The sequence below is a fragment of the Roseicyclus mahoneyensis genome, assembly GCF_003148775.1.
In the GTDB taxonomy this organism is placed as follows: domain Bacteria; phylum Pseudomonadota; class Alphaproteobacteria; order Rhodobacterales; family Rhodobacteraceae; genus Roseicyclus; species Roseicyclus mahoneyensis.
This window is the reverse complement of sequence record NZ_QGGW01000013.1, coordinates 1-55222: the sequence shown is the minus strand read 5'-3', so window position 1 is coordinate 55222 and position 55222 is coordinate 1. Positions and strand designations below refer to the sequence as shown.

Genomic DNA, 55222 nt, shown 5'->3' with positions numbered 1-55222 from the left:
GGTGGACGTGTCGTCTATGCCATCGTCCCGCGCGAGGGACCGGTCGAGGAAATCGTCCTTGCCCAAGCGCGCGCGAAAGCCCGCCGCATCATCCAGCGCACGCGCGCGCACATGGCGCTGGAAGAGCAAAGCGAGGGGCTACGAAGCGAGGCCGAGATGGTCGAGGAACTTGCAGCTGACATCATGCGCGAAGGCCGCCGGGACTTCTGGCAATGACGCTGGAGCTTCATGAACCCGCAGGGGCGACACCCCTGACACCGGACGAATTGCTTGGCCTCAAGGCCAAGCACATCGCGACCCGCGGCGAGTTGAACGAACTCGAAGGCGAAAACATCATCGCCGGTCTGACCTGGCTCGACCGACGACCCAAGTCCTTCGATCTGCTGACCGATGCTGCCGTCCGCGAGATCCACAAGCGCCTCTTCGGCGAGGTCTGGGATTGGGCAGGGGTCTACCGTCTGACAGACAAGAACATTGGCGTGCCGGTTTGGCACATTTCGACCGAACTGCGCACCTGCCTCGATGACGCCCGGCACTGGCGCGACCACAAGAGCTTTGACCCGCTGGAAGCCACGGCGCGCCTGCATCATCGCCTGGTCTGGATCCATCCCTTCGCCAACGGCAACGGTCGTTGGGCGCGGATCATGGCAGACGCCTACCTGGCGAAGATCGAACCAGACATCTTCCTCGACTGGTCCGGCGACGGCACACTGAATGCCGACAGTGACCACCGCACGGGCTATATCGCGGCCCTGCGGGCAGCTGATCAGCACGACTTTGACCCCTTGGTGGCGCTCGTCAGATCGATGGCCCGATAGTCCTCACCCGAACCGCCGCCCGGCTTCTGTAAACGTGTACTCGTTGACGATGATCCCCTCCTCGATGGCCTCGTCCGAGGTCAGGTGGTCGTATTCGGCCTCAAGCTGGCGGTAGAGCCAGCGGGCCAGATCGCGCAGCGCCTCGGTCACGATCTCCTCGGCGTCCTCGGTCGGCGGTTGCCACCTCGGGCTATCCCTCCCAACGTCGATCGACATGGTGTGTTCGTGGTAGTAGCGACCACGGTGGCTGACCTCGGCGGCGAGTTGGTAGAAGTTCCGCCGCTGGATGGCCTGCAGCCGGTCCGCGATGCCATGCAGCGTCGCGTCCGTGGGCGCGTAATCCCGGATGCGCGCGGTCGCACCCTTGGCATGGGACCAGTAGGCTTCGAAGCACGCCCCGTCCCCCTGGCTCCAGAACCCGGAGAACCAGATGCAGGGCTTGGCCCGTGTCCCGCCGCCCATCAGGCGGACGGGCGTGGTCTTCAGGCGGATGCCGAGGATTTCGCAGATGCGCTCGAAATCCTCATAGACCGCGTCCCACCAGTCGTCGTGGGGGCCGAGCTCGCGATACCAGCTGCGCGCCTTTTCCTTGGCGGCCTCCGAGAGTTCGGGGAATTGGTAGACGGTGGTGCAGATGACCTCAGGCATCGGCGTCCTTCCCGTTGAGCGCGGCGACCAGCCACTCTTGTGTGCTGATCCAGCCGATGGATTTGCGCGCGCCGAGGTCGATGACATGCGCGCCGCCGCCGAAGGCGTCGAGGCGGGGTCGGGAGCAGGTCAGGGCGTACTCGAACCCCCAGAGACCAGTGAGGTCGAGCTCTGCTGCAAGGCGCAGCACGAAGCGGATAACCGCCTCGACATCGCCGTGCTCGTCGTCATGGATCCAGAGGGTGCTGCCCTCGGGTGCATCCTGGCGCGTGAGACTGAAGCCCGCGACCTCCGGGTCGTCGGCATTCTGATCAGCTTCGCGCAGTTCCTGAAACAGCGCGAGCGCGCGGGCGGCCTTGTCGGGGCTGCCGACGTCGATCAGGCATGAGAAATGGGTGAAGTAATCCGCCATGGGGACCTCCTGAATGGGGAAGACCCGGCCGAGCGGCCGGGCGCTGGATTGGGAGAAAGTGTGGTTGGAAGCGATCAGCCGGTGGGACTGTCGCCCACCGCCTGTCGCGCGGCATGCGCGCAGAGCATCTGCCCGTAGAAGCGCTTGCGCGCAGCCCGGAAACCGCGAACGGCGCGCGTGTCTGGGTGCAGCGCCCGGACCGCCGCGCGCAAAACAGCGTAGGTCGACGCTGTAGCGGGCAGGCCGAGGCGCTGATAAGCCGGATCGGTCATCTCAGGTGACCTCGACCACAGGCGAGGCGAGATACGGATCGACCAGCGCCTCGATCCGCGCCGACCGGCCCATCCAAGGCTCGGGCCGGATGGCCTTCACCCAGTCGGCGAAGCTCGGGATGAAGCCGAGGTCTTCCTTCACATGTTGCTCGCCAACCCAGCGGGGCGGGATGACACGTCCAGTCGAGAGTGTGAGGGTACGGCCGAAGATCGTCTCGGCCATGAAGATGCCCTCGGCATGGTGGCGGAGCGCCCGGTGCCGGAAGTCGGCCGTGATCTCCTTGCTCTGGTCGAACCAAGCATGCACGGCCATGAAATCCTCGACCGTGCCACCCCATTTCTTCACCGAGGACAGAGCGTGGTGGTAGGGATGTGCCATCGCCGCCCCCTCAGAAATCATGGGTGAAAAGTTCGGACGAGGTGAAGCGCTCGTTGAACTCGAGGTGGATGCAGCGGGCCGCAGCGTCGAAGCAGAACTCGCCCCAGGCGCCGTCGTTGTTCTCCCAGCCGCCATGCGTGTCGGAGAGGAAGTCGTAGGCGAGCTGCTCGACGACATCCTCCAGCGACAGCTGCCGCATCTCCACCTCGGGGTTGTCCCAGGTCAGCGCCGCGTATTCGATCTCGGTGGCGGGGAACTCGACGGCGGTCTCGCCGGACCATGCGCCGATGCTTTCGATCTGACCGCTATCACCGGCACCGTCGAAGGTAACGGTGACATGGGTGATGCCGGCGGCCGTGAGGCCATCGAAGAGGCGATCCTTGTTGCCGGGACGCAGCGCGTCGATCCGGGCCGCGCGCTCGGCATGCGCGGCGAAGATCTGGCCCATATCGACGGTCGATGGTGCCAACGGCGGCGTGAGGGTGGGTTCAGTCAGGGTCATCGGGTGTCTCCGGTAATGGGAAGGGATCGAAGCCGGGCCGGGCGATCTCTCTCCCCCGGACAAGCTCCAAATCCCCCCTGCCCCTCTCTGCCTCTCGGGCCTCACGCAGCGACCTGCAGCGCCCGGGCAGCGAAGGCGCGCCAGAGCGGGTCGACGAGCCGCGCATCGAGAAGATCGGCGCGGTGGCGCAGCCGTCTCGCCTTATCGGGCTCGCCCCAGCCAGCAGCGCGGTCCGCCTGCGCGCGTAGCTGGCTTGCCTCGGTCACGACGCCGCGCGCCTCGGCCGCGCTCGACACCAGGTGGCACCAGGCGACGGCGTAGTCACTGGCGGCCCCAGCCAGCACGAGGCGCGCGTCGCGGTCGAGGATGGCCAAAAGCTGGGGCGGAGCGTCCGGGACGATCCCCTCGGCATGATCGATCGCGCCCTGCATGGCCTCGGCCAGCGTCGCGAAACGGGTGATAACGAGCGGAGCGGCCCGGCCCGACAGCAGGTCGGCCGGTGCGCGACGCGTCAGCGTCAGTGCGAAGGGATGGTTGGGATCGTTGTCACCCGAGAGAACATGCGGCGGGACGCCCCGCGCGTGGGCGGTCGGGTGGATGGGAAAGGGCAGATCGAACATGGGAAGATCTCCGACGGCGCGGAAAGCCTCTCTTCCCGCTTCACTGTCAAAGACCAAACCGCCGCCCTCTTCCTCGAAGGGGCGGCGGTGGCAGGTCCGCAGGGAACGTCAGAGCTTGCCGAGGGCCCGCAGGCTCAGCTCGGTCCCGGCCCCGACGATGATGTGGTCGTGCAGCGTCAGACCGAGGTACTTGCACCCCTTCTGGATCTCCTTGGTCATGCTGAGATCGGCCTCCGACGGCGTCGGATCGCCCGATGGATGGTTGTGGATCAGGATCAGGGCGCTGGCGTTCAGCATCAAAGCCCGCTTGATCACCTCGCGCGGATAGACCGGGACATGGTCAACCGTGCCGGTCGAGAGAAGCTCATCGGAGATGATGCGGTTCTTGCGGTCGAGGTATAGGACGTGGAAGCGCTCGATCGGACCGCGGACGGTCAGCGCGCAATAGTCCATCAGCGCCTGCCAACTGCCGATGACGGGGTTTTGGCTGAGGTAGCGGCCGAGGATGTCGCGGGCCTCAAGGACGATGGTTTCTTCCTGGGGGGTCATGGGAGTCTCGCTGAAATGCGCAGTCCCAAGCCCCCTGCCCTCTCGGGGCGGAGCCAGTGGCATGCATGTGGAAGAGGAAAGCGCGACCGCCGCGCGCGAGGGCGGTCGCGTTGTCGGGCCCGGCGTCAGCCGACCCGGTCGAGGAGCTTCTTGGCTCGCCCTTCCATGTCGAGGCGCGCATCCTGCTGGGTCTTGTCGCGCGCAAGCCGCGTGATGCCCTGCACGAAGTCGAAGATGCTCTCCGGCGGGTGGCCTTCTTCCATCAACACCTTCTCGATGATCTTGCCGGACTCGGCTTTCGAGAAGCCCCGCTTGCGCAGGAAGTCGTCCCGGTCCTCATCCGTCCGCGCCACGATCTGCTGCCGCGCCGCCTTGATGCCATTCACGAAGCCCTGCGGTGAGGAATTGGCGAACCGCGTCAGCGCCGGGGCCGCCTCATGGGCAAAGCGCGAGGCGGCATATTTCGAATGCCGGATCCGGATCTCCTGAAAATCCTCGACGCCCCACAGATTCCTGTTTTGACACACCGCCCGCAGGTAGAAGCTCGCCATGCCGAGGGTCTTGGCACCAACTTCGGAATTCCAGCAGTAAAAGCCCCGGAAGTAGAGATCGGGCGAGCCATCGGGCAGCTTGCCCGCCTCGATCGGGTTGCGATCATCGACCAGGAACAGGAAGACATCGCGGTCCGAGGCATAGAGCGTGGTCGTGTCGCGGCTGATCTCGACATCGGGGTTGTAGACCCCGGTCGACCAGTCGAGCACCCCCGGCACCTTCCAGCGCGTGTCGCCGGTGCCATTGCCCGCGATGCGCTGCACCGCCTCGACCAGTTCGAAATCGTGGATGCGGCCATAGTCGGGGCCGGTCACTGCGCGCAGTTCCGTGCGACCGTCCTCGGTCTCGAAGGTCTTCACCTGCTCAGCGCGATGATTGGTCAGGCCATACTGCAGATTGATCCCTGCCAGCGGCGCGGGCAACTGCCGCAGATAGGACGCCGGCGCGCCAACGATGCTGGCAAGCTGGCCGAAGGCCCAATGCGTGGGCGCAACCGGTTCATGTGCTTTCGGCAGCATCAGGTGCAACCGTTCGGGGTTGTCGCGCGCCGCCTCGACGCGGATGTCCGCCGTCTGCACCACGCGGCTGCGGCTGCGCTCGGAGCGGCCCTTCACATTGGCCCAGAGATCGTCGAGCGAAAGATACCGCTCGTCATCGGGCCGGTTGAACCATTCGGACGACACCCGCCCGTTCCGCTCACCCCGGCTCGCGTCCACTTTCCAGCCACCCGCCCGCGCCGGTGCGACCGGATCCAGAACTTCTACAACGCCCATCGGCTATCTCCCGCGACGGGCGCCGGGAGCCACTCTCCCAACCCTCAACCCGTCACCGGAAAAACGGCACTCCTCTCGCTCTCTGAGATAAAGCGGGCAGAGAGCTGACTTACCAGCGCACAGCGAAACCAACACAGCGATAAAATGCATGTGTCTCACACGATCGACCTAGTCCCGAACGGACTGTGGGCTCCCGACCCAATCCGCCCACCTCATGACACTTGCGTAAAGTCAGCGGCTTTTTGTTCAAAACCGCTTGAACAGGTCGTATCACAAGCTAAACTCCACGTGGAAGACCATGGCAACACTGGTCATAGAGCCACAAGGAAAGATTTCATAACAATGCTAATTAAAGGAATGGCTGCACTTTCAGTAACATTTAGTCTCTTCGCAATAGCAAACTGTGCCTATGCGCAAGAGCAAACTGTAGCGGAATTTGAAGGTGCTTGGGCTGCGGTTCATTCTCGCAGAGGAGAGCAGTTAGAAGTGAGTCTCGAAGTTGTGCGTGATGTTGGACGTATTTCGTTTAGAGCAAATAATTGGAATCCCGTTGGCAGTGGATTTTGTGAATACGTTTTCTCTGCGGAAGGCTTGAACGACATTGATATTTTTCTTCATAGAAACGCAATGACACCAGACTGGTGCCCCGAAAATCTCACAATGAACTTTGATCGCACTGGCCCTAATCAAGCTAACCTACTTATGAATGAAGACACTTTTTTAGAAAATTTTGACGTGTTTGCGCAGCTCCGGCCATTTCGGCCTCAAGATGCTATGCCCGAGATCGAAGGGTTAGATATTTTGGGATTAACATTAGGCGCTTCACAAACCGAAATCGAAGTGGCGTTAACCGATATGGGATTTGACGCCTTAATTGAAGCGACTAGAACGGTGGGCGCTCAAGACGGAAGTTGGACTCGCGAAAGTCGTTCGTACAATCGTGAGGGTGATACAATCATTGTGAGCTTTTCGTCAGTTTTTGCAGAGAATCCAGTAATACCAACCGCAGTAGCAATCAGTCGGGATGTTATCATTTCAGCGGGAGAAGCCATTACGGCTCAAACGATCATGCAATCGTTAGCGTCTAAGTACGGAGAGACGTCAGTATACGGAGACGTCCGGCAGTATGATCGTACAGGGCGGTTAGTTACCAGTCGCGCCCAACTGAACGATTTGTGCCCTGTTGGACCTCTCCAAGAAATTGAATTTCAATCAAATGTAGCGGTTAGCGCTGTCCGACTTACTTGCGGACCAGTAGTTTCATTTGGAGTTGCGACAGATTTCTCAACGGGACTTGCAACACGATTCAGTGTTTCGATGATACATCCTGACGAAGTCTGGGATGATTTTTGGCAGGTCTGGTCCGCATCGCAGTATACCCGCATCAGAGCGATATATGATGGCATTACAAGTGCGACTAGTGAAGCGCCTGAACTCTGACCATTGCCTTGGTTTTAGAATAGGCACAGCAAAGGGTTGCAAAGCACTCAGACCGTCGCGTGGCTGACAGGCGGCGTTAATTCGCTGAGTAACCCGACCGTTTGCTAAGGGCTGATAGCGACTGAGCCCGGCGAGATAACCCGCCGGGCCGGAGGACGAGCCCGTTCCTCAGAACGGGATCTCGTCGTCGCGGTCGACCAGCTCGGGGTTTTCGGTCTCGGCCGACTTCGGGCGGCTCAGGAATTCGACCTTCTCGGCGATGATCTCGCAACCGTAGCGGTCGTTCCCCATGCTGTCGATCCACTTGGTGTAGTGGATGCGGCCGTGGACGAGGACCTTCATGCCCTTTTCGCAATGCTCCGCGACCGTCTTGCCGAGACCATTGAAGCAGGTGATGCGGTGCCATTCCGTGTCCATGATCCGGTAGCCGTTCTCGTCGCGCAGGACGCGACCTTCCGAGAGGCGGGGGCGGGAGGTGGCGAGGCTGAAGTTGGTGATCTTGGTGCCCGCGCCTTTCGTGGTGCGGACTTCGGGGGTCTGACCGATGTTGCCGGCGAGGATGACGATGTTCTGCATGGTAAGCTCCTGTGTGTCCTGTCTTCGGGACCGTCCCTTCGACAAGACCCGGAAGAAGCCCGTCGGGTGACGCGTGCACGGTGGACGGAACGGACGCCGGAAACCCCCAGAAGACCGGGGTGGAGCGGGCAGCCTCGAAGGGGCAACACGGCCCGGACTGACGCGGGGTTGCGCGCAGGCAAGCGAACGGGATTAGGGGATTGTCAGTCGAAGGGATGGCCCAGACGACAGAGATGCGAAGGGAGCCCATGCCAGACCTTGTCACCCTGCTCATCGGGACAGCCTGACCCCCAGTTCAGGACCTCCCTGGAGACGAAACGGCGATCACCAGCATGTGCCATCCCTGCCCTTGCCTTCCGGGAGTTGCGGCACCCTGCCGCGACGGGCTATCGATACCGGGACATTCAGGACACGGACCGCATCAATGGCTGATTACGATCTCGAGGCACTGTCGCTCGGCGCGCTGAAGAAAATGCAGAAGGACGTCGCCAAGGCGATTTCCACATTTGAGGATCGGCAGAAGGCGGAAGCGCGCGCCAAGGTGGAAGCCCTCGCCCGGGACCTGGGCTACTCCCTGGCCGAACTTGTCGGCACCGAGAGGAAATCCTCCCGCGCGCCTGCAGCGGCGAAATACCGGCACCCTGAGAACCCAGCGCTCACCTGGTCCGGCCGGGGACGCAAACCGCAGTGGTTCGTGGACGCGCTGTCAGGGGGCAAGACCGCAGAGGACATGGCCATCGGTTGATGCCCGCGACTGCCATCCCTATTGTCATGTTTCAGCAAAGCGGCCGCTCAGGCGTGGCGCCGCGGCCGAGTGCCGTCGGTCTAAATGGGATGCAGATTTCGCGCTGAGATCCGGCACAAGACCGACGTGGAGGGCGGGGAGCCGACCTTCGCCGCAGGAGTGAGCCGTCCAAGCTGTCAGGTAGAGAAGCAGACATTCAGACCACGCCGAACTCGCGCTTGGCGCCGCAGCGCCGCAAGGCGGCTTCGAGCTGTATGCGGACCCTGAGACGCGTTCGGCGGAAGTGAATCGCTGCACGATCTGCATGTTCGCGGACGACCAGTAAGAGACGATCTCGTGCTGCCGGTTGACGCTGGATTGGTTCGTCGCGGCACTGGGATCGTCAAACAGCGGTGCGCCAAAAAAACCAAAAGCGCCCGTTGTGAAAGCTCCAAGCCCCCGATAGCATCGCCGGAGAATAGTAAATCGCAGAGCACTATGACCTTCAATCTTTCTATACCCACCCCGTGTGAAGCTCTCGCAGTAGAGTTCGACCCAGGCGAGACTGTCATATTCGTCGGCGCGAACGGTGGCGGAAAAACGCGTCTCACAGTTCATATCGAAAATAGCTTGGGCGAATCGGCGCACCGTGTATCTGCCCATCGTGCGCTTAGCATGAATCCCGAGGTTCAAAAAATTAGCGAGAGGCAAGCGCTCTCAGGGTTACGATACGGATACCCTGGGAACGCGTCTAAAAATGCTGCCCTGAACCACAGAAGTGGCAATAGATGGGGCAATAAACATGCGACCCATCTCCTGAATGATTTCGATTATCTCATTCAAGCGCTTTTTGCCGATCAATCCAACACCTCGTTGAAAGCCTATCATCGGCATAAGCCGGGCGCACCTCACAGCGAAGACAGCTTTGAGATCACCAAGTTCGACAAGCTTCTTGAAATCTGGAACCGGCTTCTTCCTCATCGTCAACTTCACATCTCGGGGGATAACATTACAGTTTCAGCCGGTGGCGTTGGCGAAACCTACCCTGCCTCAGAGATGAGTGATGGGGAGAGAGCGATCTTCTACATGATAGGGCAAGCACTGGTTGCAGCGGAAGGAACGGTCTTGATCGTCGATGAACCAGAGCTTCATGTTCATCGCTCGATCATGGCGAAGCTGTGGGACGAAATAGAAGCTACTCGAAGGGATTGCGGATTCATATATATTACTCACGACCTTGATTTTGCAGCAGCGCGATCCGCAAAAAAATACGTCATTCGAGATTTTTCACCTCGGCCCCACTGGGCGATTGAAGAGATTCCGGAGAACACCGGATTCCCAGAAGATCTGGTCACACTCATTCTGGGCAGCAGGCGCCCTATCCTTTTTGTCGAGGGCACGCATGATAGCCTTGACTACGCGATATACCGCGCATGCTATCCAGAATGGACAGTTGTTCCAAAGTCTTCTTGCTCCGAAGTCATCCATTCAGTGGTTTCAATGCGGGCGAATGCAAGTCTGACCCGGGTAACATGTTCTGGTATCGTGGACGGCGATGACTACAGCGATGAGGATGTAGCTTATTTCGAAGATTTGGGAATCAAGGTCATTCCGGTATCGGAGATCGAAAACCTTATAGCCCTTCCAGTCGTTTGCTCCGCGATTTCCGAATCTGATGGCTTCACTGGGACTGACTTACAAAAAAAGCTCGATGATGTCTCCAACGCGATATTCGGCCTACTCGACAGCGATGAAAAGATTGACAAGGTGGTCGCCCGTCATTGTCAAAGGCGTATTGATCGTATGCTGAAGCAGCTCGATTTCTCAGGCTCTACATCAAGTGAAGAGCTAATTCAGGATTACAATACCCGCACCGCAAATTTGGATGTTCCTGGGATCGTAGAAGCTCGGACACGAGAAATTAAGGCCGCTATAGAGCAGAAAGACTTGGCGACACTTCTGCGCTATTACGACAATAAAAAAGGAATCACCGCAACCTTGGCGTCAGTTTTGAAAGGGACCAGAAGGGAAAACTTTGAATCGTGGGTTATCAGAGTTCTTGCGGCAAATAGCTCAAGCGGCATAGCAAACGCGGTGAAGGGCGTTCTTCCAGTTATCGAGGCTCGGTAGCTCGAGTCCGTTCTCGTCCGCAGACCTGACCTTCGACGGCACCAGCAGGACGCATGCGCCGCGAAAGTCCGGTTCGACGGGCCGCGCCGCCGCATACCCCGTATCGCTTCAACGGCGGCTCAGGGCCGAACACGCCTATCATCTTGACCTTGTGGTGGTCGCATTGCGACTGGCGCATCCGCGGCCTCGGGCCGTCTGCCGATGCACCATCGACGGTCCGCTGTGCGGAGGCCTCGCGAGTGGCGCGCGCGAGGCAGCACTGCGGTAGGAGGCGCGTCTGCGCCTCCGCGTGAGCCTTTTGTGAAACCGTGGCGGGTTATCCCCACGGGTCGATCTCGGCTACGAGAGCGACCTCGTCTCCGTCGATTTCATCGGAGGGGACGGCGCCGAAGGATCCATCCCCTGCCTGGAAGACGACGATCGAGACCATGAGCGTGGCGGCGAGGGAGGCGGCGAAGGCGTGTGCATCTTTGCGGGACATCTGTTTGGCTCCTGTCTTGGAGGCGGGGGACCATCCCCCGCGCGACAGGACCCCGCAGGCCCGAGGACTGGCTGACATCACCGGGTGCGTTCGGCTCGTCCGAATCCACCCGGCGGCACGGGCTCGCCCGTAGTCCGACCCCTTGCGGGTTGATCTCGAAGACGGGATTCTGGGCAAGGAAGGGAATGGCGAGCGGGGGATGGTCCCCCAAGGTCAGGAGCCGGTTGTCCCGCTGATGCTTGGAACGCCGCCAGCCTCCCGGGCAGGCTCTTGGTTGATGACCTCCGTCTTGGGGGATGGATCCTTTGGCGCCCCGCGTCATTGCGGAACAAGGTTGTGATGGATGAGAGGCCCGCGCTTGGGCGGGCCCCTCGGTTTCAGTTGGGCTCAGGCTGCCAGGTCCGCGCCCCCTGCCCTCTCGCCGTCCTCAGTGCCGACGATCTCGAGCCGCGCGTTGCGATAGCCTTCCCGCGCGATCCACAGCTCGGCTGCTGTGATGGATTCCGCCAGATGCAGCAGCTCGGTGTTGCCACCGAAGTCCAGAAGCACGCGCACCTGCCCGGGCTTTGGTTCCTCCGCCACCTCGAAGACAAGGCGGCTGTCGGCCGAATGGCTGCGCATGATGGTGACGAGGATGACCCCGTCCGAGGAGAAGTTCCCTTCATGCAGCGTGAAGGAGGCCGGTGCTGTCCAGGTCGGATAGACTCGGGGCGGTTCCTTTTTAACGAGACGACCGAGACCGTTTGACCTTTCCCAGGCCGCCAGCTTTTTGGTGAAGCGCGCAGGCGGTTTTGGGCTGCCGTCGGTGTAACGAATGAGCGCGCCCAAGGGCGCTTGGTCGATTATCGTAATTGCAGACATGATTCCTCATCCCGAATGCGAGCATCCGCACTCATCATATTGATATTGCTGTATTTTGTTAGAGTGGAGGCGGGTTTCCCCGCCCCCGGACGGCTCAGATCACTCGGCGGCCATCATCGACGCGACATTGTCGGGCAGATCGGCCGTCAGGAAGGCCGGCAGATCGACGTCCTCGGGCTGAACCGCGTCCTCCCCCTGCCCTTCTCCGATCGCCTCGCCGTCGAACGTCACCAGATCGACCCGGCGCAGGACCTCGGGCAACCAGCCGCTGCCCTTGAGCAGCCGCTCGGCCTCGGTGGCCATTTCGCCCTTCTTCAGGTGGTCCAGAAGCTGAGCGGTCCCCTCCCCCTTCGCTTCGCGCACGGCATCGAGGATACGCGCCTTGGGCACGCGGTTGAGATAGCCGTCGACCGTCGGTTCCCAGCCTGCCTCGACCATGTCGAGATCGACCGTCCGGGCGACGAGATCGGCCTGCGCCATGCGCCGGGTCAACCCGCTGGCGGAGATGCCCGCACCATAGGGGTTCACCTTTTCATGGATCGCGTTGATCCCGAAGCTGAGGCAATGCGCCAGGAGTGCCAGTCGGCTGCCCTGGTCGAGCACTGTCAGATAGTCCCAGAGTGCGGCATCATCGCCGAGGGGCAGATCGGCCTCCCATGCCGCATGACGCTCATCGACCAGCTTGGCCACGACGCTGTCTTTCAGATCGGGTGCCTGCGCCGACATGTAGACATGACGCACCGAAGCCTCGAGACAGCTGCCCGTCGCAGAGGAGGTGCGGAAGGTATCCGTCACCAGCTTCAGGAGCAACAGCGTCAGCGCCACGTCGGGGGAGCGCCCGATGGCCTCGCGCAGCGCCAGCGTCCGGTGGGCGGTCAGTTCCATGACCAGCCGCTCGGGCAGCGGTTTCAGCGCGCCATCATCTTCTTCCTCGGACAGGTCAGCGCCGATCGGCTGACCACCTGAGGTGATGACCGCGCCGCCCACGGAGGTCGCCGACGGTTTCCAGCTGGAAAGACCGACATCACCCCCCTGCCCCATGGCATCCGCACCATCACCATCCTGGACCGCGGTCTCCTCGCGCCGCTCATCCTCGGTCCGGACATAGCCGCGATAGACAGCCAAGCTGCCATCCCGATCCAGCGTGACGAAGACGCCCGCGCGCGCGATCTCGGCCGGATCGTAGATCAGCGGCCGCTGTTCGAGCGCTTCCATCGCCATCTCGAGCTGCCCGAGCCGGGCATCGATCTCCTCGGGGTATTCGTCCTGACCAGAGTATTCCTCTTCCAGCGCCCGATACTCCGTGAGGAGCGTCGCGTGGGCCGCGCTTTCCTCGACGGTCATCGGCGCAGGATCACCGGCCAGACGCCGCAGGCCATGGCTGTAGCCATAGGGCAGGTCGGTCGCCACCTCGATCCACTTCCAACCCTCAGAAGCCAGTGCCTCGGCTTCGGCCTGAAGTTTCTCTGAGACCAACCGGTCGAGCAGGGCAGGGTCCTCGAGCCAGCCACCTTCATCGCCCTGGAAAAGATCGCGCAGGACGATACCGCCCGCGGCCTCATAGACATCGACACCGACGAAGACCGCACGACGATCCGAGGCCCGGACGGAGCTCTCGGTGAGCATCCGGCGAATGGCATAGGGCTCCTTGTTCCAGGAGTTCTTCACAGCATCCCAGACTTGCACCTGACGTGCGTGATCCGAGTTCACCGTGAAGGCCATCAGCTGTTCGAGCGTCATGCCATCCTCGGCATAGACCTCGAGCAGGGCAGGGGCCACGGAGGCGAGCTTCAGGCGCTGCTTCACGATCTGTGGGGTGACGAAGAACGCCGCCGCGATGGCTTCTTCGCCCTGACCCTTGTCGCGCAAGGCCACGAAGGCGCGGAACTGATCCAGTGGGTGCAGGGCAACGCGCTGCATGTTCTCTGCCAGCGAGTCATCCTCGGCGAGGATATCGGACGCGGCATCCCGCACGATGCAAGGGATAGGAGCGGTCTTGGCCAGCCGCTTCTGCTTCACCAGAAGTGACAGCGCCTGGAAGCGGCGACCACCGGCCGGGATCTCGAACGTGTCGGTCTCGACCCCATCCTCATCGAGCACAGGCCGGACGTTCAGGCTCTGCAGCAAGCCCCGCCGGGCGATGTCTTCGGCCAGTTCTTCGACCGAAACGCCGGCCTTGACGCGCCGGACGTTGGACTGGCTCAGCACGAGCTTGTTGAAAGGGATGTCCCGCGACGTGGACAGGACGACGTTCTGGGCAACTTTCGCCATCAGATCTTCTCCACGACGGGCGTCGGAAGCCACTCTCCCGATCTCACTTCCCGTCACCCCTCAAACCCCCAACCTTTCCCTCTCTCCGGCTGCTGACCCAGCGACGCGCGACTTTACAGCTGTTAAGTCGCGTCGACCTTGGTGATCGCTCCAAAAGACTTAACAGCTGTTATGCAGCAGTTCGCCGGGACATCAGAGCCATGACCATCGGACCGCAAGAGAACTCGCCCGCCGCCGCCTTCGATGTCAGCGCACGGAGGTAGCCACCGGGCGATCGGATGTCGGCAAAGCGTTCCAGCATGGCGACAACTACGATCGATGCCTGCTCGGGCCCCATGAACCGTTGCGCTTCTTCCCAAGCGGAAGCACTGATCCCCATGGCAGGCCGCACATGGCAGGCCGCATCGAAAAGCTGATGCCAGTGGCGGATATCGCCCTGGTAGAAGGTTTTGAGCGACGGGCAGCCGGCGATTACCAGATGGAGCGGGATCTTTGGCACGCGTCTTGTGTCCGCTTCTTCCACCTCAGCAACAGGCGCGTCAGCTTCAACGTCTGGCGCGCCGGTCGCCGCCCCGCCTTTTTCGAAGGCAGGTTCAAGATCTATAGATTCTTCATTTGAATTATGATGGTGACGCTCAAACTTGGCATCATTGGTGTTCATTTCTTCTGTTTCAGGACCATCAATAACGTTCCGTGCATGATCAAGAAGGGCTTCGAGGTCAGTTCGGTATGCCGAGAGCTCCTCGAGCGTGAGCTTGCGGCGCAGGGCGCGCGCTGTAAGGACAGCCTTGTCGCGTAGTTGGTCCCAGAGGCCAAAGCCTGGCTGGATCTCCTCTCCAAACTCCGCAAGGGCAGCGAGATCGCGCCGCATGAGGCTCACGACCTCCCGCAGTCGCCGCACACGGTCTTCGGCCTCACGCACGGCCTCTGCGGCCCGTGCCACCTCTTCGGACCGGCAGTAGAGTGGCGAGAGATCGAAGCCGAAGGCCACGCGTTCTTCGCCATGCTTGCGGACATACCTCTTCCCGTTGGGACTATCGCGGCGCATGAGCAAGCCAGCGTCCACCAGACGGGCAATGTGCCTACGCATCGTGGAGCAGGCCATGCCGTTCAGCCGCTCGCAGATCGCCTTGTTGGACGGGAAGACGACCATTTCTGCGTTCCCGCCGAGCGCATCATCAGGAAAGAAGCTGAGAAGCCCCTGCAGAACGGTCAGATCGCGCTCGGAAATCCCAAAGTCGGCCTGCGCCTTGGACAGCTCGCGAAGGAGCTCCCACTTGTTGACGGGCTTGCCCGGAACGGAAGCCTCCGGTCGCTCGACCACGCGCAGATGGGCGTGCGAAATCGGCCGCATAAACGGCGAAATCGGTGTGTACTCCATGATGTCATTCACGAAGGCAAAATTTCCCTGGCCCGCGAATCGCTTTGCGCTTGCGGGAAAGGGGCCAGATCGCTACATTCAGAAGTGCGAAAACTGAGTTTTGTAGCGGGCTGGTCCCGTACGAAACCTAAGAAAGGTCTCGTGAAGCTTGCTTCTCGGGGCCTTTTTCTTTTCTGCCTGTCTCGTGCCTCCTTTTTAGTTGTTGCTCTTCCTCAGTCTTCCTTGCGCTTCCAGCGCTCGTGAAGCTCAGCAATCAGCTGCGGGGCCTTGCCCTCAAGCCAGCTGACAAAATCTCTGTCCTCGGCCTTCAGCTCGAGCTTGAACTGTCGGCCGCGGCGCCCTGTCGCGATGGTTGCAGCCCCGACACCCGGAATGGCCACACTGGGCGCCCCTCGGGGACCTGATGGACGGGTCGGCCGCTCTGCCTGCACCACTGCGGCGAGGACGGCAAGGAACGCGGCGTCTGACTTTTCGTCAGGTCCACCGGAGTGAGAGGACCTCGTCTCTGCCGCTACTGCAGCGAGGTTCTCGCGGTCCACAGATGCATCGCTCAGTGACTTCTTGAGCTCCTCCCAACGAGGCCGGCCGATACCTGGCGCAGCACCGATCGCAAGTACGAGGCTCTCACCAACTGCGCGAACGACACTTAACAGCTGCGACACACCGGCTTCTGTGAGCCCCAGAACCTCTGCCACACCCTTGTTGGTACGTTCCGCCTCTCCAAGATGATCACCATTGAGCAAGGCCGCCGCGACCAAGGCACGTTCTATGAAGCTCAGGTCACGTCGTTCTTGGTTCTCGAGCAGCTGATCCCGAAGCGCCTGATCCCCGTCCATGTCAGTTACGATCGCACGGACCTTGATCCCGAGATCCCGGCAAGCTTCAAGCCGACGCCGCCCGTAGATCAGGCTGTAGCGATCGCCTTCGAGAGGTCGCACGAGGATCGGCACCCGTTGGCCGCTTCTGGAGATCGATGCCTTCAGCCCAGCAATCTCGATTTGCAGACGGTCATCCAGCCTGCCCACGGTCTCGACATGGTCAGGCTCGATCTCGAACACGCCACCCCGCAGCCTGCGCCCCTCAAGAGCGTCGGGGGCATTGCGCAATGTCTGCAAGGGCAGTCCCAGTTTAGGCTTTCTTGCCATCGCGTCCCCACGTGCTCTGGATGATCGCGGCGATTTCGTCGTTGACGGCATTCATGGACTCGATGGCGCGGTCGAAGGTCTGGCGCGTAAAGTCCTTCTTGTCTGCCTCATACAAGGTCTGCTTGGTCAGCCCGGCATCCGATATCGCCGTCGACTCGACCATGTGATTGGTCAGCACCGAACGCCCGAAGAGCCCGCGGATGAAGGCGATCACCTCGGTCTGTGGAGCGTCGCCCACTTTGTAGCGGGTCGGCAGGAAACGCAGCCAGTCGAACCGAAGGTTAGCGCCTGCGTCACGGATCACACCTAGCAGGTCTGCCGTCATCCGCAGGAACTGCGACATCGACATGAGGTCGAGCATCTGTGGGTGGACAGTAACCAGGACACCCGAGGACGCGGAGAGGGCAGACATGGTGAGGAAGCCCAGTTGCGGAGGGCAGTCTATCACGACGACATCATAGTCGCTTTCGACGCTGTCGAGGGCATCACGGACCCTCGCGAAGAAAGCGCGTGCGCCGCCGCGCTGAATCGCGGCCGGGGTCTCATGCTCGAACTCCATAAGCTCGAGATTTCCCGGAATAAGGTCCAGGCCGCGGATGTAGGTCTTTCTGATGACCTCGGAAACCGGGACAGGGTCGTCATAACGGACCGCGTCGTACAGCGTCCCGCCTTCCATGAGGTCCAGTTCAGGCTGGATCCCATGCAAGGCGGACAACGACGCCTGCGGATCCAGATCAATGGCCAGCACCCGATAACCCTTGAACGCGAGTCTCTGAGCAAGGTGCGCTGATGTGGTGGTCTTGCCGGAGCCACCCTTGAAATTCACAACGGAAATGACCTGCAGCTCGTCCCCTTTGCGCCGACCCGGCACGTAGGTTCCCGGCTTTTTGGCATTGGCCTCAAGGCTTTGCCTGATCTCCCAGACATCGTCGAGGGTGTAGCGGCGATGGCTACCGGCCGTCGTCTCGACGTCCGTGATCTTGCCTTCCCGATGAAGTTTGCGAAGGTAGGTGTGATCGACACCAATCAGCTCGGCCGCTTCACCACTCGTCAGGCTGCGCATCACCTTCTTCGCGTCGGGAGGGAAGTGGGCTGCGCGTTGTGCATGCAGGTTCGAAGCCAGGAGTTCGGCGTAGTGGCCAATGGCGACGTCTAGGTCTTTGTCTATCTCGGTCATGCCCTGCTCGATCCGTGGGCGCGGTTTTTATGTGACCGCGCGTTATTTTTCGAGACTATTGCCCGACCGACCAGATTCGCGCAAGCCTTTTCCACATCTAGTGTCCGAGCGTACAGTAAGCACAAGCACAGTGGGCCTCGCTGGCCAAGCTTTCTCTGGCGATCATGGGTATGTAGCTTTCTCGGCGTTAGTGGTCGCAGGAGGTCAGGATGAAAGTCGTGAGATGGGGCAACTCCCTGGCGGTGCGCCTGCCTGTAAAGCTGGTCAGAGAGCTCGGGCTGGTGGAAGGTGACCGGATCGACTTGATCCGTGAGCATGATGTTCTGCGGGTTCATCGCTTTCCGCGCACCCACGAGGTGCTGGACAGTTTGCGAAAGTTCCGCGGCCGACTTCCCGCCAGCCAGCGCCTTGGCCGCGATGATGCTCAACGCCGGTAAGGGCCACTGTCTGAAAGGGGAGGGTGGGTTTGTCCTTGGCTAAGTGAGACGCGGCGCAGCGTCGTGACGGGTCTTCGACGCACGTTGAGAACCCTACAGATTGCGCAACTGTTCCACGGCGGTGGCCAAAGGCATTGCTCTCAGCCCGTCACCTGCCGGCACCTCCCGTTCACTGGCATAAACCAAGATCTTCCGGTCGGCCTTGATGTCATCGACCGACAGATGGAAACCACGCGACACCTTGGGTGTTGTCGTGCGCTTGATCTCAATCGCCCAGATCGCATTCCCGGGAAGCCGCAGAACAAGGTCAAGCTCGGCCCCCGCTGCAGTCCGGTAGAAGAAGTGTTCGGTCCCTACTGGCGCGGCGGCGATCAGGGTTTCGATGGAGAACCCTTCCCAGCTTCCACCGACCACCGGGTGCCCCAGCACGCTTTCCAGCGAACCGAGGCCAAGCAAGGCATGGACGAGGCCGCTATCCCTGACAAAGACCTTTGGCGACTTGACGACGCGCTTGCCCGCATTCTCATGCCAAGGCTGCAGGCGCCGGACCAACATAAGATCGACGAGCAGATCAAGGTATCGCCCCACCGTCTGGCCTGAGACGCCCAGACCCTCTGCAAGCGAGCTCGCATTCAGCAGTCCACCCTGCGCATGCGCCAGCATCGTCCAGAAGCGGCGCAGCGTCGCAGCCGGGATGCGCGGCCCAAGGGCAGGGATATCGCGTTCGAGGTAGGTGCGCAGGAAATCCTCGCGCCAGGCCAGGCTGTTCTGGTCACTATCTGCTTGGAAGCTGTCAGGGAAACCGCCTCTCAGCCACAGGTCGTTCATTCTGTCCTCGCCGACTTCGTCCAGCAGGAGTGGCGGCATTTCGATATAACGAACACGCCCGGCAAGGGACTCGGCCGATTGGTGCAGAAGCACATTCGATGCAGACCCAAGCAGGAGGAACTGCCCTGTGCGGGCCCCCTTGCGGCGTCGCATGTCGATCTGTCCGCGGAGGGTCTTGAACAGGTCCGGCATCTGCTGGACTTCATCAAGGATGACGAGTTTGCCGACCTGTTCATCCAGATACAGATCGGGCTCTGTCAGGACCCGTCGATCTGCGTCGCGTTCCAGATCAAGGTACACGGATGGGCGTTGTCCAGCTATCTCGAGCGCGAGGGTGGTCTTGCCAACCTGCCGAGGCCCCAAGAGGACAACAGCCGCTTGAGCGTCGAGGGCGGATTGGACTGTCTGAGTAGCATGGCGATGATACATACCTTGCAATTACTCCACGTCATGGAAGATTTGCAAGGTTATTGTGCTCAACCCAGCAAGCCAAGCCTCTCCGCCCGCTCCAGCAGCATCTTCACCGAGGAGGGTTGCCAGCTTGTCCGCCCACGGGGCGTGCGCTCGCGCATCGCTTCCAGCCGGGTGCAGATCGCCTGAAGCGTGATGTCGGGGTCCGCGCCCTTGATGGCGGCGACGATGGCGGGCAGGCGGTCGTCGGTTTCGCGGCGGCCGGCGCGGTCCAGTACCGTCGGCGGTAGGAAGCCGTCCCGGACATAGGCGTTGACCGCGCGCAAAAGGCGGCTTTGCGTCCATTGGCGCTCGCGGGGCAGGGGGCCGTTGACGATGCGCACTACGTCTTCCCAGGCCAAGTCCGGGCGCAGGCGACGGACATGGGGAACCCAGTCCTGCGCCGTCTCGTTCAGGCGTTCCATGTAGCCATCCTGCCGCGCCAGCCGCACCTTGCGCAGCGCCGCCGGATCTCGCGCGCGCAGGCCCGGATTGCCGCCAACCCGACCTTTGGTCCGTGCGCTGGCCAGCCCGGCCTTGGTGCGTTCGCGGATCAGGGCGCGCTCGAACTCGGCGGCTGCGCCCAGGACCTGGAGGGTGAACTTGCCCTGCGGGGAGGACGTGTCGATCGGGTCCATCAGTGAGCGGAAGAAGGCGCCTTTCGCCTCCAGTCGCTCGATCACTTCCAGCAAATGCGAAAGCGACCGCGCCAGACGGTCGATGCGCACCACCACCAGCGTGTCGCCCTTACCGATCCGCTCGAGTACGCGGGCCAGCACGGGCCGCGCGCGGTTTCCGCCCGAGGCTTGTTCCTCGTGGATCTCGACGCAGCCCGCAGATTTCAGGGCCTGTGACTGGGGCAGGGGGGTCTGATCCTCGGTCGAGACGCGCGCGTAGCCGATCAGGGGCATCAAAACAGGCCGTTTGCAGTTTCATATACCGTCAATAAACGACCGTTTGTAAACGGATGCAAGGGCGCTTTCTGTGGCCCCGCTCAACGGAAAGCCCTTGGCTTCTATACAGTGAGCGCGATCAGAGAGCCCTCGCCGACCATCGCCTGCGCGTGCTATATAATGAATGTGAGCGCACTTCGACAAAACCCTTGGGTAAAGTGCAAAAATCAGATATTTTGCACATATGAAGCCACAAGACCCTTTCTTTCATGGTGAATCTGATGCTCTCTTTCTCGACGCTGAGGAGGTGGAACAGCCGTCTGAGGACGATCTTTGGTTCCTGCCCGGTCCCATGGAAGAGGAGCCGGATTATTTGCCCCCCGGACCACGGGCCGAACCGCGCGAAGCCGAGGTTCTCGACGATTGGCGGAAAGCAGAGGCGGGCCATGCCGCGCGTCTTGCCCGTGTGGCCGGTCGCCTCGGCGCACTGGATGAGCGGCTGAAGCGCGGCCCGGAAGGATGGCGGCACAGGCTTGCCCTGATCGAGGCTGCCGACCTCAGCTGGTTCGCGGGCGACCGCATCGGCCCGGATCGGCTGGGGCTCTGGATCTCCATGCGCCTGTCGGGGGTGCAGGACGACACCGCCGCGCTAGCGCGTGTCGGTTGGGCGGTGCGGCGGCTGACAGGTGGTCCGGGACCGGAGGTGGACCTTTCCGCCTTCCTTGACCGCCGCGACCCCGAGAACCTCGCCGATGAGGCAGAACCGTTTGCATATCGCGCAGGCGGTTGGCTGGACCTGACGGCGCAAGCCTCCGAGTTGCACCCGATCACCTGTGCTTGCATGGGCTTTCACCTCTGGAGCCTCGCGGGACTCGGGCAGCACGGCGACCGGATGGAGGCGGCGGTTACGGCCGCGCGGATCGCGGCAAGTGAGGGCAAGGGCGCAGTCTTCGCACCTCTAGCCATGGGCGGGGCAGGGGGGCTGCGCGCCGGTGGTCCACCCGCTGAACGTCTAGCCCGCTGGCTCGACGGAATGGAGACGGCGTGTCTGACCGCGATGCGGTACCTCGACGATATCGAGGCATGGTCAGTGCGGGCGGAAGCCGAGATGACCTCACTTTCGGGAAAGACTCCTCGCGCCTTGCGCGCCGTGTTGACCGAATGGCCCCTTGTGTCCGCCCCGATGGCCGAAGCTCTGATCGGCGCCAGTCGCGCCGCCGTCCAGCGCAACCTCGCCTGGATGGAAGCGCGTGGTCTGATCCGTGAAGTGACCGGGCAAGGACGCTATCGGATGTGGCGGATTACGAACTGAAGACTGCGCCAGGCTTCACTGTTCACGTTGGTAGCAAAGGCGCCAAAGCCCTCATGCAGCAGAGCATCCTGAGAAGTGCTGTGCACTTAATGCATTTGTTGCACTTATTTCCTATATGGTGGTAGACTGTACAAAACGCAGAGGAGACCACCATGAACATGTTGGCACACCGGCATCTTCCACCGACTCCGCAGGACGCGGCAATCGCGCGCGTCTCCGGACAGGCCCTGTCGCGCTTTGCGGCGACCCGAAGACCCTTGAAGCTTCGCGTTACTGACGCAGAGCAGATGGAACCGATTGAACTTCCCGCAGGCGCTGTTGCGCTGCTCATGGAAATCCTCGAGGCGATGGCAGCGGGGCGCGGGGTCACCATCATCCCCGAGAACGCCGAACTCTCGACCGTGCAGGCGGCAGAGGTATTGAATGTATCGCGGCCGTTCCTGATCAAACTGCTCGAGGATGGCAGTATCCCGCATCGGAAGGTCGGCAAGCATCGCCGCGTCCGCATGGAAGACGTCATGTCGTACAAGGCAGCCATCGACAACGAGCGCGAAGCCGTCCTTGATCAACTTGCCGCCGACGCACAGGACCAGGACATGGGCTATGGCTCGAAATGAGCCAGTACACGGTCCTTTTCGACGCGAATGTCCTCTACCCTGCGCCCATGCGGGACGCGCTGATGCAATTGGCTGTCACGGATCTTTTCAAGGCGAAGTGGACGGCTGACATCCATCGGGAATGGATCAACGCCCTTCTGCGCAATGAACCTCATCGGGAGCGGGCGGCGCTGGAGCGAACCCGCGACTTGATGGACATGGCCACACGCGACTGCCTGGTCACCGGCTATGAGGCCTTGGTGCCGGCCCTCATATTGCCGGATCCCGACGACCGGCACGTTCTGGCGGCCGCTATCGTCGGGCGCTGTGACGCCATCGTCACTCAGAACCTGAAGGACTTCCCACCAGAGGCACTTGCACCATTCGGCATCGAAACTCAGCACCCCGACGACTTTTTCCGGAACCAGCTTTCTCTCGCGCCCGGTTTGGTCTGCTCCGCGCTACGCAAAGTTCGCGCCCGCCTCAAAAACCCGCCCAAGAGTGTTGACGAATATCTGTCGATCCTGACGCAACAAGGGCTGGTCGCAACGGTTGCTGACCTGGAGCAGTTTGCCGATCTGCTCTGATTGGCGTCATCGCGGGTCTTGGCGTGCTCAACTCGTTTTGGCATTGCAGGTGCCAACCTCTCCATTGTCACCGCGCAATCTCCCCAGCCAATACAGCTCGACCATGCACAGCCAGCATGGCCGTGAACCGCTGGCATCCAAACTGGCGGATGACCTCGAGAACCCGCGCCTCATAAGCGGCCATACCGATCTTGCTGCACAGGTCCGAAGCATGAAACTGGCGGTTTGAACTCGGTGCAGCCTTGATCTGATCGTGCAGTTCGCGCTCTTTTGGATCAGGCGTGCGCTGTGGCGTTGGCGCTTCTTTCGGCTGAGCTGCCGTGCCCGGCGCGGTGCGCCACCTGCGCATGAATCCGAGCAAGAAACCCGCCGGAACCTTCTCGTTGCCGCGCGCGCGGTTGAACGCAAGGAAGCGATCCCAGATCACTTGCGTGTCGACATTCCAGCATGGAAGCACGGTCTTCGCAGCCTTGATCAAGTCGGCCCAGCAAGTCTGGAACACGTTCGAAACTGCATTAATGTTGATATGTCCGGAGAATACAGTTTTGTTATAATCTTTTCTAGATAGTGATGTGTCGTCTCTACCTGACGCGACATCTTCGATCTCGTCTGCTTCATCAAAGGCTGTGAAGCGAAAGAGCCAGGGTGCATACTTGCCATTTGGCTTTTGGCGGGTGAGTTGCAGTTGGGAAGCTTCGAGTTCAGTCAAGAGCACGGTCAGATACTGGCGCGAAACGCCCATTTTTTCTGCGAGCGCAGATAGGGTGAACGCGGCCGTCCCGCGTGACAGGCCGTTGTAGCCTTCCTTCCAGGCGATGCCATCGAGGATGATCGTTGCCAACTTATGGGCGGATACAGAAAGCTCTGTCTGTGTGATCCGTCGCAAGATCAGGCCGGTTGTGGGTTCCATGGTCGGTGTCTCCTGAGAGAGCCGAGGCCATGCCGTGAGGTAACAACATTTTTGCCAGCAAAACAACTTTGCTGGTTGCAGAGGTTCGGACAGTGCGCTAGGAAAACCTTGTTCACGGGTTTTTTCTAGCGCGGCGTCAGGTTTCACGGTCTGGCGTCGTTTCCCTTTTTCGGGTCGGTGCACAATCTGTGGTGCAGGGTTTATCGGATGCGGGCCGGCGCTACGCCGCCCCGCGCAGGGTCAGTAGCGGACCTCTTCGAAGCCGTAGTTTCCCTCGTGGTCTCGCCAGTCCACGAAGACGGAGCGGTAGCTGATCGATCTGCAGTGAACGGGCTCGGGAAGTTGCGATGCTGGAGGGACATCGGCTACGCTCGACCGTGTCCAACGATAGTCGCCTTGCACTCCATATGAACCGAGGCGGGTGCTGTCGTAACGGTTGCAATCCCCATCCCGGTTTTCGCGCTGGCTGAACTGGATGTGATAGACGCGAATGCTGCGAACGAAGTCGAAGGCATCGCCTGAGATGTCGATGTCAGCATGCTCTTCTGCCTGCACCGGCAAAAAGAGCGGCGGGTCTTGCGGCACGCTGATCTGAGGCTCAGTTCGGAAAGCGATGTCGTAGAGCCGTTCCATCGGCGAAAACGGGGCAGGGGCGCCGAACGACACTCCCATCGGGCATCGCCAGATCTGTAGGGGCGGCTCGATCGGCCACGGTGTAATCCGCCGAATGAAGACGGCCCGCGCATGGGCGCAAGGCGCCGATGCGGGCCAGCCTCCGGCCAGGCAGAGCAAGATGGCGCAGTCAACCTGGTAGGCTTGCGCCTGCTCGACTGAGCCGACGAGGCTCGATACGGTGATAGCAGCGGCGGCTGCCGCGCTTCGGACCCTGTGCTTCATGACGCCGACTCCCACTATAATGGTGCTGCGATACAAAACAACACGAACGATAGCAAGGCGATTTCATCGTTACGTTATGGGGCCGGCAGATTTGACCTGTTCCGAAGCAAAGCGACGAGGTTCCAGACGTGTTCGGTTCAGACCGGACATTAGTGGGTGGCGTTGTTAAGGTCGGATCAGACTAAATCGACCGAACTCTAGCCAAATCAGCTTGAAGCTGTCACACTCAAGAATATTTCGCTTGACAGGAACAAATTAAGAACACTACGGGGCGCAATGTTTGAACACGTAAAAGCGAAACTATGAGGGCGGTAAGTTATGTGGCCTGCATCATCGGGGGTGCGGTTCTCTGCTACCTCCTTTTGTCGCTTGGTGTCGTTGACGTAGTCGACGGAGTGCCGGGCACGATGCAAGAACCCGCAATCGCACTGCCCACATATCTCGGATTTATATCTGCGATGATGACAGCGGTAACGGCCGTGTTGGCTGCGGTCGCTATCGGAATTGGCGTTGTTGCCTTCTTCACTTTTGGCGGGATCAAGAACGAAGCTCAAAAGGTCGCCAGTGAGAGGGTGAACGAGCTAGTCAACGAGAAACTGTCGGACGAAGCGATTAAGGCACGCATTGACGAAATCGCATTTGGACAAGGACCGCGTGGTGAACTGGATGAAGACTTTGATCCAGACGACACGGGCAACCGCTAGGGAGGGAGAAACCATGACTTCACGTGAGTACAAGCGAATTGAAGGGCCGGCCAAGGAAATCCTTGACCGGTATCTTACCGAATATCCGGTAAAGCTGGGGCAACTTGCAAAAGACCTGGGCGTTTCCATCAAGGTGTCCAGCATGGGCACTGGCATTTCTGGTCAGATCATGAAGGAGGACGATCACTACACCATTCGTGTGAACCGGCATGAGGCGCGTGAGCGCCAAAGGTTCACTATCGCGCATGAGCTTTCCCATTTCTTCCTGCACAAGGCTGTCATTGACAGCTCGCCGGAAGGGATCAAGGACAACGTCCTATATCGCTCTGGGGAGCCTGAGCGTATTGAGTATGAAGCCAATCGTCTGGCAGCTGACATTGTTATGCCCATGCCGCTTGTCGAACAAGTACTGCGCGACGAGTTCAACGGCGTAGTCACAGAGGCTACGATAGAAAGCCTTGCAGCGCGGTTCCAAGTATCCAAGGCTGCAATGGAAATCCGTTTGTCGACTTTCGCAGAAGCATAAGTGAGTGAACCATGGTCCTAGAGAACAAGAGCTACGTTCCAACTTTGGCTATCCGCGCCAGCGAAATGAACGGGCTTGAGTTCTTGCCAGGGGCTACGAAAGACAGGATGTCGCCCTGTATCCTGCTCGCCCCTTGGGCCAACTCCCTCACCTTGGAACGGGCGATTGACCGTGTTGAGCGGGCATTCCCTAATCGCAACTATTTCCTAGATATTGACCGCGACTACCAGTTCACGAACCTTGAAAGCGGGCCGCAGCAGGAACTGGCGCGGTTGATGGAGCCGGACAACGCCTACGCGAACTGGGTCGAATTCGTGGGGCGGCATGAACGCATATGGCCCTGTATTCAGTCCAGAGGACAGGGTGAAGCAGACCTCAGACGACAAATCGAGGCTATCCAGGAGCTGGGCCGTCCGTATTGCATGAGAATCGTGCGGGATCGGTTTCCGAGCAACATTCAAGAAATCGTTGCGGCCTTCGCCGCTGGCGGCGCTGCCGACTTCGCGATCATCTTAGAAGGAGGCTGGACTCGGGACCCATTGACTCTTTCGGTGTGGTTCGAGGGCGTTATTGCCGAAAGCCTGCAAGAGATTGATGCGGCTGTACCTGTGGTACTTTCGTGTACTTCCATTCCGAAGATGTTCTCTGCATTTAGCGGCATCACGTCGGTTCCATTCAGCAACCGCCAGCTAATCGACCAAATCTCGCGCAGGTCCAACCGTGCGCGTATAATCTATGGTGACTGGGGGAGCACCCGCCCGCGCGAAGAGGGTGGTTTTGCAAGCCGCCCATTGGACCGCATCGATTACCCAACGGACGGCGCTTGGTACATCGTCCGGAACAAGGATGAAGAGTGGGACTTTGAAGCGGCCGCTCAAGAACTGATCGAGAATAGTGACGTCTGGGTCGGTGACCTTAATGTCTGGGGTGAAGAGATGATCTACCAGACCACCATCAACGAAGAAATTGGCATCGATACGCCACAGAAAAACGTGGCAGCGCGGGTGAACATCCACCTTCATCGACAGGCATTCCATGGGACCGGTAACATTGGCGGAATGAACCTTGATGAAGATTGGGAAGACTAGGAATTCCGCTCCACTGGAAGTTTCCCGGCTCTCCTTATGAGGTCATGGTTTCAAGAGACCCCGTTCATCTTAATCCGTAAAGCTTCCGACCAGACTTTCAGCGCCTGAATATCGGCCATGATCTCTACCGGCTCTGGCGGCTCCGGATCATGCCCGCGGGAGGGATCGTGCGCGTCAACGAAGTCACAGCATTTCTTGAACCCGATTTGGAAGCCATGCACATCGGCATCTTCCAGAGCTGTCACGCGTTTCAGGTTCTTGGTGTCGATATAGTCACGGTGACGCATCACGACATTGGCAAACACGATGTCCTCCAGCGCACGTTCCCAAGTCGCCCGCAGGCGACTGTAAAGCGATGACACTTCCGTTTTGTAGCCTTCGTCATCATGCGCCTCGAACAAGCGCTTGGCGGCGCGCGCCTCCTTTTCGAGCTTGTCGATCCGGTCGCGAATGCTCGATGCTGTCCATGGCAAGTCCTTGTTGACGATGCCGACGACATCCTGTCCCCGCGTGAGATGTGCAAGCGCTATCGGCGTATTTCGCTTCGAGGCCAATTGTGCCAGATCGTTGACGAAAATCATGTCATGCGTGAACACGATGACCTGCCGCTCACCGGCTTCCTTGGCCAGGCGCTTGGCGACTTTAGAGCGCCAGCGATGATCCAGTGACGAAACCGGATCGTCGAACACCAGCGCCGACGTATGTGACGCGTTGGCTAGTTCGGTAAGGTACGAGGCCAGCGCGACACAGGTCTGCTCGCCCTCGCTCAGCACATCATGCACCTTGGCTTTTGGGTTCGCGTAGAGCTTCACCTCGTATTGGGGGGAACCAAACTTGCCCCCCGAACGCACGACCTCGACCCGCACGCGATTACCGGCCAGCGCGACAATCTCTTGTTGAAACCGGTCGCGCATGCGCGGCGTGATCAGGGTATCGGCAATCTCGTTTCCGAGCCGCGTGATCGCCGTGGTGGCGGTATCGCGCAAGCAGTTTTCAGTGCGCTTTAGCTCTGCGAGCCGCGCGATCTCTGTTTTCACGATATCCAGCAGCTCGCGACTTTGTTTCCGATCCTGCAAATCGGCCTGTTCGTTGAGCACGGCTTCCCGCGCTTCGCCGCCGGATGCGTCATCGAGAGAAACCGCATAGGCGCGTGTCTGCGCGGCTTCGGTGTTTACGGCCTCCGCGCCAGATTCAGGCAAAGCCAGTGGGTTCGGAACATCTTCGCCGGAGAGCTGCACAAGCGTCTGGACCTGCACACGCCGCGCAAGCGCGATAAATCTCAGAACTTTTCTTGCGAGCGTGAAGTTACCGGCCTTCAAGTGCCGATAGGCCGCAGAGACCTTGTTGATGTGGACGGCGACACCGCGGAATTTTTTCTCCGCTTCCTTGAAGGTGCGCTCGGCCTCGGCCGCTTTGGTTTCCGTGTCCTTCTTGATGAAGTCCTCAAAGCCAAGCATCCGCGCGGCGGTGGGCTCGTCGATCTCCTGATGGCACAGAACGCAGATATCTCCTGGCGATGGTGGAAACACCGCCCCAGCTTCCTTCGCCACTTGCGAATATGATCTGGCGGATTCCCAGAGAGTCCGCCACACTGTTTCACCAACGCCCTCAAGCGCTAATCCGGAAAACGCATCATGCGCGGCCGTGTTCGCGGCCGTGCGCATATCATCAGCTCTCTTCTTCGTAGTATAAAGTGCCTGAATGGCCTCGTCATTCAGCGCCTGCTCAATTCGCTTCAAATAGGATGCCAGTTGATCAAGCTGGGTCGCGTAGTCACGCTGCGCTTTTGCCGCGACGGCGGGGTCTTGGGCGAGATCAGCTTGCAGCTTGGTCAGGCGCGCTTCGTCCGCATCCGAAAAGGGTGTCCTGGGCGTTATGGCCGCGATATCAGTATCATGCTGAAGCGAAGACAGGGCTTTGCCGAGCGCCGAGCGGCTAGACCAGGTCGGGTTGGCAAAAACGGAGTTGCGCTTTTGCTCCAATGTTTCTTTCTCGCTTGTCAGGCGCGTTTTGATTTCCTGACAGACACCGGCGAGGTCATCCGGAATATCAAGACCGAAGGGACGAAACCAAACCTCGTTTTTCTTCTGAACGTGTACCGAAGCCGCGTCACGGTCAAAGACCGTGATCGCGGAAAGCGTCTCGGCGGACCCGCCGTCATCTTCCCACGCGACGGTTTCTGATGCGCCGCCGGTACGGGTAATTTTCAGATCGGCCTTTGCTGTTCGCGTCGGGGAAGAGCTGTAAACATCGGGCATGATTTCGCCGGCATGCCGTGAGCGGCAAGCCTTCTTGAGAATCCGCGTATAGCCGGATTTTCCGGTACCGTTCTGCCCGTAAACTATGGTCAGACCCGACTCCTCAAAATTCAGGGTCTGGCCGGTGGCGAGCTGGTTTACACCGGAAACATTTGTGATGCTGGACAATGAAATCGACTCGCCAGCGCCAGGATCAACCGGCAGATGGTCCTTCGAAAGTGGCTCCGCCACCAGCGTCACCGTAGCATCGCCATGCTCTAGCTTGCAGAGCGCCAGTAACTCCTCGAAAGCCTCTTCATCCGGATAACCGTTCAGAACAATGCGGCGCAGCGCATCGCGTTGCCATAATGGACGGTTCTCCGACCAAACTAATAGACGTTTGGGGACAGTGTCATCGCCTTTGCCTATGATCGCGCTGTCCGACATCACCACATTAATCTTTCTAGCAAAATGCAATCTTCAACATCAAAGGGCTCCAAAGCTGGGTCAATAGCGAAAGCTCATCTCTTTTTTAGCAGTTAGAATTGCCAAAGAAGCTTAAGGCCATTGTATGTCGATATATCCACGATGCGAATGCCAGCTTGCGCTGGTAGGCGCTTGATAGCTTTCAAGTCCGGCGAATGTAGGCAATCCGCCCTTCGCAACACTGTTCCACCTACGGCTTCAGCGCAACCCCAGCCTTTCTGCCAATCCTTCAAATCCTGGCGCATCGGCATACAGTTTCTCGAACTCGCGCCGTGCCTGCGCCTTGCGTCCTACCTCTTCATAAAGCAACGCGCGATCATACCGGATCTGCTGAAGCAGGCGCTTTGGGCGGCCCTTGCGGCGGCGGCCCGCGCGGGTCAGCACCTCGATGGCAGCATCGGGCAACCCTTTGGCAGCAAGCGCGCGGGCCCGGTAAAGCAGAATGCCTGTGTCAATTGGCGTGTGGTTCTGCGTGCCCGCGCTCAGGGCGACGACACGCCGCGTAAGGTCGCATTCGCCGGACATGTCAGATGCAACCTGCACGAAAGACAGAAGCACTACCGGATCATCGGGCGCGATCTCGAGCAGCTGGTCGAGGTGCATCATGGCATCCGAGCTATCCTCGCTTGCTTCGCAAATTTCTACTAGGGCGAGGCGCGTGCCACGCTCTGTGGGCGAAACATGGGCGAAGACATCCTTGGCGATTGGCAGATCGATTAGAGGAGCGAGGTCGTATTTCGAAAAATGCACGCCTAGCTCATCGCCTGCTGCCAGTGCCGTTTCGAGATGCAGCCTTGCTTGGGCGAACGCCCCACGCTTGAGCCGGATCATTCCGGCCATCCATGTTGCATCAGCGAGGCTATCGGCCGTTTCTAATTGCGAAAGCGCCTCGTCCTCTTCGCTTTCATGCAGCGCGCGCAGCCCATCCACGAACGCCTTTTCCTCGGGGGGTGTCACAAGACGGCGGAAGAACCCGAGAGTCAGCTTGTCGCGCGCCGCAGTGTGTGGTCTGGCCGCGCCCTTGCTGTCATGGACCGTGTAGAAGAGCCCAGTTCCCGGCAACCCGAGTGTCGTGCGATTACCTCGGGGGCTGACGGTGTACTTCGCGCCGCGAGGACCAAAGGATAACGACGCAGTCGATTTTGAGAGGTTGAGCGTCACCCCAGGCGCGAGGCGGACACGTTGCCAGAAGCGCAGCGACACGAGGCAAATCCTTTTCATCAGAGCGGAGTGTTCAGAACCGAATTCAAACGCATGGTCGTTGCCTTTACAACCGTCGATCAGGTGCCCAGGCAATTCGCGCCAACGTTCAATTAGCTAGTTCCGATCCCGTCATTAAAATCGTGCCGGATCGATCTCGATGGAGATTGGGCAGTGATCAGAGGGATAGCTCGGGATTGGCCCGCCGAATGTCGTCTCAGAAAATGAGTTACGCACCATTGCTGGCGCGGCCGCATCATTCAGGATGAGAAAATCTATAAACTTGCTGTATTGGGGCAAGCAGTTGGGCCGAATACCGGAACCTGCGATATGTAGGTCCAGATACTCGTTCAACACGGCCCAGAAGACATCATTGTGAACCTCGAGGCGACGGTTCAAGTCACCGCCAATGAGGACCGGTCCTGGTTGCGCATCGAACCAGGCTCGCAAAACCGGGAGCTGTGCAAACAGATCACCACAGGCTTGTCGACCTGTGCCCTCGAAACAGCCAGACCGAAGATGAGTATTCAGAATAGTGAGTGGCCTGTCAGCTGAAAGCGCAACCAGAACGCCATGGCGCAGGTTTCCGCGCCCTGACACGTCGAGACCCGCGAGGTCTGGCAGGCGCTCGTGCATGATGCCGCGTCGCACTACGATCGCGGTGGCCTGCATCGCCAGACGCTGCCCAGGCGTATTTCTGCAGTCGGGGTAGCTACGGGATGGCCGACGGTCCTCGACATGGAACACCCATACGCTACGATCGAAGATCCGGGCCAGTGCATCCTCTCCTTCGATCTCCTGCAGGAGCCAAATATCAGCATTGACTTGCGCGATGACGTCGCGGACCCGCTGGAAATCCGCCTCGCTGCGAGGCCGGCAACCTCGACCGGTTTCGGCAACGAGATGTTCGATGTTCCAGCTCGCGATACGAAGAGTTTCGGCATTGGCTGAATGCACCCAGAGGATCGCGAAAACTGCAATAATGATGCGCATGAACGCTCCTCGATTTATTCTTTGGACACAAGAAACACCGACGCCTGCCTGCGAGAGGGAACGTGGAAGAAAACCGATGCGGGTCAGGTGTCAGGTATATGTGTCGATGCGTAGATGTGCCAGATGCGCGAGGCCTATTCCTGGACGCGCTGAAACCGCCCATAGTCTTCGCTGACCTCGCGCGCCTCGATAAACGCTCTGGCGCGTTCCTCATCGAGGCAACGGAAGTAGTCCTGAACATCGGCGATATAGGCCTCGAAATCCCCCCGGATCAGATCCGCGTAGGTGCGCATGTCCTCTTGAGACTGGGGAAGAAACGGTCGCTCAGGGGAAATGCAGGCGGCAGCCGGACCGGCCGCTCCCACGCCCAGGATCAGCAGCATCAAGGTTATATTGCGCGCACAGTTTATGTGCAGGGCAAAACTCCTTTGCCGCCTTTAAGATTACTACTTTGTCAGCTATCACCGTTATCGAAGCAAGGCGATCTTCGTCAAGTCATTATTATTGTCTTGCTAACGTTTATGTTGTCTTGTATCGCCCACGGTGTTTCGAACCCGTGGGACCGGTACTGCACCTCAGGCAGGAAAGGACCCAAGGGAAGGCCATGATAGAAGAAGCACCGAATGTGGTTACAGAAGACGGATTGCGCGGCCTGCTGGCCGAACACTACCTCATCGAGGTGGTCTGCAAGGATGGCGCCGAGAAGCGCCATAACAGTTGGTACGGCACATGGGTCATCCGTGCCGTTGCTGAGGACGGGCGTGACGACAAGATGCTCGTCACGAGCCGTAGCTATCTCAAGGTTCGCGAGTTCAAGACGATTGTCGGTCTTGTCAGCTTCCTTGCCGATATGGGCTGCACGACTGCCAGCATCCCGCTCGTCGAGGGTGCCCGCGAGCGACACGCAGCACCCGGGCGCACGCCCGAGCCAGGAACCGGCCCGGTTCTGGTCAAGGACAACTGACCGCGCGTTTGCGCTCGTCGTTGCATTGGGTACAGGTGTTTGTTCAGCACCCCCGGCCCTTGCCGACGGTTTCATCTTCCAGGTCAGCCCCGATGGCCGACTGATCGACACGGCCGAGACGACGAGCACCTTGCGCTCGTTCACCGGCGACGATGACGCCCAGAATGGGCCCCTTTCAGATCGCCTCTTTCTCTTTGCAGCACCGCAGTCCCGCGGGGATGATGATCCGCTGAGACCTGTGCCCGCGGCCGCCACGGTCGCTCCGCGCGCCGTCCGCGCCTCCCCACAAATCCTCCACGCCATCGAGACCACGGCACTGCGCTATGGCAGCCATGACGCCTTGCGCCAGGCGGGTTTGTCGGTCAGTGATTGGGCGCTGTTCTATCGCGCCAACATCGAGGTCGAGAGCGCGTACAATCCTGGCGCGCTGAGCCCGGTCGGGGCCATCGGACTCGGCCAGCTGATGCCCGACACTGCGCGTGATCTCGGCGTCGATCCACATGACATTGCGCAGAACCTCGACGGCTCGGCGCGTTACCTGCTGATGATGCTCGAGCAGTTCGGCGATCCTGCGCTGGCGCTTGCTGCCTACAATGCCGGTCCTCATGCGGTCACCCGCCATGGCGGCATTCCCCCCTTTCGTGAAACCCAAGGCCATGTGGCCCGTGTGACAGCCGTGTTCCAGCGGCTGAGAGGAGACCTGTCGTGACGTCCAAATCTTCCTTTGTTGCGCTTGGCGCGATGGCCCTCATCGTGCTGGCGGGCCCGGCACTGGCCCAGAGCATTGACCTGTCGCCCGTGCAGACCCTGCTGCAAGGCATCGTCGATGCGATCACCGGCCCCTTGGGCATCGTGATCGGCACGCTCGCGCTGATCGGCGTGTTCCTCTCCTGGCTCTTCGGCATCCTCGATTTCCGTCAGGCGCTCTGGGTCGTGGTCGCGATCGCGGGCATTGCCGCAGCACCCACCATCGTCGCCGCCATCTGGACCACCCCGTAGGTCTATCATGTCCGACCAGTCCCGCGTGTTCATCGGCCTTCTGAGGCCACCCAAGCTGATGGGCTTGCCGATCATGTACGCCATGGTCTGGCTCTTCGGCTCTACGCTGCTGTTCCTCTGGGTGCAGAGCTGGATTGTGGCCGTGGGCGCAGGACTGGCCTGGCCTGCGCTCTGGAAAGCTGCGGATTGGGATCCGAACTTCCTCGATGTCCTGGTGATCACCTTGCAAGAAACCCCGCCCACGGTGAACCGCAAGCTCCATGGGGGCGACAGCTATGCCCCGTGATGGGATTGCCGATGATGTGGAGGGCGCGCTCGATCCGCTGACGGCACTGCCCGCATGGGTCAAGGGCGAGAAGCGGCTCTCGTCGATGCTGCCCTATGTGAGCCTTGTCACCGACCGGACGATCCGGACCCGTGGCAATGAACTGATGCAATGCATCCGGCTCGAAGGGGTGAACAGCACCACGAGCGAGGATGCCCATCTCGACCGGATCGGCGGGCTTCTCGCCGGGATCGTCGCGCAGGTGGGGACGGAGTTTTCTTTCTACCTGCACAAGGTGTCAAAAGCGGTCGACGTGACCCTGCCGCCCATCCCGGGCGAGAGTTTTGCCGCCGCAGTCGATAATCGCTGGCGCGCGCATTTGGGTCAATCTGGCTTGCGCGACAAGACGCTGACCTTGACGGTGCTGAAGCGCCCGGAGGCGCGGAGTCGTCTGCCCTTCGGTCTGGGGGCGTCTCGCGCCCGACATGCAGCCGACACGACCCGCCGCTTGCGCAAGCTCGACGAGGTGGTGGGGTTTCTGCTGTCGTCCTTCGATGAGTTGAAGCCCCGTCTGCTTGCGGCAAGCACCGGCGAGCTTCTGGGCTTCCTCGGTTCCCTCAACACAGGCGAAGAGCACCCGCTCTTCCCGAGGTCGCGCCTCGGCGTGATCGCCGAGGATGTGGCCAATACCCGCGTCACCTTCCGCGGCACGACCATCGCTCTGTCCGATGGTGCTGTGGGGAACAAGCTCGGCGCGATCTTCGCGGTGAAGAACTACCCCGCCAAGACCGACAGCCTCATGCTCGACGAGCTGAACCTGCCCGTCGACATGGTGGTCACGCACTCCTTCGTGGCCGTAAACCCAAACATCATGGCAGGCAGGATCAAGCGGCAGCTACGCCTCATGCAGGCTGCCAATGACGGGGCCGTCAGCCTCGCGCAAGAACTGGAACTCGCCCAGGACGATCTGGAATCGAAGCGCCTGATCTTCGGCGAGCACCATATGACGGTGGCGGTCTATGCGCGGACTCAAGCCGCCCTCGACGACATCGCGGCCGAAATCCGCAACATCTCTGCCACCTCTGGCATCAACTTGATCTCGGAGGCTTTTGGCGCGCGGGCGCATTTCATGGCGCAGCACCCGGGGAATACCGGCGCGCGCAGCCGCAAGGCCGCCATCACGAACCACAACTTCGCCGATCTCGCCACTTTCCACCGCACGCCGCTCGGCAAGGCCGGGAGGGAAGTCCCTTGGGGCGTGCCGATCGCGCTTTTCCCGACACCCGAGCGCAGCGGCTTCCGCTTCAACTTCCACGAACAGGGCGCGCCGGACCGTGAACCCACGGGTGGCCACACGCTGATCCTCGGCCGTCCCGGCTCCGGCAAATCCGTGTTGGCGGCTTTCCTGATGACCATGGCCCGGCGCGCAGGCGCGCGGCTCTTCGTCTTCGACTATCGCGCTGGCATGGAGATGGCCGTCCGCGCGCTTGGCGGCAGCTATTCGACGGTGCGGGCGGGGCGCCCCACCGGGCTGAACCCCCTGCAGACCGAGATCGACGCGCGCGGTCAGGCCTGGCTGGCCGACTGGCTCGCAAGCCTCCTCGAGCGCCGGGACCGGCCTCTGACCCCGGTGCAGACCAATCGTCTGCAGGAGGTCGTGCGCCAGAACGCCAGCGCCGGAAATGCAGGGCTTCGGAACTGGTCGGATTTCGCGTCCCTCCTCGTCTCGACCGATGACGAGGGCGATCTCTTCGAGCGGATGCAGGAATGGACGGCCGAGGGTCGCTACGGCTGGATCTTCGGGGCCAATGCCGAGGACAGTTTCAGCATCGATGGAGACGTCGCGGGCTTTGACCTCACCGGCATCCTCGATTCCGAGAGCGAGCGGGAACGCATGGCGGTCCTCTCCTACCTCTTCCGCCGGGTCGAGCGCGTGATCGAAGACCGCAAGCCCACGATCATCGTCATCGACGAGGCTTGGAAGGCGCTCGACAATGCGTATTTCGCGGAGCGGCTGTCGAACTGGCTGGTGACAGCGCGCAAACAGAACGCCGTCGTCGTGATGATGACCCAGTATGCCAGTCAGCTTGAGCGGACCCGGACCGGAAAGACCATCGTGGAAGCCGTACCGACGCAAGTTCTCCTGCCCAACATCCGCGCTTCGGCCGCCGATTACGCAATGCTGGGCCTGAGCGAGAAAGAACTCGACGTGCTTTTGGGCGTCGGCTCTGCCTCCCGGCTGGCCCTCGTGCGCGACGACCGGGGTTCGGTGGTGATCGACGCCGATCTCAGCGCCCTTGGCCCCCTCGTGACCATCCTCGGCGGCATGGAGAAGGGCGAGGCTCTTGTCGGCCCCGACTACCGTGACCGCCCTGATTTCTGGAGAGTGACATGACCCGTACCATCACCCGCAGCGTCGTGCTGCTTGGCCTCGGCCTGACCCTGACAGCCTGTGCGCAGCACAATCCCGCGCAGGCCAACTGCTTCAACTTCCGCGATGCGCCCACGCAGGCGGGACCCGCCACGACCACGATCTCGACCATGGGGGCGGAAGTCACGCGGCGCGACACGGCCTGCGATTTCGTGATGCTGGGGGCGGGTGGCTGAGCCGATGCGGACCTGGCTCCCCCTCTCGATGATCGGCCTTGCGCTGGCTGGTCCCAGCGTCGGGCCAGCGGTTGCCCAGGGCGTGCCGACTTTTGATCTACGCCTTTTCGCAGAGCGGCAGGCAATCCTCGAGCAGACCGACCGCGATCTGGCGCTGCAGCAGGACCGGCTCAGCCGGGAGGAGGAACTGGCCGAGATCGAGCGCCAGCAACTCGCCTCGCTAGAGGGGCTGATGGATGCCATGTCCCTCGGCTCCGGCGATGTCGCAGGCACAGTCGCCGGGCTCGAGGCGGGGCAGGAGGCCGCAGGCGGCGTCGAAAGTGCGGCGGCGAGCCTCTATGCGCCCGATGACAACAACCCGGCTGCCGCCCGGATGTTCGGAGATGCCCGGGAGGGGATCGAAGAGCTGATCATCCGCGCGGCCCGCCACACCCACAGTCTGCCTGGCGTGAGCCGTGCTGGCCTGTCGCTGGTCCAGTGGCGCTGCCTTCTGCAGGCGCTGATCTGGCAAGAGAGCCGCTTTCAGATCGGGGCCCGCTCCCCCGTGGGGGCCTTCGGCCTCACGCAAATCATGCCCGGCACGGCGGGCGATCTCGGAATCTATCCGGCCTATTACGACGATCCCTGGCTGCAGGTCACCGGCGGCGCGCGGTACCTCGCGCAGATGCTGAACATGTTCGATGGCAACATCATCCACGCGCTCGCCGCTTACAACGCAGGCCCGGGCAACGTTCAGAACTACGGCGGCGTCCCGCCCTTTGCGGAAACCCAGCACTACGTCGTGGTGATCCCGCAGCAGTACAACAGCTATCTCGCCGCCGTAGGCGGGATCGATGCGCTCGGCAGCATTGACCCTGTCCTCCTGGCGAATGCGAGCTTCAGCCTCTCGGCCCATGGCGCAGGCGTTTATGGGGACTATTCTCTCGTCTCGGTCCGCGCGGCAGCCCTGCGCGTGCAGGACATCATCACCCGCATCGGCGAGACGGAAGACCTGCACGAGGCCATCGCGCTCAACACCTATGCGCGCGCCGAGCTTGCGCGACTGGTCGCGATCCGGACCCGGATCAAGGCCGCCCATACCGAAGCACGCAGCGAGGAACAACTCGCCATGGCCGCAGCCCAAGCCGCCGAGCGGCAGTTCATGGATTTCACCCAGGAGACATTGCGATGATCCGGCGCTTGTACCGTTCCCTCACCACCACCGCCGCGACCCTCGCGCTGACCACCGCCCTCGCGGGGCCCGTCACCGCACAGGGCGTGCCCACGGTCGACACCCAGAACATCGCCCAGGAAATCCGGCAGCTTCAGCAGATGCTGCAGGATTTCGGCATTCAGACCGATCTTCTGGACAATGCTCTGGCGCAGCTCGACCTCCTGCAACAGCAGTTCGACCAGCTTGAGGAGATGTATGCCTCGCTGACCGGGCCGCGCAGCATCCTCGGCCTCGCCATGGGCGGCGATCTCGACGACCTCCTGCAGGCCAATTTCGAAGACATCCCCGGCCTGATCCGAGGCATCCAGGCAGGCGATTGGTCGAGCCTGATCGGCCCTAACGCGGGCCCCCTTCGGACGCAAATGGAACAGGCGCTGGCCAGCGCCGGGTTCGACGAGGACTCGCTGCGCGAGATCGCCACCAGCGGCAATCCCGGCGCAGAAGGCGTGGCCACGCGCGCCACAACCGGCGCCGTGATGTCGGCGGCGGCCCAGAACAGCCACGCCGAGGCGGCCCAGTCGCTGGAACGCGTCGAACAGCTCGTCGCGATGATCCCCGACATGGAGGACCTCAAGGAGTCGATGGACCACAACACCCGCGTCACGGCGGAACTCGCCATCGCCATGACGCGGATGTGGGAGCTTGAGGCCATCCAGACCCTCGGCGCGGGCAATGCGGGCGTGGTGGACGCTGCCACCGTCGCCGAAGAGCGCCGCTACATGGACTTCACCCTTCCGAGCCTGCGGCCATGACCAAGGCACCGGACATGACGGCAGGCATGAGTGCGCGGGAACTCGTTGAGGAGGAACTGATCCATGGCGCGCTGCGCCGGGAGCAGCTCTGGAGGATGATCGGCCTTGGCGGGGCGGGCTTTGGCGTTTTCGGCTGCCTTGCAGCCGCCGCTGTCGCCCTGATGGTCGAGACGCCCCCGCCGGTTGTCGTGCCCTATGATCCCGCGACGGGCTTGGCCCTGCCGAACGCCACGGTCGAGACGGTGCGGCTTGCCGAGCGGCCCGCCATCATCGAGGCGCAGATCTACCGCTACATCCTCGACCGCGAAGCCTACAACCAGCTCGACAATGATATGCGCGTCCGCCGCGTGCTGGCGCAATCCACCGGTGCTGCCGAGGCCAGCATGCGGGCCATGTGGACCTCGGGGCAGGAGAGCTATCCGCCGACCCGCTACGGCCCCGCGGCCGAAATGGCGGTCGAGATCGCCTCGATCACGCTGATCGGCGAGAACCGCGCGCAGGTGCGTCTCAGAAAGCGCCTGACCAGCCCGCAAGGGGCGCAGGACGGATCCTTCACAGCAACATTGATGTTCGCCTTCCAACCCGAACGGACCCGCTCGATCGACGATGTCTGGCAGAACCCTTTCGGCTTCACCGTCACCCAATATGCCATCCGATCGGACCGTTCCGAATGACCTCTGTTACAGTTCTTGCCCCTGTTCACGCCCTGTTCGTCGCCGGTGCCCTCGTGCTCTCCGCACCCGCAGCCTTCGCTGAAACCACGCCGCGCCCCGGTCCCCATGACAACCGCGTCCGGATCGCCACCTGGACCGAGGGGCAGGTCTACCGCGTCGTCACCACCCTGACCCGCGTCACCACTGTCGAGTTCGGCGAAGGCGAGACCATCCGCTCGATCATCGCGGGCGACACCGTCGGCTTCCAGTTCGACGGCGTGCCGGGTGGACGCGCCTTCGCGATCAAGCCTGCCGCCTCGGGTGTGGCGACCAACATCACGGTCTACACGAACCGCCGCTCCTACTATTTCCACGTGGTCGAGGCGCGCGAGACCCCGCATTACGTCGTGCAGTTCCGTTATCCCGAGAGCCGCGTTCAACCGGCCCGGGCTGTCGCGGCCGACGCGCCGAATGCCAACTACGCTGTCAGTGCCCGGGAGGAGTTCACGCCGACCGCCATCTGGGATGATGGCACCTTCACCTATTTCCGGCTCAAACGGAACGCGCCGGTCCCGGCGATCTTCCGCTATGCCAATGGGGGTGAGCGCGCCGTCAACAGCACGGCACTCGAGGACGGCGTCATCCGCGTCTCGGGTGTGAACCGCCAATGGGTGCTGCGCCTCGGGGAAGACGAGGTCTGCGTTCAGGATATGGGTGGGCCCACGTCATGAGCCAGGACACCGAAGACCTCGCCGCGCGTCTCGCGGCCCTTGAAGCGACAGGCGACAAGAAGCGCGCTGCCACACGTCCCTCCCCGCTGACAGCCATCCTCGGTGTGGCCGGGATCGTAGCCGCCGGCGGGCTGGCCTGGGCCGCCCTGCAACCATCGCCGGAAACGCCCCTGCCGACCGCAGCCCCCGAAGAGTTCCAGACCACAGGATCGGGCTTTGGCGACCTCGCGCCCATGCCCGTGGTCGAGTCTGCGCCGCCGCCGACCGAGACCGGCCCCACCGCGTCGGAACTCGCGCTGATGGAAAGCCTCGCGACGCTGCGGGCGGAACTTGAAGACCTGCGGGCGCGGCCCGTCGAGGCCTCTGACAGTGGCGCGGAGCAGGCCATCGCCGATCTCACGGCGCAGATCGCTGCGCTGCAGGAGGCCTCCACTGAGGCGCAACGCGCGCTCGAACGGCAATTGACGGAACGCGACCGCGAGCTTGACCAGTTGCGCATGGACCTCGAGGTCGCGCGGCTGACCCCGCCTGCGCCCACCGACCTCGGTCCGAACGAGGAGGAGCTGCGGCTTGCCGAACTCGAGCGCCGTCGGATTGCCGAGGCGGAAGCGCGGGCCGAACGCATCGCCTCGCCCATGATCGCGTTTTCCGGGATGGGGGCAGGGACCGACCGGGAGAACAGCCTTGAGGCGGCGCGCCTGAATGAGGACGAAGCCTTCGTGCGGGCAGGCGCAAGGCCCGCCCCGGTGACGCGCGCCGAAGTGATCGTGAACCCCGGCAACACCGTCGTGCAAGGCACGATGATCCAGGCCGTGACCGAGACGGCGCTCGACAGCACGCTGCCCGGCGCGATCCGGGCCATCGTCTCCGAGGACGTCCATTCCTTCGACGGTACCCGCGTCCTGATCCCGCGCGGTGCACGTCTTGTGGGGCGCTATCGCTCCGATGTGGCGCTCGCGCAGTCGCGCGTCATGGTGGCCTGGGACCGTATCATCCTGCCCGACAACCAGACAGTCGAGATCAGCGCCTTTGGTGGCGACGAGCTCGGCCGCACCGGCACAACAGGATTTGTCGATACGCGCTTCGCGCAGCGCTTCGGTTCGGCCGCGCTGATCTCGCTGATCGGGGCGTTGCCCGCGGCGGCCGCCGGACAGATCGAGGATGAGGCAGCGGCCGACATCGCGAGCGACGTCGGCACGGACCTGCGCGACAGCACCCAGAGCGTCATGCAGGACTATCTGGCGATCCGGCCCGTGATCCATGTCGATCAGGGCACGCGGATCACGGTCATGGTCGACCGCGACCTGGAGATCTTCTGACATGGCGGCGAGCTATCTCGAAGCCTCACTGGATCGCCTCGGCGCGCCCGTCCAACGCGACGACACGATCGAGATCTGCATCAACCCCGATGGTCGGGTCTGGGGCGAGTTCCAGGGCGATCATTTCATGCGGGGTCTCGGCACCCCGCTGACTCAGACCGAGATCAAGGACCTCGGCAACCAGATCGCCTCGGCCGCCTCGACCACGCTCAGCACCAAGAAACCTATCGTCTCGGTCTCGATCCTTTATCGCGACCGTCCGATCCGGGCGCAGGTGATCCAGCCGCCCGCCGTCGAGGGTGGGTTCTCCATTTCGCTACGGTTCTTCTCCACCTTGCCGCTGGAGGCGATCAAACTCGGGTTCCTCTATGGCAAGGAGCGCAGCCTCGAAGGTCTGCGCCGTGAACGGAACGCCGCGCTGCGCGACGTGGTGGCCTCGGGCGACATCGATGCCGCCCTGCGGTTCTGCGTCGAGAACAAGCTCAACATGATCGTCTCGGGCGGCACCTCGACCGGCAAGACGGTCGCAGCGCGCAAGATCCTCTCGCTGATCGCGCCCGAGGAGCGGATCATCACCATTGAGGAAGCGGCCGAGCTGCGCCCCGAGCAGCCGAATGCCGTGACGCTGATCGCCGACCGGGAAACGGATGCCCGCAGCGCCGATGTGCTTCTGGCATCGACACTGCGCATGCGGCCCGACCGGATCGTGCTGGGCGAGGTCCGCGGCCGCGAGGCCATGACCTTTCTCGAGGCGATCAACACGGGGCATGGCGGCTCGCTCACAACCCTGCACGCCGAGACCCCGCAACTCGCCGTCCGCCGCCTCGCCATCGCCGCCCTCAAGACCGATGTGCCGATGACCTATGCCGACATGGTCGACTACATCGAAGGCTCCATCGACGTGATCATCCAGGCCGGCCGTCAGAATGGCGCGCGCGGCATCACCGAGTTCTTCCTGCCGGGGCAGGTAACTCATCCAAGCCAGAACACGGGTCCAACCGGGGGTGCCGCGCGCCCCACGGTCGCGGCCGAATAAAGGACTGAAAGGAAACCCCCATGCGCAAGATCACCCTCGCCGCAGCTGTCACCCTGCTGGCCGCGCCCCTCGCGGCCCAGACCGCGCCTCAGGTCACGAATGATCTCACCGTGACCATGTCGCCCCAGCAGTACCGGATCTGCAACGACCGGCCCGCACGGCCGACCTGGATGGATGAAGTCCACCCGCGCGAGGCCTACAAAGCGCTGACGCTGATGCGGCTCTACGAGCTGCGGTCCTGGGAAGCGATCAAGGAAACTGGTGACTGCGGCTGTGATGTCCGCTTCCCGTCATGGGATGCCGCCTCCGCTGAGTACGAGGAACGGTTCGCAACAAGCACGCAGGCCGAGCATACTCAAGCGCGCCTGGCCATTCGCAACGAACAGAACCAGATCACCCGCGACGTTCAGGATATCTGCGAAACGCAAGGCAACTGGTAATGAGCATCGTCAGCTGGATGGTTGGAACCGCTGACGGTTTCCTTGCCGATGCGGCCGAGTCCCAGTTCGGGGCTGTGGCCAGCAATACCGGCACGATCGTTTTGCTGATGGTCACGCTCTCTTTGATCGGAGTTTGCATCAACATGGCCTTCCAGTTCCGTAGCATGGATGGGGCCAGCTTCTTCTGGTACCTGATCAAGCTGATGTTGATAGGGCTCTTCGCATTCAACTGGGCCAACTTCAACGCGGTCGCCAATGCCGTGATCGGCGGGCTCGACCACGTCGCCGGGGCCCTGATCTCTTCGGTCGGCGGCGGGGGGGCTGGAGCCACATACTTTGCAGCTGAGTTCGACCGGCTGATCACAGAGTTCAGCCAGTACCTGAACGCGATCGGTAACAACCTGAACTGGATGACTGGCGCGATCCTCGGCGGAATCGGCCTCGTGCTCCTGAGTCTCCTCGGCTTCATGACCGGCATCGTCCTCATCTTCGCCAAGATGATGTTGACTCTGATGCTCGGCCTTGCCCCCATCATGATCGCGCTGTCGCTCTTTGATGCGACCAAGGATTTCTTTCACAGATGGGTCTCGACGACGATCAGTTATGCCTTCTACCCCATCGTCATCGCCGCCATGTTCTCGACCGTGGTCGGTATGGCGAATTCGCTGCTGGCCCAGCTCGGTGACCCGAACTCGGCCACTAACATCGGCTCGCTGGTCCCGTTCTTCGTGATGGTGTTTCTGGCCAAGGGCTTCGTTGCGGCAACACCCCTGATCGTGCGGGGTATCTCGGGGAACCTGATGGTGGCTGCGGCACCCGCTGTGGTCTCTGGCTCGGCCGGGATCATGCGGGGGATCTTCAATACCGACGGCGTCAAGGGCAGGGCGCGGATCGGTGCGCTCACGACAGGTGAAGTGATCGGACGAGGGGCTGTCCAGGCCCCCGCTGCCGTGCGGAGCGCCGCGGCAACGGCAAGCGCGCAGGTGGTACGGATGGCCGAAAGGGCGAAGCGGTTGGGTCCGTGACCAAGGCGACAATGCTAACGAAATCGAGATGAATTCAGAGGGAACACATGACCGATAAGCAGAAGGTCACCATGGCTTCGGTCATACTAGGGCGGTTTGGCTTTACCAATCGAGAAGCTGCCCGGTTCTGGGGGGTGCGCGAAGAAACGGTGGCCAAGTGGGTAACGGGTGAAACCGATATGCCGACGACCATGCAGCTCACGGCGCTTGAGCAAATCAATGCCTGGCAAAGCTATTGTCGGCATATGGCAGGCATTTATCATGATATCTTCCAGGAAGCGCCCGAAGCATACATCGGTGTGTTGAGCGCGAACGACGCGGCCGCGTATGGAGTTCCTGAAAGTGATGGTTTCATCTCGAACACCATCGGCAGTATCTGCGCACACCTCGCGCCGAAAAACGACAGTTTGGTTCTCGTCACGTCGGAAGAGGCGGCCCGGGAGGACACTTTAACCCGCTTGCGAGAATGCGCTCTTCTTTGGGCGATCAACTTCGTCGATCTTTTCAATATGGAAACGGCATTCGGGATGACCGAGCTGGCGATGACCGAGTTCCTGGTCTCTCGTCTTCGCCGCGATCTCAGCGATCCTATCGCGGCAATGCTGTCAACAGATGGCATAACGTATGATCGGCGCTGGACCATCCACTTCATCAACACCCATGATTTCGTGGCTGATTTCGCCAATGAGGATGGCGAGGGCGATGAGCGTCACGAGTATTTCGAGGTTTCATTCACGCCCCTCTCGTTGGATTCTCCCTTCGATTTTTACAGCGATGATCAAGCAAGGGTGCGCCTTGTTCTGGACGATGGCACGACGATGGATGTGGGCCTTACCACCGGCGGTTCTGACGCTGATTTCGTGGCCATGAACGCAGCAGTTGCAGACATGCTCAATGAAGTATTCGGGACACCCGCAAAGATGAAGGCAGCATTCGAGAAGCAACGTGCTGTCGAGCAAGCCGAACGTGACATGCTGCACTGACGGACCCGGTGCGCGGCGACGGACCCGTCATCAACTTTGGGCCCGTCAAGCATGCTCCGCAATGATCTCTCGCGTCGTCTGAACCGCCGCTGCCAGTTCGATACCGTCAGATGCACGAAGACCGAGCCCGGCCAGATCGAAGGACAGCTGATCTGATCCCGCGCGACCCGCAGCGGCCCGTGCAGCCCTCCCTCGCGCCCGGCCCGGCGGCGCAGGCTTGGGATCGAGCGGATCTTGCGAGGGAGATTGAGCCGCTTGGGGCAGCGCATTTGCCTCAGGCCCCTGGGCCCCTGCAGCCGCCCGCACCGCCTGCAATTCCAGCTTCAGCTTCTCCACCGTCTCGCGCGTCTCGGTCATCTGCCGATCCCGCCGAAGCCCGTCCTCATCAGGGTACGGGAAACTCCCCGCCTGGCCCGCGTGAAGTAACTTCAGCGCCGGGTCTTCGAAATACTTGATCCGCCGCGCCCGGATCGGCATCTGCGCGTCGATCACAAGGATCACCTCGTCGAGGTCCATGCGGCGGGCCTGGTCTTCAGTGAGGAGCGGCGTGTCCTCTGTCCGCTCGGACACACTGCGCCCCTCGAACGGGTTGCGCCCAACTGCGCGCGACCTGGTCACCACGCGCTTGGTGGTCTTGCCGACAGCCTGACTCAACTCCTCGATGGTCTTCTGCTCGGACGGGGTGAGGTAGAGCTTCACGCCGGCACCGCCCTGCAGGGACCGGCGGGTGTTCTCGCCATAGATCTCGTCCAGCGCCGGGATGGTCTGGGTGACGATGGCAAGGTTGCCGCCAAAGGAGCGCAGCGTCTTGATACTCTCGGCGACGATCGGCATTTTCCCGAGACGGTCGAATTCATCGAGCATGATCATGACCGGCCAAGGTTCGTCATCCCCAGGCTCCTGCGCCTGCAGCGAAGCGATCAGGTCCGAGAAGAACAGCCTGATCAGCGGGGCCAGAGGGCGGATCATCTCGGACTCGACAACGAGATAGATCGCGTGTGGCCGCCGCCGGATATCCCGAAAGGAGAAGTCCGAGGTCGCGGTGGCCGCGTCGATTGCCCGGTTGTCCCAGGTGTCGAGACCCGAGGTCATCAGGAGCGAGAGGTAGGACGTCAGGGTGTCGTTGTTGGTCGAGGCCATGCGCTCGAAGATCAGCTTGGCGGAGCTGTTCTTCACCTCCTGCGCGCGCTTCAGGTATTCCTTCTGCTTGTCGCCGCCCGAGGCTGTGATCCGGTAGATCTCGCCGATGGTCGGCACGCCGCGCTCGAAGGCCAGAAGGCCGGCCGCCACGAAGAGATCTATGCCGCCTGCAAGAAGCCCGCTCAGCTTTTCGTTGTCGGTCTGCAGGAAGAGCTTGGCGGTCAGCTTCAACTCCATCTGCTGCCGGTCGGGGTTGGTCATCGCCGCGATGCGGGCCAGCGGGTTGTAGCGATGGGTCGGGCGGTCCCAGTCGGTCGGCGCGAAGCGGAACACCTTGTCGCCCATGCTGGCGCGGAAACGCGAGGTCTCGCGGAAGTTTTCGCCCTTCACGTCCAGAACCACGGCCGAACCTTTGTAGGTGAGCAGGTTCGGGATCACGAAGCCCACGCCCTTGCCTCGACCCGTGGGCGCCACGATCAGCGCATGCGGGAAGGTTTTTGATACAAGGAAGGGGCGCTTCGATTTCGGAGAGCCAAGCTTGCCGAGAAGGAAGCCGCCGCCCGGCTTGGCGAAAAAGCCGTTGCGCTTCATCTCGGCCCGGGTCTGCCAATGGGTCGTGCCGAAACGGGTCAGGGCATCGCCGAGAAGCGTGACGCTCAGCATCAGCGCGGCGATCCCAAAGCCTGCGAGGATCAGGTTAACCCAGAGGAAGTCCCGCGGCGCGCTGATGCCGAGGGCGCGGTATTCCCGTGCGAGCAAAGTGAAATCGATGCGATCGGTCGACAGCCCGTAGCGCAGGATCAGGTAGCCTGTGGCCACGACATAACCGATGGCGAGACCGACCAGCGTCAGGCTCAGGATGCCACCCGCGATCTTGCCCTTATCCATGGGTGATCCCCTTTTCGCCGTGGGCCGCGGCGTGACGCGCGCGCTGTGCCTCGATCTGTTCCTCAGCCAAGGCATCCAGCACCCGCTCCATGGCAGGGCCATGGGCCGTCACCTCGCTGCTTTCCAGATAGGCCTTGGCGAGTTCCAACTGCCGCAATGGGTGCTCGGTAAACTTCTCCAGCACATCGGCGTGGCCCGCGCGAAGGGCCGTCACCGCATTCGGCGTGAGGTTGCGGTCGATCTGGGCGGCGAGGCGCTGGCCGTCCGTCTCGGTGAGCGGCCTTAGGTCCTCGGCTTCGGCACGTTGCAGGAAGGTGATCACATCAGGGGCCGTCTCTGCCATGAAACGCCGTTCGGCATAGTCCTGCCGCGCCTGATCCTCGATCTCGAAGCTCCGCTCGCTGATATAGGCGCGCGATGCCCCCATGGCGCGCAGGCGATTGATTTCCTCCTGCACCGCCGCCCCGAACTCCTCGTCCGGCATTTCAGCGCGGTAGCGCGCGAGCGTGCGGTCGTCTTCGCTGATCGGGCCGAGATGCTGCATGGGATCGCGCAAGGCGAGGTCCATGTCGCCGGCATGGAGGGTGCGGTCACTTTCCTCGACTGCGAACTCCTGTGGCTTGCGGCTGTCTGTGATCTTGTCCCAGGCCATCGAGGCCAGTTCCGCATGATCGGGCGACCGCTGCGCGAAGGCGGTGAAGGCGGCGCGGGCCTCTTCCACTTCAATGACGCCTGCTTTGTAAACGGACGGATCGTCCGAGAAGGGATGGTTGAAATCCGTCCGGCGGAACTGGGCAACGAGCTCTTGGAAATCCCGGCGCTCGGACGCGGCGAAGATGTCAGGTTCGCCCGCCGCGCGCTCGCGCTCCGGCAGCGTCACGCGCTCAGCCAGGGCAACCGGGTCATCCTTGGTGTCGTCCACTTCATCGATGGCCCGAAGGATGCGCGCATCGGTCAGGGTGTCGCCCAAACGGACATGGACGGCTTCCAGCCGGTCCAGCGCTTCCTCGCGATCCTCGCCCTTCTCCAGATCGAGATCGCCCGCTTTGGCGATGGCGCGCAGATCCTGCGCCAGCCATTGCCGTTCGAGTGCTGCATTGCCAGCACCCTCGCGCATACGGGCGGCAACGGCTTCGGGATCTATGCCCGTGCCCTGCAGCGCCTCGCTGAGGCGCATCTTGACTGCATCGTCGTCGAGGCGTCCCATCTGGTCCTCGTTCAAGTTCGCCCGCGCATAGACCCCGTCCCGGGACGGTGCGTCGAGCAGAGCGGCAGAGCGGTCGCCAAGCGGGTTCAAGTGCGCAACAGAGGCCAGTACATCGGTGAGCTTGCGCTCGATCTCCGGCCGCTCGGCCGCGGGCGCGCGGTCGATCGCCTCTTCGATCTGACGGATGTTCTGAGAAAACTCGGTGATCAGCGTGTCGAACGCTGTTTCGTCTTGGGACATGTAGATGGCTCCGTCAGATTGGACCTGACCGCCACTGGCAAGGATGGTGCTGGCCCGCTCGAGGGCCTCGGCCACGTCATCGAAGTTCGACCGGGACGCCTCGGCAGCCAGACCCCGATAGGTCAGCGCGTTGCGCGCCACCGTCTGCAGGGCTGCGGCGAGATCAGCGCCTGTGCGCTGGCGCTCGACCGGCGGCCGGCCCTCGTCACGGGCCTTGTAGACCTCGTCGATTTCGGCGCGGTAGGTCGTCACCCCCCGGTCAAGACGCCGTGTCGCCTCGAGCCGGATCCCGTGGACCTGCGCCGCGTCAACCATCGCCACCCGGAAGGCGTCGTAGTTGAAGTGGTGATCCTTCCCGAGAAAGAACATTTCGCCATCCTTGCTGCGGCGGTTCAGAACGATATGCGCATGTGGATGCGCGCGATCTTGGTGTATTGCAGCAATATAGTCGAATTGCGACCCCTCACCTTGAAAGAACTTCTCGCAGACGGATTCCGTAATTGCGCGCACCTCCTCACCGCTGGTGCCAACGGGAAATGCCATCAGCAGATGCGAGGTATGGCCGAGCTTGGGGCTGTGCCGCTCACCCCACTGGTTCTCAAATCGGCGTACGACCCGGTCGATCTCGGCCTCGGACAGGGTCTTCTTGCCATCATGTGTGCCACGACTGTCGAGGATGTGGCTCGACTTGGTGGTAAGATACGTCAGCTGAGCCTTCAACTGCGCCCCGGTGTGGCACCCTCCCTTCGCGATCGGCTTGAAAATGGCCGGCGAATAACCCCGCGCCGCGCGCACCATCTGCGCCTTCTTGGCCAGCCCCTGCCAGCTGCCGGAGACCCGGCTCCAGTCGCGATCGAAGAGGGCGGGCCCGACACCGTGGGCAAGGCGCTTACCCACGCCTTAGCCGATCCGGAACGAGCGGGGCCCATGCCTTTGTGACCTTGAGCGCCAGATTGGCACGCCGCTTCAAGAGAAGCGCCTGCAAACGATCAGTCAGATCGAGGATCAGCCCTGCGAATTCGCGAATATGCCCGTGGCTTTCCGCAGTGTAGGACAAAGGCTGGCCCTTTAGCCTGGCTTCGTTCAGCCGCCGTGCCACCTGATTGATGTTGTTGCCGATACGGCTGATGTCGGCCGCCCGAGCAGAAAGGGCCTCAGTCAACGCGTGATCGGGTTCCAGGATTTCATCAGCAGCCAACACCAAATGGCGCAAGGCATCTGTGCGACTGGTGATGCCATGACGGGCAAGTGCGGCATCAAACGCGGCCAACTCACGTCGGCTGACCCGCAGACCAATGACGATCGGCCGGCTGCCATTCGCGTTTTGTCGGTCCAGAGCGTGGTTCACGGCATTGTAGATCGTCTTCAGGCTGACCCCATACCGCTGGGCCAGATCAGCAGCGGCGACGCCCTGCGCACGCTCTTTGGCGATGCTCAGACGGTCTGTTTCGGTCAGTCTTCGGCCGCGTGACATTTTGAAGTTAACGTTCCTATTTCTTGCCACCTTCGTACAAGCCCGCCTTCTCCCAGCACAAGCGGAGAAGGCATTAAGGGATTGTACTCAATGTAGAAAATCGGCCCTTGGGGCCGATTTGACGTCCTTTGTCAAATGCAGCGCGCAACGCGCTCAATGTAACGCGTTCCGCGTTCCCTGCACCGTGCATCACGTCTTATGCACGGTGTCGTTTGCGCTCTGCAGCGCGTCTTCGGGCAAGTGGTGCCGTGTCGATTGCAACACGCATCGCGCCTCGCGCTTCATGCACGGCGTCGCGTGCACCCCGCGTCGCGTTCCGCGCTTTACGTCTTTTGGAGATTGCCGAATGCAGCAAGTCTTCTGGCAAAAGCATCGCGCAACCTGGATCGCGGCGTCTGTCCCCTGCGCCCCGCTGTCTGGTCGCTGCAAAACGCGTAACGGCGAATGCATCCTGCCCACCGCATCATGCATCCCGCCTTCCGCTTGACGCCGATGCACCAAGAGGTTAGCGACATTATTACATCTTTGTAGCGTTTCACTATTTTTGCAGAAGGTCTGCGCCATGCCTAACGACAATCTCGTGGTCATCGCCGCGATGGCCCGGAAAGGGGGGAGTGGTAAAACCACGCTCTCGCGCGCCCTGATCAGCGCTGCCGTGGCTGCCGGGCGACGGGTTCTGCTGATCGACACTGATAGCACCGGAGTGCTTGGCGCCTGGCACGAACGAGCTGAAGCGGCGGGTCTCGGGTCGCCTCTGCTGCGGTCAATCTCGGTCGAGAGTGTAGGGGCCGTCGATCGCAAAATCGAGCAGGTCTATGATGCGGACTCGGCGGATTTCGTCTTCATCGACACGGCAGGCGTCGGCGCGGAATGGTCGGACGGGATCGCCGTTCTCGCCGATCACATCGTGACACCGGTCATGCTCTCTACCTCGGATCTCGATGTCGGCGCGCAGACGGCCGACTGGTTCGAAAGGTTGCGCGCGCGCGTCGATGACCCGGCGAGCTTGCCGCGCCACCATGTCGTTCTAAACATGGTTGACCCGAAAGCCACGCGCGCGGATGCCGGCTTGATCGAAGTGGCGATCGCCCGGTTTCCGGTGATCGAGACGGTGATGATGCGCCGCAACGTCTACAAGGAGATGGACGAGAAAGGCCTGCTCCACGCCATCGCGCTGCAAAAGCAGGCCGACCCAAACCCACTCATGCGCCCGCATGTCCGTCATGTCGTCGAGGCCCTTGAGGAGGCCACCGACATCCTCAACAACATCCTGGCCGCGTGAGGACAGGGCGTTGAGAAAGAAGATTCCAACCATCACCCGGCCCGACCCAGCCTATGCCGCGTCCCTTCGGCCGGAGGGGGAGAAAGACCCGGGAAGGGAAGAGGGGGACCGGGAAGAGACCGTCCTGATGCCGATGAGCATGACGGCAGACGTGGCGGATGAAGATCAAGCGCCGGCGCCAAGCAGGCCTTCCGTGCCTTCGCCGCAAGCAAGCCCGGAGACAGCGGCCGAGATCATAACAGCGCCCACGGCGTCGCAGCCTAGGGTCCGACGCATTCCGGCCACCCGCAAGATCGATATCCGGGTGAACGCGCTGAAACGGCAGGAAGAAGCCCTCATCGACTGCGGCGTCGACCCCGCTCATGTCATCCGGGCAGCTCTGCGCCGTGCCGTGAAGACCTGGCAGCTCGGGCCAGAGTTCGTCCCACCTTCCGAAGAGCAGAGAACGCGGATCACCGAATGGCGCGCGCGGACATCTCTGGCCGTCGATGCCAATGCGCTGACTTCCATCCTGCACGCCCATGACCCCCTCGATGTGCTCAGCAAGTGGGCCTTGATCCGCGGCCAGATCGAGCCGCGTGTCTGGGCGGAGATCGACATTCTCCTGGATGAGATTGCCGTTCGCGCCGCAGCGCAGAATAGAGAAAATGATACGTCAACAACCTGACTATAAAGACAACTTGTCCTTTTGTCGGTGGGTTTTTGCCGAAGCTACCGCCCACACCTTGCAGTTGCAGAAACCTGTCGTTAACACCGCCGACAAGAAATTTTTGACCTCCCTTTAACCAGTTATGAGGTCCAGATAGCAGGAGCGCGTCATGACCCCAAAACCCCGCCTCACCGGCGAACCGATCATGCGTATCCTCTGCAAGAAGACCGACAATCTGGTGGGTTTCCTCTACCAATGGAACAATGGCGATCTGCAGCCCGCGTGGCTGGACGATGCTTTGGCCGACGTCCGCTACGAACCAATAAGCGACGCCGCCTGACCTCTGTCCAATCGGATACAGTACGGCTGATCCGGGCCGTTACATGGAGATGTGTCCAACCTTTGGACTCGTTGGTGGTGCATAGAACCCACTTCCATAAATCATCTATTTGCTACACAGTGAGTTATAGAAAGGGATTCTATAGCTCATGCGCTGGAACTGGACACAACCCGACTGGCCGAACTTCCGCTATGACCGCGCTGCGATCGAGCCACTCGAACGGCGCTTTCTGCTGTCCTCAGGCGAAATCCTTGGTGCGGTCCGCCATGTGACGGGCGAGGAGCGCGACCGGCTGCGCATCGAGCTTCTGAGTGAGGAGGCGATGCGGACGAGTGCTATCGAGGGCGAGGTTCTGGACCGGTCGAGTGTCCAGTCCTCGTTGCGGCGGCAGTTCGGACTGACCACGGAGGGCGTACCCTCCAGGCCCCGCGAGCAGGGCATCGCCGAAATGATGGTCGATGTCTATTCGAACCACGCGGCCCCTCTGACACACGACACGCTCTCTCACTGGCACGGTATGCTCCTGTCCCATGACCGCGGCCTCGAGACGATCGGTGCATACCGTCGGCATGACGACGCCATGCAGATCGTCTCCGGCCGCATTGACCGACCGACGGTGCATTTCGAAGCGCCGCCATCGGCGCAAGTCCAAGGTGAAATGGACGTCTTCGTCGACTGGTTCAACCGCACGGCGCCAGAGGGATCCACGCCATTGCCCGCGCTAACGCGTGCGGCACTTGGGCATCTGTGGTTCGAAAGCGTCCATCCATTCGAGGACGGCAATGGCCGCTTGGGCCGCGCTCTGGCTGAAAAGTCCCTTGCGCAGAATATCGGCCAGCCGAGCCTGATCGCACTGGCCTATACGATCGAACGCGACCGCAAGGAGTATTACGACCAGCTCGAAGCCCACCAGAAGACGCTGCATGTGACCGCGTGGCTTTTGTGGTTTGGCGAGACGGTGCTCAACGCGCAGCAGGTAACCCTGACGCGGGTCGCGTTCTTCATCGCAAAGGCAAAGTTCTACGACCAATTCCGGGATCGGCTGAACGACCGGCAGGCCAAGGTGATCGAGCGCATGTTCCGAGAGGGGCCCGAGGGATTCAAGGGCGGACTCAGCGCCGAGAATTACATCGCCATCACCGGCACATCGCGCGCGACTACGACCCGGGATCTTCAGGACCTGGTCGAGATGGGCGCGCTGAACCGGACCGGGGAGCGGCGGCATACGCGGTATTGGCTGATGTTCGAATCCGAACGAAACAAACCCAGTGATCAGCCGCCCGTAAAATAGATCTGCATGCCAAGAGCCAGCAGATCACGCTCCCAAGCGATCCTTCAGACCGACGATGCGGGTTCCTGCACTGTCTGCTCTCACTTCCAGAACATCAGACGACGAAAGCAAATAGCCAAGATTGTCACCAAGCGAGAACGGGAACATCGTCGGCTGACCCGCAAGACCATCAAGACCAAGAGGGTGGCCGACATGCATAAGTAGCGCCGCGGAAAGCCACTGAACCGTCTCCGGGCTCTGGAGCGCCATCGAGGGCTTCCGCGTCAGCGTCTTGCCATTCGCACTTTTATTCAGCAGGGACCAATCGACCTGCGACTGGAGGACCATGTTGGTCATGCGGCGAGTGCCTTCGCGCTCACCGTAAATCTCCGCCATCCTCCTGTGCACTTCAGTAGTGGTGCAATCACCTTGAATGGATGTCAGTCGACCGACGATTTCGGCAACCTTTGCAAAGAAAGGATAGACTGCGATCGCCATCCCCCAGGTCAGCACTTCGACTTGTGCATTCGAAACACTGGCAAAGATGTCGACCCCTCTATCCGCCAAACCGACGACCTCCTCGCGCGGTTCAAGCCAGAGACGGTTCAGGACAGTCCGTGTCTTCTTCTTCGCTTCTGGCCCGGCATGAGCTTCAGTGAGGATCTGATCGAGCTCGCCAATGTCCGCAGCACCCGAGCGTACCCGCAAAGCGGCCGCTGCCCAGTCAAGGCGGATGAAACGATCAAAGCCGATCTGGGGCGCTTTAGGTTGCATTCTCTTCTTTCTTCATTCGGATCTTTACGAATGGGACAATCAGCTCTTCTACAGACATCCCACCATGAGCGACAATTTGATGGCCTGCGGGGACAAAAGCACCCCGCCCTTCCGCATACAGCGGCAAGAAATCTGATGGCAGTCCTGTTTTTCCGAACTGGAAGGCGTCAATTTCCGGCGGAACAGATGAAGCAAGATCCTCGCTGCGATAAGCCCGAACTCGCTCACCCTTCAATTCGGATACAACGCCTTGACTGAGCCGCCCAATACCTTCCGCATCAACGTTGCCGTGGTCTGCTGTCAGGTAAATATGGTACCCATGCTGGCTAAGCATGGTGAATAATTTTTCAATGAAGCCAGTTTCGCACCAATCGCGAATTTGTCCAGCGATCCCACGTTTACCCAGCATTGCGCCATGCACGATTTCATCGATCATGTCGACAACGATGCCAGCCACTTTTGTCGTAGGCCTTGACAGAGTTTCCTCTAATGCCGCCAGTTGTTCGGATCGTTTAAGCCCTTTTTGATAGGTGACTTCGGGCTTCCTCAGTCCATTCTCTTGCCAAAACTTAGACCAGAGTGATGGTTCTTGCGCTGTCGTGCCCATCGAACTCTGGAATTCGCGAGGCTTTAGACCAGAGAACAGCGCTTGGCGAGATATGGAAGTCAGTGTCGGCAGCCACGCGAAACACGCACCTTCATCTACAGAAAATTCAGAAACTCTCGCAGACAAATCCTCACGGATTTGGACCCATTGATCCAGCGCCAAGCCATCAAATACAACGAGGGCAATTCGATCTTCACCAGAGCTGCGGCGCATAGCTAAATATCTTGGCACATGGTGCACCATCACAGGCGCTTTCGCGACGGGCAATGAAGGCAAGTCGGTGAAGTGCCGAAACACCCACTCCTTTAGCCGCGCATCGGCGTTCAGCTGCAACGTCCGAACCTGGCCCTGTAGGCCAGCAGCATCTGCGGCTTTGAGTTCATTGAAGCGATTTATGAGTTCCGCCAGGCGACGGGCCGCTTCCACCCAGTCGCGATACGGCGCATCGATCAATGGCATGTCGGCTGCGATCCTCGTCGCACCTTCTGACACCAGTCGGGAAAGTGCCT

Annotated in this window: 59 protein-coding genes (1 of these 59 cut by a window edge); 31 read left to right on the top strand and 28 right to left on the bottom strand. The window is 61.3% G+C overall.

All coding sequences use genetic code 11. From position 1 onward, the window contains the following. Together C7455_RS18310 and C7455_RS18305 are read left to right on the top strand one after the other, a co-directional pair. Positions 1 to 216: the final stretch of a helix-turn-helix domain-containing protein gene (locus C7455_RS18310; protein ID WP_170119140.1), read on the top strand. Its footprint begins 246 nt before the window's first position; the window shows 216 of its 462 coding nt (coding positions 247-462); the start codon falls outside the window, past its left edge; its stop codon occupies positions 214 to 216. Continuing rightward, positions 213 to 818 carry a mobile mystery protein B gene (locus tag C7455_RS18305; RefSeq protein ID WP_170119139.1) on the top strand — a complete coding sequence of 202 codons (606 nt, stop codon included), beginning with the start codon at positions 213 to 215 and terminating at the stop codon, positions 816 to 818. The genes C7455_RS18310 and C7455_RS18305 overlap by 4 nt, the downstream gene beginning before the upstream one ends. 3 nt (positions 819 to 821) lie before the next feature. Here the strand turns inward: C7455_RS18305 and C7455_RS18300 are convergent, their stop codons facing one another. The 8 genes from C7455_RS18300 to C7455_RS18265 all read right to left on the bottom strand — a co-directional run bounded on the left by C7455_RS18300 (position 822) and on the right by C7455_RS18265 (position 5525). Then, the gene (locus tag C7455_RS18300; protein WP_109670714.1) at positions 822 to 1466 is read right to left on the bottom strand and encodes an antitoxin of toxin-antitoxin stability system; all 645 of its coding nucleotides are present in this window, start codon (positions 1464 to 1466) and stop codon (positions 822 to 824) included. Then, a complete protein-coding gene (locus tag C7455_RS18295) occupies positions 1459 to 1878 on the bottom strand; it encodes a hypothetical protein (RefSeq protein WP_109670712.1) in 420 nt (139 codons plus the stop codon). The genes C7455_RS18300 and C7455_RS18295 overlap by 8 nt, the downstream gene beginning before the upstream one ends. Positions 1879 to 1952: 74 nt before the next feature. Beyond that, positions 1953 to 2150, bottom strand: coding sequence for a hypothetical protein (locus C7455_RS18290; RefSeq protein WP_109670711.1), 198 nt, complete (start codon positions 2148 to 2150; stop codon positions 1953 to 1955). 1 nt (position 2151) lies between these two features. After that, positions 2152 to 2529: a DUF6915 family protein gene (locus C7455_RS18285; protein ID WP_109670709.1), complete on the bottom strand. Its 378-nt coding sequence runs from the start codon at positions 2527 to 2529 to the stop codon at positions 2152 to 2154. 10 nt (positions 2530 to 2539) lie between these two features. Continuing rightward, positions 2540 to 3031: a DUF6878 family protein gene (locus tag C7455_RS18280; RefSeq protein WP_109670707.1), complete on the bottom strand. Its 492-nt coding sequence runs from the start codon at positions 3029 to 3031 to the stop codon at positions 2540 to 2542. Positions 3032 to 3132: 101 nt separating this feature from the next. Beyond that, on the bottom strand, positions 3133 to 3651 hold the full coding sequence (locus C7455_RS18275) for a DNA repair protein RadC (protein WP_109670706.1): 519 nt from the start codon (positions 3649 to 3651) through the stop codon (positions 3133 to 3135). 108 nt (positions 3652 to 3759) lie between these two features. Next, a complete protein-coding gene (locus C7455_RS18270) occupies positions 3760 to 4200 on the bottom strand; it encodes a JAB domain-containing protein (RefSeq protein WP_037275716.1) in 441 nt (146 codons plus the stop codon). A gap of 125 nt (positions 4201 to 4325) precedes the next feature. Beyond that, positions 4326 to 5525 carry a DUF932 domain-containing protein gene (locus C7455_RS18265; protein WP_109670704.1) on the bottom strand — a complete coding sequence of 400 codons (1200 nt, stop codon included), beginning with the start codon at positions 5523 to 5525 and terminating at the stop codon, positions 4326 to 4328. A gap of 288 nt (positions 5526 to 5813) precedes the next feature. Here C7455_RS18265 and C7455_RS19990 point away from each other — a divergent pair, with 288 nt between their 5' ends. Then, positions 5814 to 6965 carry a hypothetical protein gene (locus C7455_RS19990; protein ID WP_146200047.1) on the top strand — a complete coding sequence of 384 codons (1152 nt, stop codon included), beginning with the start codon at positions 5814 to 5816 and terminating at the stop codon, positions 6963 to 6965. Positions 6966 to 7133: 168 nt separating this feature from the next. On the opposite strand, the gene C7455_RS18260 is transcribed toward C7455_RS19990, so the two are convergent. Further along, positions 7134 to 7541, bottom strand: a complete 408-nt coding sequence (locus C7455_RS18260) for a single-stranded DNA-binding protein (protein ID WP_109670702.1) — start codon at positions 7539 to 7541, stop codon at positions 7134 to 7136. Positions 7542 to 7965: 424 nt separating this feature from the next. Between C7455_RS18260 and C7455_RS18255 the strand changes: the two genes are divergently transcribed. Next, positions 7966 to 8286 carry an H-NS histone family protein gene (locus C7455_RS18255; RefSeq protein ID WP_109670700.1) on the top strand — a complete coding sequence of 107 codons (321 nt, stop codon included), beginning with the start codon at positions 7966 to 7968 and terminating at the stop codon, positions 8284 to 8286. 477 nt (positions 8287 to 8763) lie between these two features. Next, complete coding sequence (locus C7455_RS18250; RefSeq protein ID WP_109670698.1) at positions 8764 to 10395, top strand: AAA family ATPase; 1632 nt, start codon at positions 8764 to 8766, stop codon at positions 10393 to 10395. Between the two features lie 316 nt (positions 10396 to 10711). Here C7455_RS18250 and C7455_RS20250 read toward each other — a convergent pair whose 3' ends face one another. The 6 genes from C7455_RS20250 to repA form a co-directional block, all read right to left on the bottom strand. Next, a complete protein-coding gene (locus C7455_RS20250; protein WP_170119138.1) occupies positions 10712 to 10876 on the bottom strand; it encodes a hypothetical protein in 165 nt (54 codons plus the stop codon). A gap of 387 nt (positions 10877 to 11263) precedes the next feature. Next, positions 11264 to 11737: a hypothetical protein gene (locus C7455_RS18245; RefSeq protein WP_109670696.1), complete on the bottom strand. Its 474-nt coding sequence runs from the start codon at positions 11735 to 11737 to the stop codon at positions 11264 to 11266. Between the two features lie 99 nt (positions 11738 to 11836). Continuing rightward, complete coding sequence (locus tag C7455_RS18240; protein WP_109670694.1) at positions 11837 to 14008, bottom strand: ParB/RepB/Spo0J family partition protein; 2172 nt, start codon at positions 14006 to 14008, stop codon at positions 11837 to 11839. 169 nt (positions 14009 to 14177) lie between these two features. Beyond that, a complete protein-coding gene (gene repC / locus C7455_RS18235; RefSeq protein WP_109670692.1) occupies positions 14178 to 15389 on the bottom strand; it encodes a plasmid replication protein RepC in 1212 nt (403 codons plus the stop codon). Between the two features lie 212 nt (positions 15390 to 15601). Then, positions 15602 to 16534 (bottom strand): plasmid partitioning protein RepB, encoded by a 933-nt coding sequence (gene repB, locus C7455_RS18230; RefSeq protein ID WP_109670690.1) that lies wholly within the window; start codon positions 16532 to 16534, stop codon positions 15602 to 15604. Next, a complete protein-coding gene (repA, locus tag C7455_RS18225) occupies positions 16518 to 17711 on the bottom strand; it encodes a plasmid partitioning protein RepA (protein WP_109670688.1) in 1194 nt (397 codons plus the stop codon). The genes repB and repA overlap by 17 nt, the downstream gene beginning before the upstream one ends. A 209-nt stretch (positions 17712 to 17920) precedes the next feature. On the opposite strand from repA, the gene C7455_RS18220 reads away from it, so the two are divergent. Continuing rightward, positions 17921 to 18148 (top strand): AbrB/MazE/SpoVT family DNA-binding domain-containing protein, encoded by a 228-nt coding sequence (locus C7455_RS18220; protein ID WP_109670686.1) that lies wholly within the window; start codon positions 17921 to 17923, stop codon positions 18146 to 18148. A 93-nt stretch (positions 18149 to 18241) separates the two neighbouring features. Here the strand turns inward: C7455_RS18220 and C7455_RS18215 are convergent, their stop codons facing one another. Both C7455_RS18215 and C7455_RS18210 read right to left on the bottom strand, forming a co-directional pair. Next, complete coding sequence (locus C7455_RS18215) at positions 18242 to 19405, bottom strand: ATP-binding protein (RefSeq protein WP_109670684.1); 1164 nt, start codon at positions 19403 to 19405, stop codon at positions 18242 to 18244. Between the two features lie 47 nt (positions 19406 to 19452). Further along, the gene (locus tag C7455_RS18210; protein WP_109670682.1) at positions 19453 to 20337 is read right to left on the bottom strand and encodes a recombinase family protein; all 885 of its coding nucleotides are present in this window, start codon (positions 20335 to 20337) and stop codon (positions 19453 to 19455) included. Between the two features lie 226 nt (positions 20338 to 20563). On the opposite strand from C7455_RS18210, the gene C7455_RS18205 reads away from it, so the two are divergent. The 3 genes from C7455_RS18205 to C7455_RS18195 all read left to right on the top strand — a co-directional run bounded on the left by C7455_RS18205 (position 20564) and on the right by C7455_RS18195 (position 22814). Beyond that, complete coding sequence (locus C7455_RS18205) at positions 20564 to 21631, top strand: hypothetical protein (protein WP_109670680.1); 1068 nt, start codon at positions 20564 to 20566, stop codon at positions 21629 to 21631. A gap of 152 nt (positions 21632 to 21783) precedes the next feature. Continuing rightward, positions 21784 to 22248: a helix-turn-helix domain-containing protein gene (locus tag C7455_RS18200; protein WP_109670678.1), complete on the top strand. Its 465-nt coding sequence runs from the start codon at positions 21784 to 21786 to the stop codon at positions 22246 to 22248. Further along, a complete protein-coding gene (locus C7455_RS18195) occupies positions 22245 to 22814 on the top strand; it encodes a PIN domain-containing protein (protein ID WP_109670676.1) in 570 nt (189 codons plus the stop codon). The genes C7455_RS18200 and C7455_RS18195 overlap by 4 nt, the downstream gene beginning before the upstream one ends. A 67-nt stretch (positions 22815 to 22881) precedes the next feature. Here C7455_RS18195 and C7455_RS18190 read toward each other — a convergent pair whose 3' ends face one another. Continuing rightward, complete coding sequence (locus tag C7455_RS18190) at positions 22882 to 23724, bottom strand: hypothetical protein (RefSeq protein ID WP_109670675.1); 843 nt, start codon at positions 23722 to 23724, stop codon at positions 22882 to 22884. A gap of 240 nt (positions 23725 to 23964) precedes the next feature. Then, a complete protein-coding gene (locus tag C7455_RS20645) occupies positions 23965 to 24357 on the bottom strand; it encodes a hypothetical protein (protein WP_342767652.1) in 393 nt (130 codons plus the stop codon). A 671-nt stretch (positions 24358 to 25028) separates the two neighbouring features. Between C7455_RS20645 and C7455_RS18180 the strand changes: the two genes are divergently transcribed. Genes C7455_RS18180 through C7455_RS18170 form a run of 3 tightly spaced genes read left to right on the top strand, consistent with a single transcriptional unit; the run spans position 25029 to position 26939 of the window. Beyond that, a complete protein-coding gene (locus C7455_RS18180; RefSeq protein WP_146200046.1) occupies positions 25029 to 25325 on the top strand; it encodes a hypothetical protein in 297 nt (98 codons plus the stop codon). Continuing rightward, on the top strand, positions 25288 to 25851 hold the full coding sequence (locus tag C7455_RS18175) for an ImmA/IrrE family metallo-endopeptidase (RefSeq protein WP_245904425.1): 564 nt from the start codon (positions 25288 to 25290) through the stop codon (positions 25849 to 25851). The genes C7455_RS18180 and C7455_RS18175 overlap by 38 nt, the downstream gene beginning before the upstream one ends. 11 nt (positions 25852 to 25862) lie before the next feature. Beyond that, entirely contained in the window at positions 25863 to 26939 is a 1077-nt protein-coding gene (locus tag C7455_RS18170; RefSeq protein ID WP_109670669.1) for a beta family protein, read from the top strand. 50 nt (positions 26940 to 26989) lie between these two features. On the opposite strand, the gene C7455_RS18165 is transcribed toward C7455_RS18170, so the two are convergent. From C7455_RS18165 to C7455_RS18150, 4 genes are all read right to left on the bottom strand, one after another. Further along, a complete protein-coding gene (locus C7455_RS18165; RefSeq protein ID WP_109670668.1) occupies positions 26990 to 29623 on the bottom strand; it encodes an AAA family ATPase in 2634 nt (877 codons plus the stop codon). A 237-nt stretch (positions 29624 to 29860) separates the two neighbouring features. Beyond that, on the bottom strand, positions 29861 to 30958 hold the full coding sequence (locus tag C7455_RS18160) for a DUF4236 domain-containing protein (protein ID WP_146200045.1): 1098 nt from the start codon (positions 30956 to 30958) through the stop codon (positions 29861 to 29863). Between the two features lie 39 nt (positions 30959 to 30997). Then, positions 30998 to 31855 (bottom strand): endonuclease/exonuclease/phosphatase family protein, encoded by an 858-nt coding sequence (locus tag C7455_RS18155; RefSeq protein WP_109670664.1) that lies wholly within the window; start codon positions 31853 to 31855, stop codon positions 30998 to 31000. Positions 31856 to 31989: 134 nt separating this feature from the next. Next, a complete protein-coding gene (locus C7455_RS18150) occupies positions 31990 to 32238 on the bottom strand; it encodes a hypothetical protein (RefSeq protein ID WP_109670662.1) in 249 nt (82 codons plus the stop codon). A gap of 221 nt (positions 32239 to 32459) precedes the next feature. Between C7455_RS18150 and C7455_RS18145 the strand changes: the two genes are divergently transcribed. The 15 genes from C7455_RS18145 to C7455_RS18075 are packed head-to-tail and all read left to right on the top strand — an operon-like array spanning position 32460 to position 44842. After that, positions 32460 to 32819: a hypothetical protein gene (locus C7455_RS18145; RefSeq protein ID WP_109670739.1), complete on the top strand. Its 360-nt coding sequence runs from the start codon at positions 32460 to 32462 to the stop codon at positions 32817 to 32819. Positions 32820 to 32844: 25 nt separating this feature from the next. Then, positions 32845 to 33528: a transglycosylase SLT domain-containing protein gene (locus tag C7455_RS20390; RefSeq protein WP_109670661.1), complete on the top strand. Its 684-nt coding sequence runs from the start codon at positions 32845 to 32847 to the stop codon at positions 33526 to 33528. After that, positions 33525 to 33818, top strand: a complete 294-nt coding sequence (locus tag C7455_RS18135; protein ID WP_109670659.1) for a TrbC/VirB2 family protein — start codon at positions 33525 to 33527, stop codon at positions 33816 to 33818. Before C7455_RS20390 ends, C7455_RS18135 begins: the two co-directional genes overlap by 4 nt. Positions 33819 to 33825: 7 nt before the next feature. Continuing rightward, positions 33826 to 34104, top strand: coding sequence for a VirB3 family type IV secretion system protein (locus C7455_RS18130; protein WP_109670657.1), 279 nt, complete (start codon positions 33826 to 33828; stop codon positions 34102 to 34104). Beyond that, positions 34094 to 36478 carry a VirB4 family type IV secretion/conjugal transfer ATPase gene (locus C7455_RS18125; protein ID WP_109670655.1) on the top strand — a complete coding sequence of 795 codons (2385 nt, stop codon included), beginning with the start codon at positions 34094 to 34096 and terminating at the stop codon, positions 36476 to 36478. Before C7455_RS18130 ends, C7455_RS18125 begins: the two co-directional genes overlap by 11 nt. After that, complete coding sequence (locus tag C7455_RS18120; RefSeq protein ID WP_072244823.1) at positions 36475 to 36690, top strand: hypothetical protein; 216 nt, start codon at positions 36475 to 36477, stop codon at positions 36688 to 36690. The genes C7455_RS18125 and C7455_RS18120 overlap by 4 nt, the downstream gene beginning before the upstream one ends. A gap of 4 nt (positions 36691 to 36694) precedes the next feature. Next, the gene (locus C7455_RS18115) at positions 36695 to 37861 is read left to right on the top strand and encodes a lytic transglycosylase domain-containing protein (RefSeq protein ID WP_109670653.1); all 1167 of its coding nucleotides are present in this window, start codon (positions 36695 to 36697) and stop codon (positions 37859 to 37861) included. Then, a complete protein-coding gene (locus C7455_RS18110) occupies positions 37858 to 38655 on the top strand; it encodes a type IV secretion system protein (RefSeq protein ID WP_109670651.1) in 798 nt (265 codons plus the stop codon). Before C7455_RS18115 ends, C7455_RS18110 begins: the two co-directional genes overlap by 4 nt. Positions 38656 to 38681: 26 nt before the next feature. Next, positions 38682 to 39329 (top strand): VirB8 family type IV secretion system protein, encoded by a 648-nt coding sequence (locus C7455_RS18105; RefSeq protein ID WP_109670737.1) that lies wholly within the window; start codon positions 38682 to 38684, stop codon positions 39327 to 39329. Next, positions 39326 to 40039: a TrbG/VirB9 family P-type conjugative transfer protein gene (locus C7455_RS18100; protein ID WP_245904419.1), complete on the top strand. Its 714-nt coding sequence runs from the start codon at positions 39326 to 39328 to the stop codon at positions 40037 to 40039. Before C7455_RS18105 ends, C7455_RS18100 begins: the two co-directional genes overlap by 4 nt. Then, positions 40036 to 41358 (top strand): TraB/TrbI/VirB10 family type IV secretion system protein, encoded by a 1323-nt coding sequence (locus C7455_RS18095; RefSeq protein ID WP_109670649.1) that lies wholly within the window; start codon positions 40036 to 40038, stop codon positions 41356 to 41358. Before C7455_RS18100 ends, C7455_RS18095 begins: the two co-directional genes overlap by 4 nt. A 1-nt stretch (position 41359) precedes the next feature. Then, the gene (locus C7455_RS18090) at positions 41360 to 42394 is read left to right on the top strand and encodes an ATPase, T2SS/T4P/T4SS family (protein WP_109670647.1); all 1035 of its coding nucleotides are present in this window, start codon (positions 41360 to 41362) and stop codon (positions 42392 to 42394) included. Positions 42395 to 42414: 20 nt separating this feature from the next. Continuing rightward, positions 42415 to 42834: a hypothetical protein gene (locus tag C7455_RS18085; protein WP_109670646.1), complete on the top strand. Its 420-nt coding sequence runs from the start codon at positions 42415 to 42417 to the stop codon at positions 42832 to 42834. Then, the gene (locus tag C7455_RS18080; RefSeq protein ID WP_109670644.1) at positions 42834 to 43859 is read left to right on the top strand and encodes a TrbL/VirB6 family protein; all 1026 of its coding nucleotides are present in this window, start codon (positions 42834 to 42836) and stop codon (positions 43857 to 43859) included. The genes C7455_RS18085 and C7455_RS18080 overlap by 1 nt, the downstream gene beginning before the upstream one ends. 47 nt (positions 43860 to 43906) lie before the next feature. After that, positions 43907 to 44842 (top strand): hypothetical protein, encoded by a 936-nt coding sequence (locus C7455_RS18075; protein WP_109670642.1) that lies wholly within the window; start codon positions 43907 to 43909, stop codon positions 44840 to 44842. Between the two features lie 45 nt (positions 44843 to 44887). On the opposite strand, the gene C7455_RS18070 is transcribed toward C7455_RS18075, so the two are convergent. From C7455_RS18070 to mobC, 3 genes are read right to left on the bottom strand one after another with little or no spacing between them, the layout of a single operon-like run. Beyond that, the gene (locus C7455_RS18070) at positions 44888 to 46870 is read right to left on the bottom strand and encodes a type IV secretory system conjugative DNA transfer family protein (RefSeq protein ID WP_109670640.1); all 1983 of its coding nucleotides are present in this window, start codon (positions 46868 to 46870) and stop codon (positions 44888 to 44890) included. Beyond that, on the bottom strand, positions 46863 to 49214 hold the full coding sequence (locus C7455_RS18065) for a relaxase/mobilization nuclease domain-containing protein (protein WP_109670638.1): 2352 nt from the start codon (positions 49212 to 49214) through the stop codon (positions 46863 to 46865). Before C7455_RS18065 ends, C7455_RS18070 begins: the two co-directional genes overlap by 8 nt. After that, positions 49207 to 49791, bottom strand: a complete 585-nt coding sequence (gene mobC / locus C7455_RS18060; RefSeq protein WP_109670636.1) for a plasmid mobilization relaxosome protein MobC — start codon at positions 49789 to 49791, stop codon at positions 49207 to 49209. Before mobC ends, C7455_RS18065 begins: the two co-directional genes overlap by 8 nt. Positions 49792 to 50371: 580 nt before the next feature. On the opposite strand from mobC, the gene C7455_RS18055 reads away from it, so the two are divergent. The 4 genes from C7455_RS18055 to C7455_RS18045 all read left to right on the top strand — a co-directional run bounded on the left by C7455_RS18055 (position 50372) and on the right by C7455_RS18045 (position 53353). Next, positions 50372 to 51073 (top strand): ParA family protein, encoded by a 702-nt coding sequence (locus tag C7455_RS18055; protein WP_245904418.1) that lies wholly within the window; start codon positions 50372 to 50374, stop codon positions 51071 to 51073. Positions 51074 to 51083: 10 nt separating this feature from the next. Beyond that, positions 51084 to 51740 carry a hypothetical protein gene (locus C7455_RS18050; protein WP_109670634.1) on the top strand — a complete coding sequence of 219 codons (657 nt, stop codon included), beginning with the start codon at positions 51084 to 51086 and terminating at the stop codon, positions 51738 to 51740. A gap of 151 nt (positions 51741 to 51891) precedes the next feature. Next, positions 51892 to 52062 carry a hypothetical protein gene (locus C7455_RS20245; protein WP_170119136.1) on the top strand — a complete coding sequence of 57 codons (171 nt, stop codon included), beginning with the start codon at positions 51892 to 51894 and terminating at the stop codon, positions 52060 to 52062. A gap of 148 nt (positions 52063 to 52210) precedes the next feature. Continuing rightward, complete coding sequence (locus C7455_RS18045) at positions 52211 to 53353, top strand: Fic family protein (protein WP_109670632.1); 1143 nt, start codon at positions 52211 to 52213, stop codon at positions 53351 to 53353. A gap of 24 nt (positions 53354 to 53377) precedes the next feature. Here C7455_RS18045 and C7455_RS18040 read toward each other — a convergent pair whose 3' ends face one another. Then, complete coding sequence (locus C7455_RS18040; RefSeq protein WP_109670630.1) at positions 53378 to 54106, bottom strand: hypothetical protein; 729 nt, start codon at positions 54104 to 54106, stop codon at positions 53378 to 53380. Continuing rightward, positions 54096 to 55222, bottom strand: a 1127-nt coding sequence (pglZ, locus tag C7455_RS18035) for a BREX-3 system phosphatase PglZ (RefSeq protein ID WP_109670628.1), incomplete at its 5' end; no start/stop codon positions are given. The genes pglZ and C7455_RS18040, both read right to left, overlap by 11 nt.

Bases quoted from the DNA above. Each gene is read 5' to 3' on its own strand.
- C7455_RS18305 (WP_170119139.1), top strand. From the start codon at position 213: ATGACGCTGGAGCTTCATGAACCCGCAGGGGCGACACCCCTGACACCG.
- C7455_RS18300 (WP_109670714.1), bottom strand. From the start codon at position 1,466: ATGCCTGAGGTCATCTGCACCACCGTCTACCAATTCCCCGAACTCTCG.
- C7455_RS18295 (WP_109670712.1), bottom strand. From the start codon at position 1,878: ATGGCGGATTACTTCACCCATTTCTCATGCCTGATCGACGTCGGCAGC.
- C7455_RS18290 (WP_109670711.1), bottom strand. From the start codon at position 2,150: ATGACCGATCCGGCTTATCAGCGCCTCGGCCTGCCCGCTACAGCGTCG.
- C7455_RS18285 (WP_109670709.1), bottom strand. From the start codon at position 2,529: ATGGCACATCCCTACCACCACGCTCTGTCCTCGGTGAAGAAATGGGGT.
- C7455_RS18280 (WP_109670707.1), bottom strand. From the start codon at position 3,031: ATGACCCTGACTGAACCCACCCTCACGCCGCCGTTGGCACCATCGACC.
- C7455_RS18275 (WP_109670706.1), bottom strand. From the start codon at position 3,651: ATGTTCGATCTGCCCTTTCCCATCCACCCGACCGCCCACGCGCGGGGC.
- C7455_RS18270 (WP_037275716.1), bottom strand. From the start codon at position 4,200: ATGACCCCCCAGGAAGAAACCATCGTCCTTGAGGCCCGCGACATCCTC.
- C7455_RS18265 (WP_109670704.1), bottom strand. From the start codon at position 5,525: ATGGGCGTTGTAGAAGTTCTGGATCCGGTCGCACCGGCGCGGGCGGGT.
- C7455_RS18260 (WP_109670702.1), bottom strand. From the start codon at position 7,541: ATGCAGAACATCGTCATCCTCGCCGGCAACATCGGTCAGACCCCCGAA.
- C7455_RS18255 (WP_109670700.1), top strand. From the start codon at position 7,966: ATGGCTGATTACGATCTCGAGGCACTGTCGCTCGGCGCGCTGAAGAAA.
- C7455_RS18250 (WP_109670698.1), top strand. From the start codon at position 8,764: ATGACCTTCAATCTTTCTATACCCACCCCGTGTGAAGCTCTCGCAGTA.
- C7455_RS20250 (WP_170119138.1), bottom strand. From the start codon at position 10,876: ATGTCCCGCAAAGATGCACACGCCTTCGCCGCCTCCCTCGCCGCCACG.
- C7455_RS18245 (WP_109670696.1), bottom strand. From the start codon at position 11,737: ATGTCTGCAATTACGATAATCGACCAAGCGCCCTTGGGCGCGCTCATT.
- C7455_RS18240 (WP_109670694.1), bottom strand. From the start codon at position 14,008: ATGGCGAAAGTTGCCCAGAACGTCGTCCTGTCCACGTCGCGGGACATC.
- repC (WP_109670692.1), bottom strand. From the start codon at position 15,389: ATGGAGTACACACCGATTTCGCCGTTTATGCGGCCGATTTCGCACGCC.
- repB (WP_109670690.1), bottom strand. From the start codon at position 16,534: ATGGCAAGAAAGCCTAAACTGGGACTGCCCTTGCAGACATTGCGCAAT.
- repA (WP_109670688.1), bottom strand. From the start codon at position 17,711: ATGACCGAGATAGACAAAGACCTAGACGTCGCCATTGGCCACTACGCC.
- C7455_RS18220 (WP_109670686.1), top strand. From the start codon at position 17,921: ATGAAAGTCGTGAGATGGGGCAACTCCCTGGCGGTGCGCCTGCCTGTA.
- C7455_RS18215 (WP_109670684.1), bottom strand. From the start codon at position 19,405: ATGTATCATCGCCATGCTACTCAGACAGTCCAATCCGCCCTCGACGCT.
- C7455_RS18210 (WP_109670682.1), bottom strand. From the start codon at position 20,337: ATGCCCCTGATCGGCTACGCGCGCGTCTCGACCGAGGATCAGACCCCC.
- C7455_RS18205 (WP_109670680.1), top strand. From the start codon at position 20,564: ATGAAGCCACAAGACCCTTTCTTTCATGGTGAATCTGATGCTCTCTTT.
- C7455_RS18200 (WP_109670678.1), top strand. From the start codon at position 21,784: ATGAACATGTTGGCACACCGGCATCTTCCACCGACTCCGCAGGACGCG.
- C7455_RS18195 (WP_109670676.1), top strand. From the start codon at position 22,245: ATGAGCCAGTACACGGTCCTTTTCGACGCGAATGTCCTCTACCCTGCG.
- C7455_RS18190 (WP_109670675.1), bottom strand. From the start codon at position 23,724: ATGGAACCCACAACCGGCCTGATCTTGCGACGGATCACACAGACAGAG.
- C7455_RS20645 (WP_342767652.1), bottom strand. From the start codon at position 24,357: ATGGAACGGCTCTACGACATCGCTTTCCGAACTGAGCCTCAGATCAGC.
- C7455_RS18180 (WP_146200046.1), top strand. From the start codon at position 25,029: ATGCAAGAACCCGCAATCGCACTGCCCACATATCTCGGATTTATATCT.
- C7455_RS18175 (WP_245904425.1), top strand. From the start codon at position 25,288: ATGAAGACTTTGATCCAGACGACACGGGCAACCGCTAGGGAGGGAGAA.
- C7455_RS18170 (WP_109670669.1), top strand. From the start codon at position 25,863: ATGGTCCTAGAGAACAAGAGCTACGTTCCAACTTTGGCTATCCGCGCC.
- C7455_RS18165 (WP_109670668.1), bottom strand. From the start codon at position 29,623: ATGTCGGACAGCGCGATCATAGGCAAAGGCGATGACACTGTCCCCAAA.
- C7455_RS18155 (WP_109670664.1), bottom strand. From the start codon at position 31,855: ATGCGCATCATTATTGCAGTTTTCGCGATCCTCTGGGTGCATTCAGCC.
- C7455_RS18150 (WP_109670662.1), bottom strand. From the start codon at position 32,238: ATGCTGCTGATCCTGGGCGTGGGAGCGGCCGGTCCGGCTGCCGCCTGC.
- C7455_RS18145 (WP_109670739.1), top strand. From the start codon at position 32,460: ATGATAGAAGAAGCACCGAATGTGGTTACAGAAGACGGATTGCGCGGC.
- C7455_RS18130 (WP_109670657.1), top strand. From the start codon at position 33,826: ATGTCCGACCAGTCCCGCGTGTTCATCGGCCTTCTGAGGCCACCCAAG.
- C7455_RS18125 (WP_109670655.1), top strand. From the start codon at position 34,094: ATGCCCCGTGATGGGATTGCCGATGATGTGGAGGGCGCGCTCGATCCG.
- C7455_RS18120 (WP_072244823.1), top strand. From the start codon at position 36,475: ATGACCCGTACCATCACCCGCAGCGTCGTGCTGCTTGGCCTCGGCCTG.
- C7455_RS18115 (WP_109670653.1), top strand. From the start codon at position 36,695: ATGCGGACCTGGCTCCCCCTCTCGATGATCGGCCTTGCGCTGGCTGGT.
- C7455_RS18110 (WP_109670651.1), top strand. From the start codon at position 37,858: ATGATCCGGCGCTTGTACCGTTCCCTCACCACCACCGCCGCGACCCTC.
- C7455_RS18105 (WP_109670737.1), top strand. From the start codon at position 38,682: ATGAGTGCGCGGGAACTCGTTGAGGAGGAACTGATCCATGGCGCGCTG.
- C7455_RS18100 (WP_245904419.1), top strand. From the start codon at position 39,326: ATGACCTCTGTTACAGTTCTTGCCCCTGTTCACGCCCTGTTCGTCGCC.
- C7455_RS18095 (WP_109670649.1), top strand. From the start codon at position 40,036: ATGAGCCAGGACACCGAAGACCTCGCCGCGCGTCTCGCGGCCCTTGAA.
- C7455_RS18090 (WP_109670647.1), top strand. From the start codon at position 41,360: ATGGCGGCGAGCTATCTCGAAGCCTCACTGGATCGCCTCGGCGCGCCC.
- C7455_RS18085 (WP_109670646.1), top strand. From the start codon at position 42,415: ATGCGCAAGATCACCCTCGCCGCAGCTGTCACCCTGCTGGCCGCGCCC.
- C7455_RS18080 (WP_109670644.1), top strand. From the start codon at position 42,834: ATGAGCATCGTCAGCTGGATGGTTGGAACCGCTGACGGTTTCCTTGCC.
- C7455_RS18075 (WP_109670642.1), top strand. From the start codon at position 43,907: ATGACCGATAAGCAGAAGGTCACCATGGCTTCGGTCATACTAGGGCGG.
- C7455_RS18070 (WP_109670640.1), bottom strand. From the start codon at position 46,870: ATGGATAAGGGCAAGATCGCGGGTGGCATCCTGAGCCTGACGCTGGTC.
- mobC (WP_109670636.1), bottom strand. From the start codon at position 49,791: ATGTCACGCGGCCGAAGACTGACCGAAACAGACCGTCTGAGCATCGCC.
- C7455_RS20245 (WP_170119136.1), top strand. From the start codon at position 51,892: ATGACCCCAAAACCCCGCCTCACCGGCGAACCGATCATGCGTATCCTC.
- C7455_RS18045 (WP_109670632.1), top strand. From the start codon at position 52,211: ATGCGCTGGAACTGGACACAACCCGACTGGCCGAACTTCCGCTATGAC.
- C7455_RS18040 (WP_109670630.1), bottom strand. From the start codon at position 54,106: ATGCAACCTAAAGCGCCCCAGATCGGCTTTGATCGTTTCATCCGCCTT.